The 57,671-nt window shown below is 65.0% G+C and carries 42 protein-coding genes, 2 tRNA genes and 1 riboswitch (2 of these 45 cut by a window edge); of the genes, 17 read left to right on the top strand and 27 right to left on the bottom strand.

The annotated features are described in order from the left end of the window. Positions 1–83, top strand: partial view of a YgiQ family radical SAM protein gene (locus tag AC56LN_RS08330; RefSeq protein WP_499570890.1) — the final stretch only. Its footprint begins 2,197 nt before the window's first position; 83 of the gene's 2,280 nt are visible here — the last part of the coding sequence; its start codon lies beyond the left edge, outside the window; it ends in the stop codon at positions 81–83. Positions 84–152: 69 nt separating this feature from the next. Here AC56LN_RS08330 and AC56LN_RS08325 read toward each other — a convergent pair whose 3' ends face one another. Both AC56LN_RS08325 and AC56LN_RS08320 read right to left on the bottom strand, forming a co-directional pair. Beyond that, positions 153–1,349, bottom strand: a complete 1,197-nt coding sequence (locus AC56LN_RS08325; protein WP_499570888.1) for an AI-2E family transporter — start codon at positions 1,347–1,349, stop codon at positions 153–155. Next, positions 1,346–1,831: a cyclic nucleotide-binding domain-containing protein gene (locus tag AC56LN_RS08320; protein WP_221290483.1), complete on the bottom strand. Its 486-nt coding sequence runs from the start codon at positions 1,829–1,831 to the stop codon at positions 1,346–1,348. The genes AC56LN_RS08325 and AC56LN_RS08320 overlap by 4 nt, the downstream gene beginning before the upstream one ends. A gap of 246 nt (positions 1,832–2,077) precedes the next feature. Here AC56LN_RS08320 and AC56LN_RS08315 point away from each other — a divergent pair, with 246 nt between their 5' ends. Continuing rightward, positions 2,078–3,229, top strand: coding sequence for a GGDEF domain-containing protein (locus AC56LN_RS08315; RefSeq protein ID WP_499570886.1), 1,152 nt, complete (start codon positions 2,078–2,080; stop codon positions 3,227–3,229). 73 nt (positions 3,230–3,302) lie between these two features. Here AC56LN_RS08315 and AC56LN_RS08310 read toward each other — a convergent pair. Together AC56LN_RS08310 and AC56LN_RS08305 are read right to left on the bottom strand one after the other, a co-directional pair. Then, a tRNA-Asp gene (locus AC56LN_RS08310) sits at positions 3,303–3,379 on the bottom strand. A 40-nt stretch (positions 3,380–3,419) separates the two neighbouring features. Further along, a tRNA-Val gene (locus AC56LN_RS08305) sits at positions 3,420–3,495 on the bottom strand. Positions 3,496–3,870: 375 nt separating this feature from the next. On the opposite strand from AC56LN_RS08305, the gene AC56LN_RS08300 reads away from it, so the two are divergent. The 6 genes from AC56LN_RS08300 to AC56LN_RS08275 all read left to right on the top strand — a co-directional run bounded on the left by AC56LN_RS08300 (position 3,871) and on the right by AC56LN_RS08275 (position 13,986). Continuing rightward, positions 3,871–6,108, top strand: coding sequence for a TonB-dependent receptor (locus tag AC56LN_RS08300; protein WP_499570884.1), 2,238 nt, complete (start codon positions 3,871–3,873; stop codon positions 6,106–6,108). A 344-nt stretch (positions 6,109–6,452) separates the two neighbouring features. Beyond that, complete coding sequence (locus AC56LN_RS08295; protein WP_499570882.1) at positions 6,453–8,270, top strand: S8 family peptidase; 1,818 nt, start codon at positions 6,453–6,455, stop codon at positions 8,268–8,270. Positions 8,271–8,629: 359 nt separating this feature from the next. Next, positions 8,630–10,432 (top strand): S8 family peptidase, encoded by a 1,803-nt coding sequence (locus AC56LN_RS08290; protein ID WP_499570880.1) that lies wholly within the window; start codon positions 8,630–8,632, stop codon positions 10,430–10,432. A 126-nt stretch (positions 10,433–10,558) separates the two neighbouring features. Then, positions 10,559–11,830 (top strand): acetamidase/formamidase family protein, encoded by a 1,272-nt coding sequence (locus tag AC56LN_RS08285; protein ID WP_499570878.1) that lies wholly within the window; start codon positions 10,559–10,561, stop codon positions 11,828–11,830. A 77-nt stretch (positions 11,831–11,907) separates the two neighbouring features. Further along, positions 11,908–13,014, top strand: coding sequence for a DNA polymerase IV (gene dinB, locus AC56LN_RS08280; RefSeq protein WP_499570876.1), 1,107 nt, complete (start codon positions 11,908–11,910; stop codon positions 13,012–13,014). Positions 13,015–13,089: 75 nt separating this feature from the next. Then, positions 13,090–13,986, top strand: a complete 897-nt coding sequence (locus tag AC56LN_RS08275; RefSeq protein WP_183555176.1) for a recombination-associated protein RdgC — start codon at positions 13,090–13,092, stop codon at positions 13,984–13,986. Positions 13,987–14,043: 57 nt separating this feature from the next. On the opposite strand, the gene AC56LN_RS08270 is transcribed toward AC56LN_RS08275, so the two are convergent. Continuing rightward, positions 14,044–14,529, bottom strand: coding sequence for an asparaginase domain-containing protein (locus tag AC56LN_RS08270; protein WP_499570875.1), 486 nt, complete (start codon positions 14,527–14,529; stop codon positions 14,044–14,046). A gap of 145 nt (positions 14,530–14,674) precedes the next feature. On the opposite strand from AC56LN_RS08270, the gene AC56LN_RS08265 reads away from it, so the two are divergent. Next, positions 14,675–15,430 (top strand): L-asparaginase, encoded by a 756-nt coding sequence (locus AC56LN_RS08265; RefSeq protein ID WP_183555178.1) that lies wholly within the window; start codon positions 14,675–14,677, stop codon positions 15,428–15,430. A 168-nt stretch (positions 15,431–15,598) separates the two neighbouring features. Here the strand turns inward: AC56LN_RS08265 and AC56LN_RS08260 are convergent, their stop codons facing one another. Continuing rightward, positions 15,599–16,591 (bottom strand): D-2-hydroxyacid dehydrogenase family protein, encoded by a 993-nt coding sequence (locus tag AC56LN_RS08260; RefSeq protein WP_499571596.1) that lies wholly within the window; start codon positions 16,589–16,591, stop codon positions 15,599–15,601. A 369-nt stretch (positions 16,592–16,960) separates the two neighbouring features. Here AC56LN_RS08260 and AC56LN_RS08255 point away from each other — a divergent pair, with 369 nt between their 5' ends. Continuing rightward, positions 16,961–18,826, top strand: coding sequence for a phosphoenolpyruvate carboxykinase (GTP) (locus tag AC56LN_RS08255; protein ID WP_499570872.1), 1,866 nt, complete (start codon positions 16,961–16,963; stop codon positions 18,824–18,826). A gap of 405 nt (positions 18,827–19,231) precedes the next feature. On the opposite strand, the gene uvrA is transcribed toward AC56LN_RS08255, so the two are convergent. After that, complete coding sequence (gene uvrA, locus AC56LN_RS08250; RefSeq protein WP_499570870.1) at positions 19,232–22,093, bottom strand: excinuclease ABC subunit UvrA; 2,862 nt, start codon at positions 22,091–22,093, stop codon at positions 19,232–19,234. Positions 22,094–22,562: 469 nt separating this feature from the next. On the opposite strand from uvrA, the gene ssb reads away from it, so the two are divergent. Then, the gene (ssb, locus tag AC56LN_RS08245; RefSeq protein WP_258836787.1) at positions 22,563–23,084 is read left to right on the top strand and encodes a single-stranded DNA-binding protein; all 522 of its coding nucleotides are present in this window, start codon (positions 22,563–22,565) and stop codon (positions 23,082–23,084) included. A gap of 141 nt (positions 23,085–23,225) precedes the next feature. Here ssb and AC56LN_RS08240 read toward each other — a convergent pair whose 3' ends face one another. Genes AC56LN_RS08240 through kynU form a run of 3 tightly spaced genes read right to left on the bottom strand, consistent with a single transcriptional unit; the run spans position 23,226 to position 25,805 of the window. Beyond that, on the bottom strand, positions 23,226–23,606 hold the full coding sequence (locus tag AC56LN_RS08240; RefSeq protein WP_499570868.1) for a VOC family protein: 381 nt from the start codon (positions 23,604–23,606) through the stop codon (positions 23,226–23,228). Positions 23,607–23,632: 26 nt separating this feature from the next. Then, on the bottom strand, positions 23,633–24,520 hold the full coding sequence (gene kynA / locus AC56LN_RS08235) for a tryptophan 2,3-dioxygenase (protein WP_499570866.1): 888 nt from the start codon (positions 24,518–24,520) through the stop codon (positions 23,633–23,635). A 22-nt stretch (positions 24,521–24,542) separates the two neighbouring features. Beyond that, a complete protein-coding gene (kynU, locus tag AC56LN_RS08230) occupies positions 24,543–25,805 on the bottom strand; it encodes a kynureninase (RefSeq protein WP_499570865.1) in 1,263 nt (420 codons plus the stop codon). 272 nt (positions 25,806–26,077) lie between these two features. Further along, positions 26,078–26,296, top strand: a riboswitch (cobalamin riboswitch). A 176-nt stretch (positions 26,297–26,472) separates the two neighbouring features. Here kynU and AC56LN_RS08225 point away from each other — a divergent pair. The 5 genes from AC56LN_RS08225 to AC56LN_RS08205 are packed head-to-tail and all read left to right on the top strand — an operon-like array spanning position 26,473 to position 35,156. Continuing rightward, entirely contained in the window at positions 26,473–30,843 is a 4,371-nt protein-coding gene (locus tag AC56LN_RS08225) for a cobaltochelatase subunit CobN (RefSeq protein WP_499570863.1), read from the top strand. Beyond that, positions 30,840–31,283, top strand: coding sequence for a MotA/TolQ/ExbB proton channel family protein (locus AC56LN_RS08220; RefSeq protein WP_499455973.1), 444 nt, complete (start codon positions 30,840–30,842; stop codon positions 31,281–31,283). Before AC56LN_RS08225 ends, AC56LN_RS08220 begins: the two co-directional genes overlap by 4 nt. Further along, positions 31,280–31,606: a DUF2149 domain-containing protein gene (locus AC56LN_RS08215; RefSeq protein ID WP_499570860.1), complete on the top strand. Its 327-nt coding sequence runs from the start codon at positions 31,280–31,282 to the stop codon at positions 31,604–31,606. Before AC56LN_RS08220 ends, AC56LN_RS08215 begins: the two co-directional genes overlap by 4 nt. Before the next feature lie 8 nt (positions 31,607–31,614). Continuing rightward, entirely contained in the window at positions 31,615–33,708 is a 2,094-nt protein-coding gene (locus AC56LN_RS08210; protein WP_499570858.1) for a TonB-dependent receptor, read from the top strand. A gap of 11 nt (positions 33,709–33,719) precedes the next feature. After that, positions 33,720–35,156, top strand: coding sequence for a PepSY domain-containing protein (locus AC56LN_RS08205; RefSeq protein WP_499570856.1), 1,437 nt, complete (start codon positions 33,720–33,722; stop codon positions 35,154–35,156). Between the two features lie 178 nt (positions 35,157–35,334). Here AC56LN_RS08205 and AC56LN_RS08200 read toward each other — a convergent pair whose 3' ends face one another. The 13 genes from AC56LN_RS08200 to AC56LN_RS08140 all read right to left on the bottom strand — a co-directional run bounded on the left by AC56LN_RS08200 (position 35,335) and on the right by AC56LN_RS08140 (position 51,463). Continuing rightward, positions 35,335–36,102, bottom strand: a complete 768-nt coding sequence (locus AC56LN_RS08200; RefSeq protein WP_499570854.1) for a ThuA domain-containing protein — start codon at positions 36,100–36,102, stop codon at positions 35,335–35,337. Positions 36,103–36,112: 10 nt separating this feature from the next. Next, positions 36,113–39,142, bottom strand: a complete 3,030-nt coding sequence (locus tag AC56LN_RS08195; RefSeq protein WP_499570852.1) for a glycosyl hydrolase family 28-related protein — start codon at positions 39,140–39,142, stop codon at positions 36,113–36,115. A gap of 20 nt (positions 39,143–39,162) precedes the next feature. Beyond that, positions 39,163–40,479 (bottom strand): gluconate:H+ symporter, encoded by a 1,317-nt coding sequence (locus AC56LN_RS08190; RefSeq protein ID WP_499570850.1) that lies wholly within the window; start codon positions 40,477–40,479, stop codon positions 39,163–39,165. A 12-nt stretch (positions 40,480–40,491) separates the two neighbouring features. Next, the gene (locus AC56LN_RS08185) at positions 40,492–43,467 is read right to left on the bottom strand and encodes a TonB-dependent receptor domain-containing protein (RefSeq protein ID WP_499570848.1); all 2,976 of its coding nucleotides are present in this window, start codon (positions 43,465–43,467) and stop codon (positions 40,492–40,494) included. 97 nt (positions 43,468–43,564) lie between these two features. Continuing rightward, positions 43,565–44,080 carry a gluconokinase gene (locus AC56LN_RS08180; RefSeq protein ID WP_499570846.1) on the bottom strand — a complete coding sequence of 172 codons (516 nt, stop codon included), beginning with the start codon at positions 44,078–44,080 and terminating at the stop codon, positions 43,565–43,567. Between the two features lie 285 nt (positions 44,081–44,365). Next, positions 44,366–44,740 carry a monovalent cation/H(+) antiporter subunit G gene (gene mnhG / locus AC56LN_RS08175; protein ID WP_183555196.1) on the bottom strand — a complete coding sequence of 125 codons (375 nt, stop codon included), beginning with the start codon at positions 44,738–44,740 and terminating at the stop codon, positions 44,366–44,368. Beyond that, complete coding sequence (locus tag AC56LN_RS08170) at positions 44,737–45,015, bottom strand: K+/H+ antiporter subunit F (protein ID WP_183555197.1); 279 nt, start codon at positions 45,013–45,015, stop codon at positions 44,737–44,739. The genes mnhG and AC56LN_RS08170 overlap by 4 nt, the downstream gene beginning before the upstream one ends. Continuing rightward, positions 44,999–45,517, bottom strand: a complete 519-nt coding sequence (locus tag AC56LN_RS08165) for a Na+/H+ antiporter subunit E (protein ID WP_482896591.1) — start codon at positions 45,515–45,517, stop codon at positions 44,999–45,001. Before AC56LN_RS08165 ends, AC56LN_RS08170 begins: the two co-directional genes overlap by 17 nt. Next, entirely contained in the window at positions 45,514–47,196 is a 1,683-nt protein-coding gene (locus AC56LN_RS08160) for a monovalent cation/H+ antiporter subunit D (protein WP_499570844.1), read from the bottom strand. The genes AC56LN_RS08165 and AC56LN_RS08160 overlap by 4 nt, the downstream gene beginning before the upstream one ends. Beyond that, positions 47,193–47,537, bottom strand: coding sequence for a Na+/H+ antiporter subunit C (locus tag AC56LN_RS08155; RefSeq protein WP_343025958.1), 345 nt, complete (start codon positions 47,535–47,537; stop codon positions 47,193–47,195). Before AC56LN_RS08155 ends, AC56LN_RS08160 begins: the two co-directional genes overlap by 4 nt. Next, positions 47,537–50,452: a monovalent cation/H+ antiporter subunit A gene (locus AC56LN_RS08150; RefSeq protein ID WP_499570842.1), complete on the bottom strand. Its 2,916-nt coding sequence runs from the start codon at positions 50,450–50,452 to the stop codon at positions 47,537–47,539. Before AC56LN_RS08150 ends, AC56LN_RS08155 begins: the two co-directional genes overlap by 1 nt. A 5-nt stretch (positions 50,453–50,457) precedes the next feature. Beyond that, positions 50,458–50,739, bottom strand: a complete 282-nt coding sequence (locus tag AC56LN_RS08145) for a hypothetical protein (protein ID WP_499570840.1) — start codon at positions 50,737–50,739, stop codon at positions 50,458–50,460. 130 nt (positions 50,740–50,869) lie between these two features. Next, the gene (locus tag AC56LN_RS08140) at positions 50,870–51,463 is read right to left on the bottom strand and encodes a hypothetical protein (RefSeq protein WP_499570839.1); all 594 of its coding nucleotides are present in this window, start codon (positions 51,461–51,463) and stop codon (positions 50,870–50,872) included. 237 nt (positions 51,464–51,700) lie between these two features. Between AC56LN_RS08140 and AC56LN_RS08135 the strand changes: the two genes are divergently transcribed. After that, positions 51,701–51,895: a hypothetical protein gene (locus tag AC56LN_RS08135; protein ID WP_499570838.1), complete on the top strand. Its 195-nt coding sequence runs from the start codon at positions 51,701–51,703 to the stop codon at positions 51,893–51,895. A gap of 10 nt (positions 51,896–51,905) precedes the next feature. Here the strand turns inward: AC56LN_RS08135 and AC56LN_RS08130 are convergent, their stop codons facing one another. The 4 genes from AC56LN_RS08130 to AC56LN_RS08115 all read right to left on the bottom strand — a co-directional run. Beyond that, entirely contained in the window at positions 51,906–54,083 is a 2,178-nt protein-coding gene (locus tag AC56LN_RS08130) for a heme-degrading domain-containing protein (protein ID WP_499570837.1), read from the bottom strand. After that, a complete protein-coding gene (locus tag AC56LN_RS08125; protein WP_499570836.1) occupies positions 54,080–55,420 on the bottom strand; it encodes an MFS transporter in 1,341 nt (446 codons plus the stop codon). The genes AC56LN_RS08130 and AC56LN_RS08125 overlap by 4 nt, the downstream gene beginning before the upstream one ends. Before the next feature lie 15 nt (positions 55,421–55,435). After that, positions 55,436–56,779: a GH1 family beta-glucosidase gene (locus tag AC56LN_RS08120; protein WP_499570835.1), complete on the bottom strand. Its 1,344-nt coding sequence runs from the start codon at positions 56,777–56,779 to the stop codon at positions 55,436–55,438. Positions 56,780–56,866: 87 nt separating this feature from the next. Next, a protein-coding gene (locus AC56LN_RS08115) for a TonB-dependent receptor (protein WP_499570834.1) crosses the window boundary here: on the bottom strand, positions 56,867–57,671 show its end. It continues 1,619 nt past the right edge of the window; the window shows 805 of its 2,424 coding nt (coding positions 1,620–2,424); the start codon falls outside the window, past its right edge; its stop codon occupies positions 56,867–56,869.

The following is a 57,671-nucleotide window of genomic DNA, read 5'->3' as shown; positions in this document are numbered from 1 at the left end:
CGCCATTCATGGCGCCGCCGTCGAAGGTCAAGCCGTCGATCCTGTCGACCATCAAGACCAAGCCGAAAACCGTGCGCAAATAATCGCGCTCGAATGGACAAAAAAACCGGCGCCTGAGGCGCCGGTTTTTTTCGATGGTACGTTATTGTTCGTTACGGTTTGGTCTTCAATTTCGCATTCGGCGTCGGCGCGCCGCGTCGTTCGCGCGCGATGTCCAGGTCCATGCTGGCCTGCCGCGTGCGCAGCGAATTGGCATAGCGGTGGCGCGCACGCAGGCGCGGGTGCGTGACCAGGACGCCCAGCGTCTCGCCAATCACCATCACCACGCCCAGCAGCGGCAGCACCAGCATCAGTCCCACCACGCCCGCCAGCATGCCGCCGACGAAGATCATCAGCACCGTCACCAGCGGATGGATGTGCAGGCTGCGGCCCAGCGTGGCCGGCATGAAGATGAAGTCGTCCAGCAGCCGCACCAGAACGAACACGCCAATCGCGCCGTAGGCCATCAGCGGGTTGCCCGGCGCATCGGTCGAAGCGACGATGACCACCAGCGCGCAGCCGGCGATCGAGCCGACGAACGGTACCCAGGCCAGCACCGCCGAGATCAGGCCCAGCAGCAGGGGCGAAGACACGCCGATGATCCACAGGCCCAGCGCCAGCACGATCGTGTCGAGCACCGTCAGCTTGAGCAGCCCTTCGAAGTAGCGGCGCGCGGTCTGGTCGACTTCGTGCAGCAGGTACAGCGCCGGCTCGAAGTAGGCGTTCGGCACCGCGCGCGCCAGGAATTTCTTGAAGCGCACACCGTCGCGCAGCAGGAAGAAGCTGAGGAACGGCGCCAGGAACAGCGACGGCACCCAGGTCACGATGCCCACGACGATGTCGCCCAGGTGGTTCTGCGCGAAGTCGTTGGTATAGTTGGTGAAGGCCCGGTTGACGGTCGAGGTCAGGCGCATCTCGGCCAGCAGCGGGAATTTCGCTTCGAGTAACCCCATCGAATTGCGCACGAAGGCGACGCCGCCGTCGAGGTACAGGCCGATCGTCGCTTCCCACGAATCTTCTTCGGGCCCGTCGCCCCAGGCCATGGCGGCCGTCAGCGCCAGCGCGGTGAGCGTGAAGAACAGCGTGCAGACCCACAGCGCAGCGGCGTTGCGGCCAAAGCCCGCGCGCACCATGCGCTGCATCGGGCCCAGCAGGATGTAATACAGAACGGCGCCGAAGATGAAGGGCAGGGCCAGCCAGAGCAGCTTCTGGACCACGAGCAGCAGCAGGCAGGTGCCGCCGATGATGCCGGTCCAGACGACCGGGCCGGCCCGCTCGGGGCCGTGGGCAGGGTCGAGGTGGGTGCTCACAGCGCTTCCAGCTGCGGCCGGCCGGTGCCCATCCATTCACGCAGGCGCAGGCCGATGTGGCGCGCCAGCGCCAGCGAGATCTTGTAGCCGATGACGGCGTCGGTTTCCATCAGGCCCAGAAAGTCGGCGCGGAAGAACACGGCCACCTCACATGGCTCGAGAGCGCGCGCCTGGGCATTGCGGGGCGAGTTGTCGAGCAGCGCCAGGTCGCCGAAGAAGCCGCCCGGCTCGAGTTCGGCCACGACCTGCGTCATGCCCTCGTGCAGGCGGCTGATGCGCACCCGGCCGCTCATCAACAGATACAGCGCCTGGCCTTCCTCGCCCTCGTCGAACATGATTTCGTCTTTCAGATAGCGACGCTCGTGCAGCAAGCCATCGACGATCTTCAGCTCCAGCGGCGTCAGTGCCGCAAACAGCGATGAGCTCTTGAGCCGATGCAGGCGCGGCGACATGCGCGGCGGTTTGAGAAAACGAAAAATCAAGGCGTGCTCCAGGGTGGTGCGGTCTGTTGTCTGTTTGATTATCCGCGATCGGATGCTGCCACGCATCAAAAAGCGTCGCGTGCGCGCAGCGGTGTGGCGGCGCGTCCATAGACGGCGTCAAGCGTGCGCTCCCCCGACTTGAAAAACGTGTAACATAATTCCATAGGGCAACATATATGGCTTTTTTATAAAGGCATGTATGACGTGACGCGGGGCGGATTGCAAGTGCCTTTTCAAGGACAGGCAGTGATTGATATACAGACTTTTCTTCTGGCACTTGGTATCGGCAACGTCGGTTTTGCGGTCCTGATGGCGGGATATACCCACGGCGCAGCGCCGAGTGCCGGGCTGCGCCTGTGGATGTGGGCGCGGCTCGGCATGGGCGTGAGCCAGCTGATCGGCTGGGCCAGTCCGGTGCTGGGCTTGCCGCTGATCGTCGGCCTGGAGGGCCTTGTCTGGATCCTGGCGATGTCGCTTGAAATGGCGGCCTATTGCGTGTTCTTCGGCTTCGCACGCTGGGGCCGGGTGCTGCTGCCGATCACGTTGCTGTCTTCCGCCATCGTGCTGGCGGGCGCAGTGCGTGGGGCCAATCACGTTCAGCTCAGTGCGCTCGTGGGCGTCGTGGTGGCGTTTTTCGCCGCCGCCATGGCGTGGGCGCTGCTGCGCCGGCGCAGTGCGTCGCTGCTGCAGCGGATCATCGGCATCAACGACGCGCTGTTCGCCACCGCGGTCGCCGTCTGGGTCGTGTCCGGATGGCTGGACAAGGGCCCGCTCGACCACGGCATTGCCCAGCAGGTGGCGTACCTGACGGGCTACCTGCTCATGATCGTCAATGGCTTCGGCTTTTTGTTGCTGTGCAAGCAGAAAGACGATCAACGGATGGCGAAACTGGCCTCGACCGATTGCCTGACCGGACTGCCCAACCGCCATGCGTTCCTGGAACAGGCCGATGGTGCGCGTCTGCTGGCACAGCGCCAGCGCAGCGGCCTGGGCCTGTTGATGATCGACATCGACCACTTCAAGCAGATCAATGACCGCTGGGGCCATGCCTCGGGCGACGAAGCGCTGGTGGTGTTCGCACGCACCGTACGTCATCTGCTGCGCGAGCACGAAACGATCGGCCGCCTGGGCGGCGAAGAATTCGCGCTGCTGCTGCCTGGCGCCGACCTCGACACGGCGGTGCAGGCCGCCCAGCGGCTGCGGCTGGCAATCCGCGAGGCGACGGTCGTCACCAGCGGGCCGTCCTACCGCATGACCGTGAGTATCGGCGTGGTGGTGCTCGATCCGCACGAGGATCTGGGCGGGGCGATGGCGCGTGCCGACCATGCGCTGTATGCGGCCAAGCGCGCGGGGCGGGATCGGGTGGAAATCGGGGAACTGGTGCGCAAGCGGGCCTAGCGCGCAAGCGGGATGCTGAGGAACGCAGAAAAAGAAAAAGGGCCCGACGAATCGGACCCTTCTTCAGTGATGCTGGCGGAGCGGACGGGGCTCGAACCCGCGACCCCCGGCGTGACAGGCCGGTATTCTAACCAACTGAACTACCACTCCGTTTTACTAAGATCAGCCTTCGATCCATCGTCGAGATGCTTGGTGGGCGCTGAGAGGCTCGAACTCCCGACCTAATCCGTGTAAGGGATCCGCTCTACCAACTGAGCTAAGCGCCCATCTCGTTGATGTCTACTGACGCTTGTCATTGCGTCGAAGAGGACCGAATTATAGAGGGTGCGTTTGAGGGTCCGCAAGAGGTTTTTCGAAAAAATATCGAAAGCGCTATTTTTTCTGGTCATGGCCTCCGGCCGCAGCCGACGATATGCATGTGTTGTAATCATGGCGTCATGACGTTATTTACTTGCCCGGCTGATAACCATCACGGACAATACCGCCTTTAGCAAGCAGGCAACCTTAAAACATCGCAAAGATGGGCGCCACAGATGCGCGTTGCCAGGGGCGGGGTAGCACCGCCCGCGCACCCGGCGGGGGGGCGTTGGAAAAGAAGAACGGAGACACCGGTTCTTTTATCATCACCAGGAAAATACTCCATGACCAAGATGTCCAAGATGCACAAGCGCGTCACCTGCTCCCATGGCGCAGCGCTGGCGTTCCTCGTCCTGCTGCCGATCGCCCAGGCTGCAGCCCAGACGGCGGCCCCGGCCGCACCGGCACCCGAGTCCCTGCAGCTGCAATCGGTCACCGTGACCGCGCAGCGCCGTACCGAGAACATCCGCGACGTGCCGGTGTCGGTGACGGCCCTCAAGGGTGACAAGCTGGACGTCCTGGTCTCGGGCGGCGACGACATCCGCCTGCTGGCCGGCAAAGTGCCGAGCCTGAACGTGGAATCGTCGAACGGCCGTACCTTCCCGCGCTTTTATATCCGCGGCTACGGCAATACCGACTTCAACACCTTCGCCTCGCAGCCGGTCTCGCTCGTGTACGACGACATCGTGCAGGAGAACCCGATCCTCAAGGGCTTCCCGATCTTCGACCTGGCCAGCGTCGAAGTGCTGCGCGGCCCGCAGGGCACGCTGTTCGGCCGTAACACCCCGGCCGGCGTCGTCAAGTTCGAGTCCGAAAAGCCACGCCTGAACAGCACCGAAGGCTACTACAACGTGTCGGCAGCATCGCACTACACGTTCAATGCCGAAGGCGCCGTCAACGTGCCGCTGTCGAGCAACGTGGCAATGCGCGTGTCGGCTGTTGGCCAGCACCGCGACGACTACGTCGACAACTACAGCACCCCGGCCAAGACCACCAAGCGCGGTGAGCTGGACGGCTACAACGAACACGCCGAGCGCGTGCAGTTCCTGTACAGCAAAGATGGTGTTACCGGCCTGCTGGGCTTCCACCAGCGTCAGACCAATGGCAGCGCACGTCTGTTCCGCGCCAACCTGATCAAGAAGGGCAGCAACACCTTCGCCGACGGTACCGATCTGGACCAGATCGTCACTAACGCAATGAATGACCAGGACCTGAAAACCAACGGCATCAACCTGCGTCTGGAATGGGATCTGGGCGGCTACAAGCTGTCGTCGATCACTGGTTACGAGCACATCATCGGCTACTCGAGCCGCGGCGACATCGACGGCGGCACGCCGACCGGCCCGGGCTTCATCCCGTTCCAGGTCGAGACCAACGGCTACATCAACAACCTCGACCAGTACAGCCAGGAATTCCGCGTCGAATCGCAGAACACCGGCCCGTTCAACTGGCAGACCGGCGTCTACTTCTTCGATGAAGATGTCACCGGCGGCAGCGACAACTTCGACAGCACCACCTACGCGCGCACCTCGCGCCTGGTGTCGACCCAGAAGAACAAGGCCTGGGCTGCGTTCGCTTCGGCAACGTACAACCTGACCCCTGACTGGACCATCCGCGGCGGCGTGCGCTACACCAAGGACGAGAAAGAGTTCCGCACCATCGAAGCGACCAACGTCGTCCAGATCGGCCCGTCGTCGGTCGAAGCGGACAAGAAGAAGGTCAGCTGGGATCTGTCGGCCACCTACAAGCTCACGCCTGACGTGAACGTGTATGGCCGCGCCGCAACGGGCTTCCGCGCCCCGAGTATCGCTGCTGCGTCGGCGTCGGTGCCGATCACCGTGGCCGATGCCGAGACCATCAAGTCGGTCGAGCTGGGTATCAAGGCTGACCTGTTCGAGCGCCGCGCACGTGGCTCGTTCTCGATCTATGACTACACGATCGACGACCAGCAGCTGACCGTGGTGGGTGGCAATTCGAACGTCAACCGCCTGATCAACGCCGACAAGACCAAGGGCCGCGGCGCCGAGTTCGACTTCGAAGCGGCGATCAGCACCGCCCTGCGCATGAGCGCCGGCGCGAGCTACAACTACACGCAGATCCGTGACGGCAGCCTGTCGGTCAACCGCTGCGCGCAGTGCACGATCACCGATCCGCTCAACGGCGCAGGCCGTGTCGTGATCGATGGCAATGCACTGCCACAGGCACCGCGCTGGACCTTCAACGCGACCGCCCGCTACGGCGTGCCGTTCCGTGACGGCGAGCTGTACTTCTACACCGACTGGTCGTACCGCAGCAAGGTCAACTTCTTCCTGTACGAAGCGACCGAGTTCACCGGTGCACCACTGACCGAAGGCGGCGTGCGCGTCGGCTACATCTTCGGCAACGGCAAGTATGAAGTGGCAGCCTTCGGCCGCAACGTGCTCGACCAGCGCCGTATCACCGGTGCGATCGACTTCAACAACCTGACCGGCTTCACCAACGAGCCGCGCCAGTGGGGCATGCAATTCAAGGGTAATTTCTAAGAATTGACCGGCCTCGCAAGAGGCCGACGTGTCACAAACGAAAAGGGCCGCGCACTGCGCGGCCCTTTTTTGCATCTGAGAACGATGCGATAAACCTTCGTCAATAAATTTCAGGTATCAAGTATTTGGCAGAATTGATGCTTTGCCGAATAAAACATGTTTTTGAAAAATTTAGACATGTGACCGTTGTATGCACGCTTCACTCTCTCAGGTTTGCGTTCCGTTAAATCTTTCTTTCGCGCTACGCTGGCTGAGCCGCCTCGATGCGGCGCCGGCAATGTCCGGACTACAACGATACGGGCGAGCCCTTTCGCCCGACGGAAAACCTTGAACAAGGAAGAAAAATGAAGCAAACGCATTCGATTCGTCCTGTCGTATTGAAGATGTGCGCCGCAGTCTCCCTGGCGCTGGCCTCGAGCGCAGCCTTGGCGGCTGCGGGCGATGCGGCGTCCCCGGGGCCACAGTTCATCGTGGAAACCGACCGGATCATCGTGAAGTACCGCGACGCGCAACCAGCCGTCAATGGCATTGCCGCGCGCGTGGCCAGTACCAGCAGCGAGCGCAAGGCCAAGCTCGACCGCGCCGGCCAGCAGTTCGGCATGGTGGTCCAGGAAAGCCACCCGATTTCCACCGGCGCGAAAGTGTTCAAGCTCGACCGCAAGCGCAATCTTGCAGAAGTGAAGTCCCTGGCTGCCGAAATGATGGCGCGCGACCCGTCGATCGAATACGCCGAGCCGGACCGCATCATGACGCACATGGCCACGCCGACCGACCCGCGCTATACCGACCAGTGGCACTACTACGAAACGGCAGGTGGCCTGCGCCTGCCGGCTGCCTGGGATGTCTCGACCGGCGCCGGCGTGATCGTGGCCGTCATCGACACGGGCTCGCGCCCGCATGCCGACCTGAGCGGCCAGCAACTGGCTGGCTATGACTTCATCAGCACCGCCGCCATCGGCAACGATGGCGACGGCCGCGACAGCGACGCCAGCGATCCGGGCGACGCCGTCACCGCCGGTTCCTGCGGCAGCGGCCAGCCGACCCGTGACCAGGCATCGAGCTGGCACGGCACGCACGTGGCCGGCACGGTAGCGGCGCGCACCAACAACGGTGCCGGCGTCGCCGGCGTGGCCTATAACGCCAAGGTCCTGCCGGTGCGCGTGCTGGGCAAGTGCGGCGGCTACACGTCCGACATCGCTGACGCGATTACCTGGTCGTCGGGCGGGACGGTCTCGGGCGTGCCGGCCAATGCCAACAAGGCGCGTGTGCTGAACCTGTCGCTGGGCGGCGGCGGCGCCTGCGATGCAACCACACAAAACGCCATCAACGGCGCCCGCTCGCGCGGCGCGGTGGTGGTGGTCGCTGCCGGCAACGACGCCGTCAACGTCAGCAATGCCAGCCCCGCCAACTGCTCCGGCGTGATCGCGGTGGCGGCCACCGGCCGTACCGGTGGACGGGCGTCGTACTCGAACTTCGGCACGCTGGTGGATGTGGCCGCGCCTGGCGGCGATGGCGCCTCGGGCGTGCTGTCGACGCTCAACAGCGGCACCGGCGCCCCGGCAGCGGACAGCTACGCGGCCTACCAGGGCACGTCGATGGCCACGCCCCACGTGGCCGGTGTGGCAGCGCTGATGCTGGCGGTAAATACCAACCTGACGCCGGACGAGATCGAGTCGAAACTGAAGTCGACGGCGCGCGCATTCCCGGCCAGCTGCTCGGGTTGCGGCACCGGCATCGTCGATGCCGCCGCTGCCGTGGCGTCGGCCACGGGTGGTGGCGGTGGCACGCCGGCCACCACGCTGGCCGAGAGCGAGTCGAACAACACGACGGCCACGGCAGATCCGGTCGCGGCCAGCAACACGACCGTCACGGGTAATCTGGGCAGCACGACCGACACCGATTACTTCCGCGTCGATCTGCCAGCCGGCAAGACACTGGCAGCCAGCCTGACCGCGACGTCGACGACTGCCGACTACGACCTGTACGTGTACAGCAGCACCGGTGCGCAGCTGGGCACCAGCCAGAACGGTGCTGGCGCGACCGATACTGTCAATTCGGCCAATACGACCAGCAGCACGGCGATCCGCTATGTCCGTGTGACCTATTACAGTGGCGGCACGGGCACGACCAATGGCCGTTACTCGCTCAAACTGAACTGGTAAGCAATTCGCCCTGGCCATCTTCATGGCCAGGGTCGTTATCTGCATCCAGAACACGCGCGATTCGTTCGCGCGTGTTTTTTTTTTGGGCTCAGGATCCTCTGTTCATGATTGTTAATTAACTGAAATTGCCCGTTACATATTTCGCGTTCAAAAAGTTACGCCAAAGAAAAAATGTTAATGAGGAAATGACCAGTGTAATTGTTGTAACTATGCTGAAAGGGTGTGATTTTCCACGCGACAATATGTTTCCCTAGGGCTACTCTGAAATCTGCCGCTATCGTGCGGCGCCCGGTGCAGCTGGTCTTGTCAAGACTCAGGCGCATCGACATGCCTGATGCAGAACTTGAACGGGGAAAATCATGAAACAAACGTATTCGATGCACGCCGCGGCGTTAACGCAGCGCGCTGCATTCTGGCTGGCGCTGGCATCCCTCCCGGTGTGCGCAGCCGCCGCCGCGGGCGCCCAGGAGCCGCAGTCCATTCTGGAAACCGACCGCGTCATCGTGAAGTACCGCGACGCCAAGCCCGCCGCCAACGGATCGACGGTGATCGTGGAGGGCGGCAGCAGTGCGCGCAAGGCCAGGATTGATCGCGCCGGCCAGCAGTTTGGCGTACTGGTCCGCGAAAGCCATGCGCTGGCGAACGGCGCGAAAGTGTTCAGGCTCGATCGCCGGCACAATCTGGCCGAGGTGCGCTCGCTGGCGACCGAGATGATGCTGCGCGATGCATCGATCGAATATGCCGAGCCGGACCGCATCATGACGCATGCGGCCACGCCGACCGATCCGCGCTATACCGACCAGTGGCACTACTACGATACGGTTGGCGGGCTGCGCCTGCCGGCGGCCTGGGATATCTCGACCGGCGCGGGCGTGGTGGTGGCCGTGATCGACACCGGCTACCGTCCGCACGCCGACCTGAGCGGGCAGTTCCTGCCTGGCTACGACTTCATCAGCACTGCCGCCATCGGCAATGACGGAAACGGGCGCGACAGCGATGCGACCGACCCGGGCGACGGCGTCACGGCCGGCGCCTGCGGTGGCGGCCAGCCGTTCTCCGACCAGCCATCCAGCTGGCACGGCACGCACGTGGCCGGCACGGTAGCGGCGCGCACCAACAACGGCGCCGGCGTGGCGGGCGTGGCCTACAACGCCAAAATCCTGCCGGTGCGCGCGCTGGGCAAATGCGGGGGCTACACATCCGATATTGCCGATGCGATCACCTGGGCGTCCGGCGGTACCGTTTCGGGTGTGCCAGCCAATCCCAACAAGGCGCGCGTGCTGAACCTGTCACTGGGCGGGGGCGGTGCCTGCAGCGCGACGATGCAGAATGCCATCAACGGGGCCCGCTCGCGCGGCGCGGTCGTGGTGGCTGCGGCGGGCAATTCGGGCATCGACGTCAGCAGCGCCAGCCCGGCCAACTGCGCCGGCGTGATCGCGGTTGCCGCCACAGGCCGTACTGGCGGGCGGGCACGCTATTCCAACTTCGGCGCCCAGGTCGCGGTGGCCGCGCCGGGCGGCGATGGCACGTCGGGTGTGCTGTCCACGCTCAACAGCGGCAGGAGCGGACCGCTGGCGGATACCTACGCGGTCTACCAGGGCACGTCGATGGCCGCGCCTCACGTGGCCGGCGTGGCCGCACTGATGTTGGCGGCCAACACCAAGCTGACACCGGATGAGATCGCAACAAGGCTGAAGTCGACGGCACGCGCGTTCCCGGCGAGTTGTGCCGGGTGCGGCGCCGGCATCGTCGATGCGGCCGCCGCGTTGACAGGGGCCAGGAGCAGTCCTGCGCCTGCGCCCGTCGTGGTTGCCGAAAGCGAAGCGAACAACACGATCGCCACGGCCAATCCGATCAACGGCAACATCACCGGCAACATCGGTGCGACGACGGATACCGATTACTTCCGGGTCGATCTGCCAGCCGGCAAGACATTGAAGGTCAGTCTGAGCGCGGTGCTGGCCACGGCCAACTACGATCTGTACGTGTACGACAGCGCAGGCAGGCAACTGGGCGGCAGCCTGAACCGGGCGGGCATGGCTGACGCCATCGGGCTGACCTATATCGGCACCGGCACGGCGGTCTTCTATCTGCAGGTACGTTATGTCAGCGGCGGCACCGGCGCGAGCAACGGTCGGTATGCGCTATCGTTGACACGGTAAGCTGCGGTTCGCACCTTGCCGGTGCGTGCGCGGCCAGGTTGGCAGCGTGATCTGCGTTATTTCACATGGCACGTTGATTGCATGCATACAGGGTTCCCTGCCATGCAGTCTTTGACCGGAGTCATCATGAAATTGCGCACCATTACGCTTGCTACCGCCCTTGCCCTGGCCGTGTTTGCACCCGCAACGGCGGTGTTCGCCCAGACTGCCGACAAGCTCCCGCTGCAACCGCTGGCCGACAAGCCGGGGCGGGTCGTTGTCCCCGGCACCAGGCACGAGGTGTATTACGTGCCCTCAACGGTGGAGACGGTCACCTGGGGCTACTTGCCAAACGCGGCCACGAAGCCGGTGCTGTCGGTGCCGTCCGGCGCGACGGTCGTCTTCGACACACTGTCGCATGAAGGGCTGGTTGAGGACCAGGGCCGCAATCCGCTGGCGTATTTTGGCAGCAAGGGCATTCCTGCCAATATGGTCCTCAAGGATGGCATCGCCATCACGGGCTCGTCGATGGCCCATGATTTTGCCAAGGACGGGCCGCACATCGTGACCGGGCCGGTGGCGATCGACGGCGCCGAGCCGGGCGACGTGCTGAAAGTCGAGCTGCTGTCGGCCGTGCCGCGCGTGCCGTATGGCGTGATTTCGAATCGCCACGGCAAGGGGGCGTTGCCCGGCGAATTCCCAGAGACCCCCAAGCCGGCAGCGGATGCCTCGGCAGCCAACCCGAGCGCCTACAACAATGTGTCGGTGTTTACCCCGATCCGGCGCACCAAGGCCGGCAAGTGGGAAGCCGTGATGAAGACCGCCAACGGCACCGAAGTGACGTTCCCGACCGCGCCGTTCATGGGCGTGATGGGCGTCGCGGCGGACACGACCAAGCCGGTGCACTCGGTGCCGCCTGGCCTGTACGGCGGCAATATGGACATCAACGACCTGGGCGTCGGCTCGACCGTCTATCTGCCAGTGCTGGTCAAGGGCGGCAATTTCTACACGGGCGACCCGCACATGGCGCAGGGTGACGGCGAGGTGGCGCTGACTGCGCTCGAGCATTCGATGCGCCCGACCTTCCGCATCACGGTGCTCAAGAAAGGCGATCCCGGCATTCCATCGCGCTCGGGCAGCCTGACCAAGCCGCTGGGCGAGACGGCCGATCACTGGGTGACGATCGGCCTGAATCCCGATCTGGATGAAGCGATGAAGGACGCCACGCGCGAATCGATCCGCTTCCTGACCGAGATGCTGGGCATGGACCGTCCCACCGCCTTTGCCTACCTGAGCGCGGCCAGCGACTTCCAGGTCAGCCAGGTGGTCGACGGCACGAAGGGCGTGCACGGGATGATCCGCAAGGCCGACTTCAGCAAGGTAAAGAACGGTTTTACCCAAAAGGCTGCCAGGAAATAAGCAACATTTGCACGGGGAAGATTTTTAGAAGATACTGTATGCAATTACAGTAAGCGACCCCGGCAGTGTGTTACCGCATGGGGCGGCCCGCCAGCGTGAACGCCCCAGCCCGAAAAATCATCCACTGCGATTGCGACTGCTTTTATGCATCGGTCGAGATGCGCGACGATCCGTCGCTGCGCGGCCGGCCATTGGCGGTGGGCGGGCGCGCCGAGCAGCGCGGCGTGGTTGCCACCTGCAATTACGAGGCGCGCCGCTTCGGCATCCATTCGGCGATGGCCACGGCCCAGGCGATGAAGCTGTGCCCGGAGCTGGTGGTGATTCCGCCGGCGATGGAAAAATACCGCATCGCGTCCAGCCAGATCATGGCCATCTACCAGGATTACACGGAGATCGTCGAGCCGCTGTCGCTCGACGAAGCCTACCTGGACGTGACCGATTCGCCGCACTGCAAGGGCAGTGCGACGCTGATCGCGCAAGAGATCCGGCGCCGTATCGTCGAGACGGTAGGCATCACGGCCTCGGCCGGCGTGGGCCCGAACAAGTTTGTCGCCAAGATCGCCAGTGACTGGAACAAGCCCGACGGCCTGTTTCTGGTGCGGCCCGAAGAAGTCGATGCGTTTGTGGCGGCGCTGCCGGTCAAGAAACTGCACGGCGTGGGCAAGGTCACGGCTGAAAAACTGAACCGCCTCGGCGCCCAGACCTGCGCCGACCTGCGCGGCTGGAGCCTGGACAAGCTGCAGGAGCATATGGGCAGCTTCGGCGTGCGCCTGTATGACCTGAGCCGCGGGATCGACCATCGCGAAGTGAATACCTCGCGCGAGCGCAAGTCGATCAGCACCGAAGAGACCTACACGCCGGACGTGCCCGACCTGGCCGCCTGCCTGAAGCTGCTGCCCGATCTGCACGAGCATTTGCTGGGCCGTATCAAGCGGGCAAATGCTGAAAAATTCATCAACAAGCTGTTCGTGAAGATCAAGTTTTCGGACTTCCAGCAGACAACCGTCGAATGTGTGGGATATGCGCCCAACATCCCGACATATGGACGTTTACTGGAGACCGGCTGGGCACGCGCCAGCCGGCCGGTGCGATTATTGGGCGTCGGCGTGCGCCTGGGCGACACCGAGATTGTCGAGCAGTTACGGCTGTTCGACGATTCTCTGGATGACGCGACAACCCCCTGACATTTTTGACGCTGCGGCTCCTGTGCAGCGTAGAATGTCGTTCCCTTGTATTAGTGAAACAATCGGATTAAGCCTATGTGGTTCAAGAATCTCCAGATCTACCGCCTGCCGGCCCCTTGGGCCTACACCCCTGAACAGCTGGAAAAGGCCCTCGAGCCGGGTAGCTTCGTGCCTGCCAACAGCAACGAATTGCTGCGCCAGGGCTGGGACGCACCGCGCCCGAACGGCGGCCTGGTCCATGTCGTGAACAAGCAGATGCTGATCATGCTGGGCACTGAAAAGAAGCTGCTGCCGGCATCGGTCATCAACCAGGTGGCCAAGGCCAAGGCGGCCGAGATGGAAGAAGCGCAGGGCTTCCCGCCAGGCAAAAAAGCCATGAAGGAACTGAAGGAGCGCGTGGCCGACGAACTGCTGCCGCGCGCGTTCACGCTGCGCAGCAATGTCTGGACCTGGATCGACCCGGTCAATGGCTGGCTCGTGGTCGATGCGGCCAGCCCGGCCAAGGCCGACGACGTCGTCAAGCTGCTGCTCAAGGCCGTCGACAAGATGCCGCTGGAGTCGCTCCGTGTGCAGCGCTCGCCGGTGGCCGTGATGACCGGCTGGCTCGAAGCCGATGAAGCGCCGTACGGCTTCACGATCGACCAGGACACCGAACTGCGCGCCACGGGCGAAAGCCGCGCTGCAGTGCGCTACGTGAAGCACACGCTGGAACCGGACGACATCCGCCGCCACATCGCCGCCGGCAAGCAGTGCACGCGCCTGGCCATGACCTGGAACGACCGCGTCAGCTTCGTGCTGACCGAGTCGCTGGCGATCAAGGGCATCAAGCCGCTGGACGTGATCAAGGAAGGCGAAAGCGCGACCCACAACGACGACGAACGTTTCGACAACGATATCGTCTTGATGACGGGCGAGCTGTCGAAAATGCTGGCTGATATCGTCGAAGCGCTGGGCGGCGAAGCCAAGGCGTAATCAGGCGCCGGTGCATTGAACGGCCGGACCTGGTGTCCGGCCGTTTTTCGTTTCTGTTTATAATTCCTGGAACACGCCGGCGCTGCGGTTCTTGGTCACGTTATCCCATGGGAACACCTGGCCGTTCATCGCCACGTACACACCGGCCGGCAGCACCTGCGCAACGCCGCAGGCAAAACCCAGGTTGAACAGCGCGTCGGAATTGGCAATGGAATACGGGATCATGGCGCCAGTCAGCACGATGGTCTGGTCCAGGCCCGCCGCGCCCAGCACGGCAGCCGTCTCGCGCATCGTGTCGGTGCCATGCACGATCACGATGGCCTTCTCGGACGCGGCCTGGCAGGTCGTCAGCACACGCTCGCGGTCTGCGTCGCCCATCTCGAGCGAATCGAGCAGCGGCAGCACGTCGAGCGCCACCGGCACCGTCATGCGGCTGCGTTTGATGACCTCTGGCAAATGGCTTTCGGCGAAGCCCAGCACGCCATTGAGTTCGTTGTAATGCTTGTCGAAAGTGCCGCCGGTGGCGATGAGTCGCAAAGTCATGTTGGTTTATCCACTCGCTGAAAAAAGGTGCCCATGATAGCGCCAAACGATCAGCGATCTCCAGGCGACTGCGCTAGAATCGTCCGGATCGGATGAGCATTTCCCCCATCGTTTTTCTTTTCTCCTGTCTATTTCCTTATTTGCCATGAAAGCAGTTGCCCCCGGAACCGTGATCTTCCAGCGCCATCGCGGCTATGGTGTGATCACGCATGTCAACCTGCTCACCGGCTGGGTGTCGGCGCGTTTCGGCAACGAATCGCGCGCGCAAGACCTGAACCTGTCGAACGACGAGGTGCAGCACGCCGACGGCGAGCCGATCCTGTTCCGGCGCGCCCCGCCCGACCGCATGCCGCACGCGCGCCTGATGGCCGTCGTGCGTGCACTGCACGAGGCCGGTTACCAGAAGCTGTATCTGTACTCGTGGCCCAAACCGTCCGGCCTGCACTGGCGCTGGCATCTGTTTACGGGGCCGCGCAACTGGATGCAGCGCACCTGGCGCGAAGGCTGGTATGGCTCGGGCGCCGAGTACAACAACAACCCGGTGATGGGCTGGAACGATGTGCCGGGCGCGAGCACCGATGAGCTGATCCATGCGCTCGCCAAATTCGATCCGCAAGGACTGGCCGAGGCGCTGGGCCGGGACGAAGACCACACCGCGTGGTTCGCGCAGGCATGCGACCTGCTGCTGCCGGGGTATATGTATAGCCTGAACATGGAGCGGCCACCAGGTGGCGGCCTGATCGAAGCGCCGCCGGTGCCGATCGTACCGGTGCGCGCGGGTTTGAAGCCGTATGCGGGGCCGGATATTGGCTGGCCGCCGGGCTGGGCCGGGCTCTGGACCGGCACGCATGTGCTCCCGGCGCCGAAGATCAACATCAAAGGCGAGCCGGAGCTGCGCTGAGCTTGCGCCTTTGTACTAGCCTTGGGTTCCAGCCTGCGCTGGAACGACGTTCATCGGTAGCAGGCCAAACCACCCGACTGCATCCACGCCCCGCTAACAGCAGCACGTCGTTCCAGCGAAGGCTGGAACCCAAGTCAGCCCGCATACCACGCCGTTCCAACGCAGCGTTTATCGCTTGCCCAACGCTTCCGGATTCAGAATATTGGTCGGCGCCCCCCGCGCGAACTGCACGATATTCTCGAACGCCGCCCTGAAATACAACTCGTAGCTGTCCTGCTCGACATAGCCGATGTGGGGCGTTGCCAGCACGGTCGGGATGCGCAGCAAGGGCGCATCCGGCCCCATCGGCTCGCTGGTGAACACGTCCAGCGCGGCCATGCCCGGGTGGCCTTTCTTCAAGGCGCTTTCCAGCGCGCCATCGGCCACCAGCTCGGCGCGGCTGGTGTTGACGAACAGCGCGTCCGGTTTCATCCGCGCCAGATCGCTTGCCGTGACGATGCCACGGGTCGATTCGGCCAGGCGCAGGTGCATGCTCAGCACATCGGCCATCTCGAACAGCGCCTCACGCGATGGCGCCACCTCAAAGCCATCGGCGATTGCCGCCTGCCGGCTGGCGTCGCTGCCCCACACCACGACACGCATCCCGAACGCGCGCGCATAACCGGCTACCAGCTTGCCAATCTTGCCGTAGCTCCAGAGCCCGAGCGTGCGGCCACGCAGCACGCGGCCCACGCCATTGAGCACCGGGTTGGTCGAGGCCGTCTGCCACAGTCCTTCTTTCAGATTGGTCGCATACGGCACGATCTTGCGGCTGGCCGCCATGATCAGCGCCCACGTCAGTTCTGCCGGCGCAACCGGCGAGCCGGTGCCCTCGGCAATCGCGATGCCGCGCGCGGTCGCAGCGGCGACGTCGATGTGGCCGCTGACCTTGCCGGTTTGCGAAATCAGTTTCAGGTTCGGCAGCCTGGCAAGCAGGGCTGCAGGGAAGGCGGTGCGTTCGCGGATCAGGACCAGCGCATCAAATGGCGCCAGCCGGATGGCCAGCTGACCAAGGCCGCGGGTCGAACTCTGGAAGACCTTGACCTCATGGCCATCGAGCAGCGGATAGCACGCCAGACGTCGTGCAGCGTCTTGATAATCATCAAGAATCGCGATTTTCAGTGGTGTTGTCACAATTGTATGATCTGCCTGTAAACAAATAACACGATAGGGCAAATGCCCAAATAGCCTACTACATTAGTCGGGCATTTTTCCTACTTTTTTGTAGTGAAACCCGTCGAAACGCCGTTTTGCGGGTGTACAATCGGCGCAGAACTTAAGCGAATGACAGGTATCCAACGGTGCTCACGAGATGCACCGCACAGCTTCACTCGAAGCTGCCGACCTGCCCGCTGTATCGTCAAGTGTTGATTCCTGCTTCTGCCGCAGAGCGCTTGCCCAACGTCGTGATCGACCGCAGGGCGCCCCGGCCGAAGACGATGCAAGGTAACGGTCCACCCGAATTCTTAATTGGCATTTGGAGGTATCCCCATGAACCAACCCGTGATGCGCGGCGTCGCCGCACTGAACGTCCCAGCTTACATCAAACATCAAAAACTCATCAATTGGGTGGCTGAGATTGCTGCGCTGACCAAGCCTGACAGCATTTACTGGTGCGACGGTTCGGAAGACGAATACGACCGCCTATGTGCCGAGATGGTCGCCGCTGGCACGATGAAAAAGCTGAACCCGGCCAAGCGTCCGAACTCCTACCTGGCGTGGTCCGATCCGTCGGACGTGGCGCGCGTCGAAGACCGTACCTACATCTGCTCGGCCACGAAAGAAGAAGCCGGCCCGACCAACAACTGGATGGAACCGGCTGAAATGCGCAACACGCTGCACGGCCTGTTCGACGGTTGCATGACCGGCCGCACGCTGTACGTGGTGCCGTTCTCGATGGGCCCACTGGGTTCGCCAATTGCCCACATCGGCGTCGAACTGTCCGACTCGCCGTACGTCGCCGTCAATATGCGCATCATGACGCGCATGGGCCGCGCCGTGTACGACGTGCTGGGCCAGGATGGCGACTTCGTGCCATGCGTGCACTCGGTCGGCATGCCGCTGGTCGATGGCCAGGCCGATGTCGCATGGCCATGCAATGCCACCAAGTACATCGTCCACTATCCGGACACCCGCGAAATCTGGTCGTTCGGTTCCGGCTACGGCGGCAATGCATTGCTGGGCAAGAAGTGCTTCGCGCTGCGCATCGCGTCGAACATGGGTTATCAAGAAGCGCAGCAGGGCGGCACCGGCTGGCTGGCCGAACACATGCTGATCCTGGGCGTCGAATCGCCACAAGGCGACAAGAAATACATCGCTGCCGCGTTCCCGTCGGCCTGCGGCAAGACCAACTTCGCGATGCTGATCCCGCCACAGGCATTCAACGGCTGGAAAGTCACGACGATCGGCGACGACATCGCCTGGATCAAGCCGGGCGCCGATGGCAAGCTGGTCGCGATCAACCCGGAAGCCGGCTACTTCGGCGTGGCCCCGGGCACCAACGACAAGACCAATCCGAACTGCATGGCCTCGCTGCGTGAAAACGTCATCTTCACCAACGTCGCGCTGACCGACGACGGCGACGTCTGGTGGGAAGGCATGACCAAGGAAGCACCGGCCCACCTGATCGACTGGCAGGGCAAGGACTGGACGCCGGCATCGGGCACCAAGGCCGCGCATCCGAACGCGCGCTTCACGGTCGCCGCCACGCAAAATCCGGTGATTGATGCAGCCTGGGACGATCCTGCCGGCGTGCCGATCTCGTCGTTCATCTTCGGTGGCCGTCGTTCGACGACCGTGCCGCTGGTGACCGAAGCGCGCGACTGGGTGGAAGGCGTCTACATGGCTGCCGCGATGGGCTCGGAAACCACCGCTGCTGCTGCCGGCCAGATGGGCGTCGTGCGCCGCGATCCATTCGCGATGCTGCCATTCATCGGCTACAACATGAGCGACTACTTCCAGCACTGGCTCGATTTGGGCAAGAAGGTCGAAGCAATTGATCCAGCGGCATTGCCGAAGATCTTCTGCGTCAACTGGTTCCGCACCGATGTGCAGGGCAACTTCGTGTGGCCAGGTTACGGTGATAATATGCGTGTCCTGAAGTGGATCCTGGACCGCACCGCCGGCGCCACCGGCGGCACCGAGCACCTGTTCGGCACCACGCCGAACTACACCGACCTGAACTGGGAAGGCGTGGACTTCAGCGAGCAGCAATTTGCGCAGATCACGTCGATCGACAAGGACGCCTGGCGCGAAGAACTGAAATTGCATACCGAGCTGTTCGAGAAGCTGGCCTACCACCTGCCGCAAGAGCTGGTGGCCACGCGTGACCGGCTGGAGAAACAACTGGCTGCTTGAGCTTAAGCTCGAACTGCCTGGTGGGGGAGGCGCCGTCTTTGTGGCGGTGAAAATATAAAAAAAAGAACAGGGGCAGCGCCGGTGGCGCTGCCCCTGATTCATTTGTGGCCTGTTGGCGCTGCCCTGATGTGGCCTGTCGGCGTAGGGTGGACGGCTCGGCCGTCCACCCGGTGATCGCCGGCAGCGCTGGAATCGCACCGGACTATCTCGTTGCCAATCACGATCGCGAACGGCGCCGCCATCTTGTCGGATGATCTTTCGGCCAGCCATCACCGCGTGGACGGGGAACCCGTCCACCCTACGACTGATGGGGGGGCGCCGTCTTCGCGACGGTGAAAACATAAAAAAACAGGGGCAGCGCCGTTGGCGTTGCCCCTGCTTGATCGTGCTGCCTGAAGCGGCTTGTTACGCCTTCGCTGGCGCCTTCAACAACGGCTTCAGATACTTGCCGGTGGCGCTGCCCTTGTTCTTGGCTACGTCTTCCGGCGTACCCGTCGCCACGATGACACCGCCGCCGGCGCCGCCTTCCGGCCCCAGGTCGACCACCCAGTCCGCCGTCTTGATGACGTCCAGGTTGTGCTCGATGATCGCCAGCGTATTGCCCTGGTCGCGCAGGCGGTGGATTACCTTGAGCAGCAGATCGATGTCGGCAAAGTGCAGGCCGGTCGTCGGTTCATCCAGGATATACAGCGTACGGCCCGTATCGCGCTTGGACAGCTCGAGCGACAGTTTCACGCGCTGCGCTTCACCGCCCGACAGGGTCGTCGCACTTTGTCCCAGCTTGATGTAACCGAGGCCCACGTCCAGCAGCGTCTGCAGCTTGCGCGCAATCACCGGCACCGGCTTGAAGAACTCGTGCGCATCCTCGACGGTCATTTCCAGCACCTCGGTGATGTTCTTGCCCTTGTAATTGACTTCCAGCGTTTCGCGGTTGTAGCGCTTGCCGTGGCAGACGTCGCACGGCACGTACACATCCGGCAGGAAGTGCATCTCGACCTTGATCACGCCATCGCCCTGGCACGCTTCGCAGCGCCCGCCCTTGACGTTGAACGAGAAGCGGCCCGCGCTGTAGCCGCGTTCCTTGGCCGTCGGCACCGTCGAGAACAGGTCGCGGATCGGTGTGAACAGGCCCGTGTACGTCGCCGGATTCGAGCGCGGCGTGCGACCGATCGGCGCCTGGTCGACCGAGATCACCTTGTCGAAGTGTTCCAGGCCGTGGATCGACGTATGCTCGGCCGGCTCGGTCTGCGAACCGTACAGGTGACGCGACAGCGCCGGGTACAGCGTGTCGTTGATCAGGGTCGACTTGCCCGAACCCGAGACGCCCGAAATACAGGTCATCAAGCCTACCGGGAGCGTCAGCGTCACGTCCTTCAGGTTATTGCCCTTGGCACCCGTGATCACCAACTGGCGCGCCGGGTCGGCCTTGGTGCGCTTCTTCGGCACTTCGATCCGGCGCCGGCCGTCGAGGTACTGGGCCGTGACCGAATGCTCGTTCTTCATGATCTGCTCGAGCGTGCCTTCGGCGATGATCTGCCCGCCATGCACGCCCGCACCCGGCCCCATGTCGACGATGTAGTCGGCAGTGCGGATCGCATCTTCGTCGTGCTCGACCACCAGCACGCTGTTGCCGATGTCGCGCAGGTGTTTCAGCGTCGCGATCAGGCGATCGTTGTCGCGCTGGTGCAGGCCGATCGACGGCTCGTCGAGCACGTACATGACGCCTGTCAGGCCCGAGCCGATCTGCGACGCCAGGCGAATACGCTGCGCTTCGCCGCCGGACAAGGTGTCCGCGCTGCGGTCGAGCGACAGGTAATCCAGACCCACGTTGTTCAGGAACTTGAGGCGCGAAATGATCTCCTTGATCACGCGCTCGGCGATGTCCTTCTTGGCGCCGGTCAGTTCGAGCGTTTCGAAGAATTCGAGCGTATCGCGCAGCGGTTTATCAGACACTTCATAGATCGCGCGCTGCTGGGCGCCCTGGCCGATTTTCACGTACCGCGCTTCGGTGCGCAGACGCGCGCCTTCGCACGACGGGCATTTCTTCTCGTTGATGAACTTCGCCAGCTCTTCCTTGACGGCCATCGAATCGGTTTCGCGATAGCGGCGCTGCAGGTTGTTGACGACGCCTTCGAACGTGTGTTCGCGAATCACGGTGCGGCCGCGTTCGTTCACATAGCTGAACGGGATCGCTGTCTTGCCCGAGCCAAACAGCACGGCATCCTGCGATGCCGCCGGCAATTTGTCGAACGGCACGTCGAGGTCGAAGTCGTAGTGCGATGCCAGATTCTGCAGCATCTGGAAGTAGAACTGGTTGCGGCGATCCCAGCCCTTCACGGCGCCGGACGCCAGCGACAAGTGCGGGAAGGCCACGACCCGTTTCGGATCGAAGAACTCGATGTGGCCCAGGCCGTCGCATTCCTGGCAGGCGCCCATTGGGTTATTGAACGAGAACAGGCGCGGTTCCAGCTCTTGCAATGAGTAGCCGCAGACATTACAGGCGAACTTGTTCGAGAACACCGTCATGTTCTCGGTGTCCATTTCGTACGCGACCGCGCGGCCATCGGCCAGGCGCAGTGCGGTCTCGAAACTCTCGGCCAGGCGCTGCTTGATGTCCGGATTGACCTTGATGCGGTCGATCACGACGTCGATCGTGTGCTTCTCGGTCTTCTTGAGCTTGGGCAGCTCGTCGATCTCGTAGATCTTGGCCGCCGCCACGCCGCTGGCGATACGGAACCGCACGAAGCCCTGGGCCTGCATCGACAGGAACAGGTCGCCATGCTCGCCCTTGCGGCCGGCCACGACCGGCGCCAGGATCATCAGCTTGGTGCCTTCCGGCATGGCCAGCACCGAGTCGACCATCTGCGACACGGTCTGCGCGGCCAGCGGATGGTGCGGGTGCTGCGGGCAATACGGCGTGCCGACGCGCGCATACAGCAGGCGCAGGTAATCGTGGATTTCGGTGACGGTGCCGACGGTCGAGCGCGGATTATGCGAGGTCGCCTTTTGCTCGATCGAGATGGCTGGTGACAGGCCCTCGATCAGGTCGACATCGGGCTTTTCCATCAGCTGCAGGAACTGGCGCGCGTAGGCCGACAGCGACTCGACATAGCGGCGCTGGCCTTCGGCATACAAGGTGTCGAAAGCGAGCGAGGACTTGCCGGAGCCCGACAAACCCGTGATCACGATCAGCTTGTTGCGCGGCAGGTCGAGGTTGATGTTCTTCAGATTGTGCGTGCGGGCACCACGAATGCGAATTTCTTCCATTAAGTTGGGCAGACTTTCTATTAGTTTATGTGGGCCACCGTGGCGGAGCCGCGAACGCTAAGCGACCGGGTCAGCGGGCCAATCGGGGAGAACCCGTTAGTGTAGCTGGTTTTTGTGACGGCTGTATATTTGTCCAGTGGTTCTAATGTGCGCCTTGCCGGATCGGCAAGCGCATCCGGGTGGCGCGATGGCCTGGACAACGACATGTCCGCCGTATGTGGGTCGCCCTCTGAACGGTTCAATGACAAAGCGTTCAGATTCGTAAAATAAATTTCCCTGCCGAGCTGTGGATGAGGTCGGGTTGACAACAAAATCGACGGGATGACGCTGCGTTACGGCTGATGGATTTCAACAAATTGTTGTGGCAAATCCGGGCGCCGGCCTCATAATAGTGCGCTGTACCACCACGTTCCCTGACGCCTAGAAGCATGCAGAGTCAGGGCTGATCATACCCAGCAGGAGTAATCAAATGGCATCAGTTAACAAGGTCATCATCGTCGGCAACCTCGGCCGCGACCCAGAAGTGCGCTACATGCCGAGCGGCGACGCCATCGCGAACATCGCGGTCGCCACCTCGTACAAATCCAAAGACCGCAACACCGGTGAGCAAAAAGAGCTGACCGAGTGGCACCGTATTTCGTTCTTTGGCCGCCTGGCCGAGATCGTCGCGCAATACCTGAAAAAAGGTTCGTCGGTCTACGTCGAAGGCCGTCTGCAGACCCGCAAGTACACCGACAAGGACGGCATCGAGCGCTATGCAACCGACGTCATCGCTGAAAACATGCAGATGCTGGGCGGTCGCCAGGGCATGGGCGGCGACGGCGGCGGTATGGGCGGCGGTATGGGCGGTGGCGGCATGGACGACGACTACTCGGCGCCACAGCAGCCACGCCAGCAAGCGCCACGTCAGGCGCCACCGGCACCGGCAGCACGTCCGCAGCCGAAGCCGGCGCCGAACTTCTCGGATATGGATGACGACATTCCGTTCTAAGACTGAATGTTGTTGGAGCGATCAAAGCGCCGTGGGTCTGTGACTCACGGCGCTTTTTTGTGCCCTCGCTATATGGAGTTTTCGATCAAGGAACTAAAAAGCCGCCTGCACAATAGCGCCACTGTACGCCCCGCAACCATTTCAGCCCATCAGTTCCGAAATCTCGATCAGATTCAGATCCGGATCACGCACATACACCGAGCGGATCTTGCCGGTGGCCCCAGTCCGATCGACCGGCCCTTCGACAATGGGCCAGTCGCAGCTGCCCAGATGCGCAATGACCTGATCGAGCGGCACCGAGGCAATGAAGCACAGATCCAGCGCCCCCGGCACCGGCAGGTGCGCCTTCGGCTCGAACTCGGCGCCACGCTGATGCAGGTTGATCTTCTGGTTGCCGAATCTGAAGGCGATGCGCCCCGCGCCAAAGGTTTCCAGACGCATGCCCATGACCTCCGTATAAAAGTGCTTCGTCGCATCGAGGTCGGTGCACGTCAGCACCAGGTGGTCGAGATGGGAAATCATGACAGGCGGTCCTTGAATGAAGTTGATTACAACTCGGTGCGCAACTCGAACAACTCCGGGAACAGCACGACATCGAGCATCTTGCGCAGATACCCCACGCCGTCCGTGCCGCCCGTGCCCGTCTTGAATCCGATCACGCGCTGCACCGTCGTCACATGCCGGAAGCGCCACAAGCGAAACGCTGTCTCGATATCCACCAGCTTCTCACCCAGCTCATACAGCGGCCAGTACTGGTCAGTGTCGCGATACACGACCATCCACGCCGCCTTCACCGACGGATCCGACCGCGTCGCCTGATGCCACGGCCCGGCAAGCCGCGCCGCATCCACCGCTAGCCCGCTGCGCGCCAGCACCATGATCGCTTCGTCGTACAGCGATGGTTTATCCAGCACGCCCTGCAGCGCCGCATGCGCTTCAGGCTTGTGCTGGTGCACCTGCAAATGTGTGACGTTCTTGTTCCCCAAGATGAATTCGATCTCGCGATACTGGTGCGACTGGAACCCCGATGACGCGCCCAGGTACGGACGGATCGCCGTGTACTCGGGCGGCGTCATCGTCGCCAGCACATCCCATGCATGCACGAGCTGGTTCATGATCGCAGCGACGCGGGCCAGCATCTTCATCGCCGCCGGCAGCTGGCCCCGCGCGATGTTGTCGCGCGCGCCGTGCAGCTCGTGCAGCATCAGCTTCATCCACAGTTCGCTGGTCTGGTGCTGGACGATGAACAGCAGCTCGTTATGCTCGGGCGACAGCGGATGCTGGGCGTTGAGGATCGTGTCGAGCGACAGGTAGTCGCCGTAGCTCATGTCCTTGCTGAAATCGAGCTTGGCGCCATGGTAGCCGGGCTGCGAGACAGGGCAGCCACCCACATCGGCGTTGCTGGCGGACGAATCCGGGGTAACAGGGCAGGGCATCGTGTCCTCTTTTGAAAATCGCTCAGGTCACCGCAGTGCGCTTGGCATCGACCTGATAGTCGCTGCGGTCCAGGATATCCTTGAGCACCATCACCGCCTGCCACACATCGTCATATCCCGTGTACAGCGGCGTAAAGCCAAAGCGCATCACCTGCGGCTCGCGGTAGTCGCCGATCACACCGCGCGCGATCAGGGCCTGCATCACTGCGTAGCCATGCGGATGCGTCACGCTCACCTGGCTGCCACGGTCCGCATGAGTGCGCGGCGTGATCAGTTCCAGTGGATGCGCGGCGCATTCCTGCTCAAGCAGCGCCAGGAACAGGTCCGACAGGGCGAGAGACTTCTTGCGCAGCGCCGCCATCGTCACGTCCTGGAACACGGCCAGCCCGCATTCGATCAGCGCCAGCGCCACCACCGGCTGCGTGCCGCACATCGCGCGCTTGATGCCGGCCACCGGCGCGAACGCCGGCTGCATCGCGAACGGCTGGCGGTGCGCCCACCAGCCGGTGAGCGGCTGCGTGAACTGCGCGTGATGGCGCTGCGGCACCCAGATGAAGGCGGGCGCGCCCGGGCCGCCGTTGAGGAATTTGTAGGTGCAGCCCACCGCGAAGTCGGCGTTTGCGCCATTCAGGTCGACCTCCACTGCACCGGCCGAATGGGCCAGGTCCCAGATCGCCAGCGCGCCGGCGGCGTGGATCTGCGCCGTGATCGTCGTCATGTCGAGCATGCGCCCGGTGCGGTAGTTCACGTGCGTGAGCATCACCACCGCCACCTGGGCGCCGGCGTCGCCTTCGAGGGCGGCCGGCAGGTCGGCCCAGCTGTCGAGCAGGCGCAGCTCGTAGCCGCGTTCGAGCCAGCCGATCAGGCCTTCGGCCATGTAGATATCGCTCGGGAAGTTGTCACGCTCGGTGAGGATGATGCGGCGGGCGGCGTGCGCCGGTGCGTCGGCCTGCATCTTGAGCGACGCGGCCAGCGCCTTGAACAGGTTCACCGAGGTCGAATCGGTGACCACCACTTCATCGGCTGCGGCGCCGATCAGCGGCGCGATCAGGGTGCCCAGGCGCTGCGGCAGGTCGTACCAGCCGGCCGTGTTCCAGCTGCGGATCAGGTCATTGCCCCATTCGGCGGCGATCACGTCCTGCGCGCGTTGCAGGGCTGCGCGGGGGCGGGCGCCGAGCGAATTGCCGTCGAGGTAAATCACGCCGTCCGGCAGCGCAAAGGCATTGCGCTGGGGAGCCAGCGGATCGGCCGCGTCGAGGGCCAGGCAGTCTTGTCGTGTGATCATGTGAACGGTCGCGAAGAAGTAGTGGGTGCCGGCCTGGCCGGACGATACCGCCATTCTAGGCTAGGGAAGCACTGATTTATTCTGGGGGATGGAATTGGCTGCGGAAAAAGCCGCAATGCAAGGCGCAAATCGCAGCAATAGCGAGCTATTGCGAGAATTTGCAACGCCGCAGGGTGGCTATTTTCCGTGCCAAGTCCGCCCCCATGAATTAATCAGTGCTTCCCTAGAGGCCAAAGAATGCGGTGACAGTGACGCACCCTGGCTGTAGAATCGCGCCCAATCAAGTGAATGGTGCCGTCCTGCTCGTCTGCAGGAAGGTGAAACGGGAAGCCGGTGACGTGTGCGAATCCATCGCACGCCAGTCCGGCGCAGCCCCCGCTGCTGTATGCCTGACGACCCTCGTCGAACGCCACTGTGCCCCGTGCACGGGAAGGCAGGACCCGGGAAGGATGACGGCAAGCCAGAAGACCGGCCAATCACGATGCATTGCGTACGTCCCGGGGTGTGGGCGTGCCTGTTGGTAGTTCGTCGTTCCTTTTTTGTTGCCATCGCGGTCGCGTCAGCGTTCGTGCGCGCGTGCGCATGGCTTGCTGCGCCCAGCGTGGAAGGAAGACGTCTGCCCGTTGTCATGCGCGCCCTGGCGCGCAGCTGAAAGGTCGACGTTCACATGAACACTGCTTCGCTTGCCCGCGCCTGTACTGCGCTGGTGCTTCTGCTCGCGTCCCTGCTTGCCTGCGCCCACAGCCACGCCACCACCATGTTCGCCGTGGTCACCGAGCGCGCCGCGCCGGGCGCGATCGAGGCCGCCCACCGCCACTTGGCCAGCCACCCGCGCGACCGGATTCAGTTGCGCACACCGGCCCAATTGATGGCCGCCAGCGAGCGCGAAGTGGGCCAGTGGATAACCGGCGCCGACACGGTGCTGGCGGTGTCGCTGTTCGGCGATCCGGCGCGCCGCATGAAGGATGCGCTGGCGCGCCACGCCAAGCCAGGCACCGCGGTGCTGGCCTTCAATGGCGAAGCAAGCCTGAACCTGATGACGCGCGCCGCGCACGGCAGCCTGGCCGGTTTCGCGCCCGAGCTGCTGCGCGAACTCGCAGCCGAAGCGCCAGCGGCGGCCGCGCTGCAGGCGGCAGAGGCGAATCCCGCGGCGCGCCACTGGCTCGCGGCGCGGCGCGTCTGGCAAGCCGGCGGCGTGGACAACACCACGGCCCTCATCACCCATCTGCTGCATCCATCGACATCACTGGGCGCCCCGCTGCCCGAGCCAACGTTGCGCCTGCGCGTCGGCCAGAACGAGCTGCAGGACGCCGCTGCCTGGGGCAACGCCGCCAAGCTGGGTCTGAAGGACCGCCCGACCGTCGTCGTGCTCGACCTGGCGAACATGGATGGCATGGTGCCCGCCGCGCTGTGCCGCCGCATCGAAGAGCAGGGCCAGGCCTGCGTGCAGCTGCTCACGCGCTGGGGCGGTGCCTCGCGCGAAGCGCTGGTGCGCCTGCCCGAGCTGATCGCGCCGGCGAAGCCGGCGGCGCTGGTGGTGCTGCAGGACTTCGTCGTCGGCGCCGCCGAAGGGCGCGAAGTCGTCAGCGAAGCCTTCAAACGCCTCGATATTCCCGTGTTCAAGGCGATCCGCCTGTCGGACCGCACCGCGATCCAGTGGCAGCTCTCGCCCGATGGCCTGCCGCCGGATTCGGTCCAGTACCGCGTCGCGCTGCCCGAACTGCAGGGCATCGGCCAGCCGATGGTGGTGGCGGCGCTGGGCCAGTCGCAGCGCGACCGTCTGACCGGTATCGAGAACCGCCCACCGGTGCTGCTGCCGGCCGAAGTCGATCGCATGACGGCGCGCGTGAGCCGCTGGCTGGCGCTGCGCGCCAGGCGCAACGCCGACAAGCGCGTCGCGATGGTCTATTACAACCACCCGCCGGGCCGCCAGAACATCGGCGCCGACAACCTGAATGTGCCGGCGTCGCTGTTCGACATGCTGCATGCGCTGAAAGCCGCCGGCTACACGGTCGGCGACCTGCCGGCCACGCCCGAAGCGCTGCTTGACATGATCATGGCGCACGGCGTGAACCTGCCCGAGGACCGCGCCGCGCTGCGCGAAATGAGCGGTGTGGTGAACAGCGTCAGCGCGGCCGACTACGCGCGCTGGTTCGCGACGCTCGCACCGCGCGTGCAGGGCGAGATGAAGGACGGCATGCTGGGCCGCCTGCATGCCGACGTGCTGGTCGCCGAAGCGCAGGGCGAGCGCGCGCCGGGCCGCAAGCAGGCCGAGACGATCATCAAGGAATTGCTGCACCTGGTCGAGGGTGTCGACCATCCGCAGCGCGTGCAGGCCACGCGCGACCTGCATGCGCTCGAAGACGGCTACCGCGCCTGCCTCGACGACAGTAAACCCAGTCCATGCAAGGCGCTCGCACCACTGTACCGGCGCCTGATCGGCTACGGCATCGAAGGCATGCGCGGCTGGGGCCCGGCGCCGGGCAAGGTGATGGTCGACAGCGGCAAGCTGCTGGTGCCGGGCCTCACGTTCGGCAATGTGTTCATCGGCCCGCAGCCGCCGCGCGGCTGGGAAGTCGATGAAGAACTGCTGCATGCGAATACCAGCATCACGCCGCCGCACCAGTACCTGGCCTTCTACCACTGGATCCGCGACCGCTTCAAGGCCGACGCCGTCGTGCACGTGGGGCGCCACTCGACCTTTGAATTTTTGCCCGGTAAAGCAGTGGGCCTGTCGAGCGACGACTATCCCAGCCTGATCGCGGGCGACCTGCCGGGCATCTACCCGTACATCGTCGACGGCGTGGGCGAGGGCACGCAGGCCAAGCGCCGCGGCCTGGCGATCATCGTCGACCACCTGACGCCACCGCTGGCGACGACGCCGCTGTACGACGAGCTGCTGTCGCTGCGCCAGATCGTCGAGAGTTTCGAAGCTGCGTCGTCCGAGTCGCTCAAGACGCAGGCCGCGCAACTGATGCGCGAGCGTGTCGTGGCGCTGAACCTGCGCGCCGAACTCGAAGCGTCGATGTCCGACGTGCTCGAAGTGCGGGGCATCGGCTTCGATGCCGCCGATGACGATTTGCTGGCGCACGAGGTCGGCCACTACCTGACCAAGCTGCAGGAGAAGTTCATGCCGTTCGGCCTGCACGTGTTTGGCCGGCCGTGGGACCAGAAGTCGCTCGACCTGATGCTCGATTCGATGACCAAGAGCGGCATCGACGATCCGTCCATCGCCGAAAAGCTGCGCGACTCGCCGCGACGCGAAATGGCGGGTTTGCTCGCGGGCCTGGACGGCCGCTACATCGAGCCGGGCAAGGGCAACGATCCACTACGCTCACCCGAGGCGCTGCCGACTGGCCGCAACTTCCACGCGGTCGATGGCGACATCCTGCCGACGCGCCTGGGTTTCGGGCTGGCGCAACAGATGGCGGCCAAGGCGATGGCGCGCAGCAGGGGCGATGCTGCGCGGGAGCAGGGCAGCGAAGGCATCATCCTGTGGGCCTCGGACGCGGTACGCGATGAAGGCGTGATGGTCGGCTTCGCACTGGCCATGATGGGCGCCGAGCCGGTCTGGAATGCGCGCGGCATCGTCACCGATGTGCGCCTGGTGCCGGGCGCCGTGCGGCGCGATGCGCTGGTGACCACGTCTGGCCTGTTTCGTGACCTGTACCCGAACCTGATCCGCCTGATCGACCGCGCCGGCCGGCTGGCGCTGGCGGCGTCCGCCGAGACGATGGCGCGCCAGGACCCGGCCCTGCGCGAGGCACTGCAAGCCGCGTTGGCGCCGCTCCAGGGCGTCGCCTGGGGCCTTGAGGCCGTGCAGGACAACCGGGTCGCGCGCGAGTGGCTGGTGCGCCAGCGCGCGCTGGTCGCCGGTGGCGCATCGACCATCGAAGCGGGACAGGGCGCCGCGCTGCGCGTGTTCGGCGATGCGCCGGGCGCGTACGGCACGGGCGTGAACCGCCTGACCGAACGCTCGGGCGCCTGGCGCGAGCGCGAAGAAATCGGCCGCGCGTATCGCAACCGCATGGGCCACGCGTATGGCCTGGACGCCGACGGCGACGCGCAGCACCGCGCGTTCGACGTGGCGCTGGACGGCATCCACCGCACCTACCACGGCCGCGCCAGCAATCTGTACGGCCTGCTCGACAACAACGACGCCTTCGACTACCTGGGCGGTCTGTCGCTCGCCGTCGAGACGCGCACCGGCCGCGTGCCGGACGCACTGATCCTGCAGCACGGCCGGCCGGGCCAGGCCGACGTCGAGCCGCTGGCCACTGCGCTGCTGGGCGAATTGCGCGGGCGCTTTTTGAACCCCGCGTGGCTGCGTCCATTGATGGACAATGGCTACTCGGGCGCGCGCACGATGGGCCAGGAATTCATCGAAAACCTGTGGGGCTGGCAGGTCACACGGCCGGACCTCGTGAAGAACTGGGCCTGGGACGAAGTCAAGGCTGTCTACTTCGACGATGCGCACAAGCTCGGCCTGCCGGCATTCCTGGGCCAGCGCCACAACGCGCACGTCAAGGCGCACATGCTGGCCGTGTTCATGGTGGCCGCCGAAAAAGGCTTCTGGAACACCGACCCGGAAACGATCCGCACGATGGGCGGCGAGCTGGCACGCCTGGTGGCCGCCAACGGCTTGCCGGGCAGCGGCCACACGTCGCCCGATCACCCGATGTGGGGCTGGCTGGCGCCGCAACTCGATCGCGGCGACGCGCAGCAGCTTGGCGTGACGCTGGCGAAGGCGCGTGGCGAGATGCTGCCGGCGCTTGCCGCACCAATGCCGGCCGGCGCGCCGACAACGGCGGCGCCGCCACGCGCCGACGCGCAGCAGGGCCAGGCGCCTTCCGCGCCCGCACCGGCGGCCCCGCCAGCCATGCGCGCCTATGAACTCAACCAACCACCCGAACCCGCGCCGCTTCCTGGCCTGCGCATCGTGCAGGTCCTGGTCATCCTCGCCGCCTGCTTTGCCCTGTTTGCGCTCGGCCTGTGGCGCGGCCGCAGCATCCCTCAACCTGTAAGGAGTACCTCATGATCGATCACTTGTCCTATGCCTGGCTGCACGACGCCGTCAGCTGGCTGCTCACGCCTTCGCTGGTGGCGCTGCTGGCCGGCTGCGCCATTGCGCTGGTCGAATCGGGCATCGCCGTCGGCGAGCGCTTTCACGGGCTGGCCCGACTGCGCGCATCCGGCAACGTCGAGCATGTGCAGAAGCTGGCCCGTCACCGCCTGGAGCGTGCCGACCTGCTGGCGCGCATCCCGCCGATGCTCGGCCTGATGGCCACGATCATTCCGCTCGGGCCTGGCCTGGCCGCGCTGGGTGAAGGCGACCCGGCCAAGCTGGCCAGCGCCGTGACGGTTGCCTTCGATGCGACCGTGCTGGGCCTCGTTGCCGGCATTGCCGGCCTGGTGATCGGCAAGCTGCGTCGCCGCTGGTACGAAGAGACGCTCGACGCGATGGAGCCGCTGGCATGAGCGCCCCGACACGTGGCCGCCTGCGCCTGTACCGCCATCTCGACGCACGCTTTGACCAGAGCGACGAAGATCCACGCGCGAGCCTCGTCAACCTGGTCGACGTGATGCTGGTCTTTGCCTGCGGGCTGATCGCAGCGATCGCCGGCTCGCAAGGCGCCATCAAACCGCCGCAACCGGTTGAGAAAGGCCGCCAGATCGAGCGCCCCGCCAGCGGCGTGACGCAGGACGGCAGCGGTTACGACCGTGTCGGCGAAGTCTATCGCGATCCAAAGACCGGCAAGCTGGTGCTGATCGAGCCCACGGAAACCCCCGCAAAAAAATAAAGAAAATAATGAAAACAACCTTGTTGCGCGCGCTGCCGGCCACCATCGGCCTGCTGTGCGCCACCGGCGCCTTCGCCCAGGCCGTCCCCACCGTCACCATCCACGCGGGCGCGGGCGACGACGGCCTGGCGCTCGACCGATCCAACAGCACCGGCAGCCGCCTGGATATCAGCACGCTCGACCTGCCGGCCAGCGCCGAGACCCTCAGCGCCGCGACGATCGCGGCGCGTGGTGACCTGTCGGTCAAGGACGCCGTGACCCGCACCACCGGCCTGACCGACAGCAGCTCGCCCGGGAATGGCATCAGCTATTCAGCGCGCGGCTTCAACGGCAACAGCTCGGTCGCGCTGCTGGAAAACGGCCAGCGCCTGCTGGTCGGTTCCGGCACGGCCACCTATCCGTCCGATCCATGGGGTTACGAGACCATCGAGGTGCTGCGCGGCCCTGGGTCGGTGGTGCATGGCAGTGGCACGACCGGCGCCATCATCAATGCTGTGCGCAAGGCCCCGCGCCGTGAAGCATCGCTTGAAGTCATGGGCGGCGTTGGCGGTGGCCAGGCGCTGCGCGCGGGCGTGGGCGCCACTGGCGCGCTGGGCGAGCAGGGTGCATTCCGCATCGACGCCTATGCCGGCCGTAGCGACGGGTTCATCGAGCGCGGCGAAGCGCGCCATGGCAAGATCTTGAGCAGCATGACCACGACGCTGGCGCCCGGCGTGACGCTGTCGGCGCAACTCGACCACGCCGAGCAGGAACCGGTGCGCTACTTCGGCACGCCGCTGGTGAACGGTGGCCTGGCCGAACAGCTGCGCGACGAGAACTACAACGCCGGCGACGCCGTGCTGCGCTACGTCGACGACAAGGCCGTCGCGCGCCTGGACTGGCAGATGGCCCCGAACCTTGCCATCAGCAACGAGCTGGCGTACTTCAAGGCGCGCCGCGACTGGCGCAATATCGAATCGTATGCCTACAACCCGGTGCGCAACGTGGTCGATCGCAGCGACTACATCGGCATTCGCCACAACCAGGAGCAGACCGCAAACCGCCTGGAGGCGCGTTACCAGCACGGCGCCAATCAGATTGTCGCCGGCTGGGAAGTCTCGACGATCAACTTCCGGCATACGAACAATGCGCCGTATGGCGGCGCGTCGACCGTGGCGCCGACCGGCTTCGATCCGGGCAGCTTCAGCGACACCACCGATGCCTTCGTGCCGAACTTCGCGACCGACACGCTGACGCACGCGTTCTACCTGGAAGACGCCTACCGCGTGAACGAGCGCCTGCTGCTCACGGCCGGCGCACGCCATGACCGCTACCGGATCGACTATCAGGACTTGCGGGCTGCAAGCGACAACCACAATGCGACGCTGCGCTCGACCGCCGTGCGTCTGGGCGCGAGCTGGAAGCTGGATCTGTCCACGTCGCTGTACGGCCAGTTCAGCACCGGCAGCGACCCGGTGACGAGCCTCCTGTCGATGAACCTGGCCAACAGCCGCTTCAAGCTTACCGACGCGCGTCAGGTCGAGGCGGGCATCAAGGGGGTGCTGGATGGTGGCGCGGCCGAATGGACCGCAGCGCTGTACCGCATCGAGAAGGACGACATCATCACGCGCGACCCGGACAACGCCGCCATCTCCAGGCAGGGCGGTTCGCAAACGTCGCAGGGTGCGGAAGTCAGTGCCAGCGTGCGCCTGGCGCAGGCCTGGCGGGTCGAGGGTAATCTGGCGTACACGAAGGCCGAATTCGATGCGCTGCTTGAGTCGGGCGCAGCGGGAAGCAGCATCTCGCGCGCCGGCAACCGGCCAGCCGACGTACCGAGGCTGTCATCCAACCTGTGGCTGACATACCGTACCGCAGGCTGGCGCACGAGCGCCGGCCTGCGGTACGTGGGCGAGCGCTTCATCAGCAACGCCAATACGCAAACGCTGCCGGCGTACACGACGCTCGACGCATCGGTCGGCTGGACCGTGAACCGCAACGTGCAGGTGCAGCTCAATCTGCGCAACCTGACCGACCGCCTGTATGCGATCACCGGCTACGGTCCGGGCCAGTCGCTGCTGGGTGACGAGCGGCATGCGGAGCTGACGGTCCACTGGCGCTACTGATCGGGATTGCGATGGCTTCCATGAAGCGCCAGCTGCACCTGTGGCATCGCTGGCTTGGGATCGGTATCGGTCTGCTGGTGCTGCTGTGGTTTGGCTCGGGCATCGTGATGATGTATGTGCCGTATCCCGAGCTGACCGAGGCGGAGCGCCGCACGTGGCTTGCGCCGCTCGATCCGGCGCGCGTCCAGGTGAGTGCGGATGCGGCGTGGCGCGAGACGGCATTGAAGGGCATGCCCGATGCGGTGCGCCTCAATACCGTGGCGGGCCGGCCGGCCTGGCATTTTGGCCATGACGGCACCTGGAGCTCGGTGTGGGCCGACAGCGGTGCAGCGCTCGTGGTCGACGAGCAGGTGGCGTCGAGCAGTGCGCGCAGCGCGGCGCCGGACGCGCGTTCGCTGTCGTTCGAAGCGATCGACGTGGACCAGTGGACGTTCGGCGCGGTGCGCGTGCACCAGCCGCTGCTGCGCGTCACGGCCGACGATGATGCCGGCAGTGTGGTGTACGTCTCGAGCCGCACCGGGGAGCTGGTGCGCGACACGACGCGCAGCGAGCGCGCCTGGAACTGGGTTGGCGCCGTCGTGCACTGGATGTATGTGACGCCGCTGCGCAGGCATAACGAAGCATGGCGCCTGGCCGTGATGTCGACGTCCGGCGTGGCGCTGCTGCTGGCCGTGACCGGCATGGTGCTGGGCGTCCAGCGGCTGCGCGTGCAGCGCCGCTACGCGGGCGGGCGCATGTCGCCATACAAAGGCTGGCAGGGCTGGCACCACTGGCTGGGCCTGAGCGGCGGTATGCTCGTCATCACCTGGCTGTTCAGCGGCTGGCTGTCGGTGGGCCCGTTCGGCTTTCCGTCCGACCCCGGCGCGACCGCGCAGGATCGCCTTGCGTTCGCGGGCGGGGCGCTGGGCCGCGATGACCTGGCAATCGATGCGGCCGCATTGCTGCGGGCGCATCCCGGCACGCTCGAACTGGAATGGCGCCGCGTGGGCGGCACGCTGTACCTGAGCGCCCTGGGCCGCACCCTGCGCACGCTGCTGCGCGCGCAGGATGGCGCCGTGTCCAGCGTGCTGCCGCAAGCGCTGCTGCTGCGCAGCACGCAGGCCATCCGGCCCGGTGTGGCGATGACGACGACGATGCTGAGCGATGCCGACGATTATTATTACGGCCACCATCGGCAGGCGTCCTTCCCGGTGTTGCGCACGCGTTTTGCCCTGCCGGATGCGCCGGTCTTCTATATCGACGCGGTGCATGGCCGGGTGGCCGGTTTCGTCGACCGGAATACGCGCTGGAACCGCTGGCTGTTCAACGGCATGCACCAGATGGATTTCGCGTTCCTGCGACGCCGGCCGGTATGGGACGTGGCCGTGATTGCCCTGTGCACGCTGGGGGCTGCGTTGACGTCGACCGGGCTGGTGTTGGGGGGGCGGCGTCTGCGTAAGCGGACGTGAGTGGCGTGATCGTGCACGTGCCCGACGTTCGTTGTTGCGCCGCCAAGCGAGGTTGGTTTGAACGCGTGGACGGCATAGCCGTCCACCCTACGCTTCAATGTAGGGTGGACGGGTTTCCCGTCCACGCGTCCAACGTTCGTTACTGCACCACAAAAGCGAGCTCAGTTTGCCCGCGTGATCAGCGCTTCTGCCCCAACCCGGTCGCACTCCAGTAAATCCCGCCCAGCAGATGATTCAGGTACTGCGGATCGCGGTACATCTCGCCATTGTGGCCCAGCGTGGTGACGAACACGCGCCCCTGTTCGTGCCGGTGGTGCCAGGCGATCGGGTGGTCCTTGCCCATGCCCTTGACCGTTTGTCCCGGCCAGATCTTCGTCGTGTCGTAGCTCGACTCGTCCACGCTCAGCACCGTGTCGATTTTTACCTGATACGGATTGGTCGTGACGTAGAACTCGTCGCTCCAGATCCAGCGCGCGGGCAGGCCGAAGGTGGCGGGGAAGTTCTGGTCGACGACCGTGACCACGCCCGTCTGCAGTTTCGGGTGCGGCCCGACCGAGCGGCCCACCATTTTTTCGTACCAGACCCAGTCGTTCGGCGGCGTGATTGCCGCGCGGTGCACGACGATCGCGTTGCCCCCGCCGCGCATGTACGCCTCGAACTTGGCTCGCTGCGCCGTGTTCAGCTCTTCGCCCGGCGTGTTCAGGAACATCACGGCCGCATACTGCGTCAGGTCGCCCTCGAACACCTGCGGCTTGTTGGTGTAAGTGAGTTCGAACGCGTGCAGCCTGGCCATGCGCTCCAGGCTGTCCCGTGCAATCGGGATGTACTCGTAGTGGTATTTGCCGGGCATGGCCAGCACCAGCAACTTGAACTGGTCTTCGGCCATGCCGTCCGCTGCCGCTGCCAGCAGCAGCGCTGCGCCCAGCGCCCTGGTCATGCGTTTCATAGTGGTGTCCTCAATTGATCTGCGTTGCGTACAGCGCGTGGTGGGTCAGGATGAACAGCGTGCGTTTGTTTGCGCCGCCGAACAGCAGTTGCAGCGGGCGTTCCGGCACGTCGATGCGCCCATTTTGCTTGCCGTCCTTGCCATAGATGAAGACCTGGCCGTTGGCCACATACACGTCGCCATTCGGCGCGACTGCCGCGCCTTCACCGCCGCGATTGGCCACGAGCTTGAGGTCAGTGATCCCGCCGCCGGCATCCACCACGCCGCTGAAGGTGCGGTTTTCTGAGCCATTGGTGAACACGACGCGTCCGCCCACCGGGGCCGTGACAAAACCGTGCGTCTGCAGCGAATCGGCCCAGCGCCAGCCCAGGTGGTCTGCCGCGCCTTGGCGCAGCACGCGGTAGGCCGGCAGCGCCAGGCTGCCGTCGGGCGAGACGTATTGGTTCGCTTTCGGCAGCGCCACGTCGCGCGCGAACATCTCTGCCAGCGTCGTGAACTCGTAGGTATCGGGATTGAGCTGGTCCTTGAATTCGCCGTTCTGCCAGAAGTTGACGGGCACCGCGATGCGGCCACCGTTGCGCGCCGCCACGGGCGTGGGCTGGATCATCGTCATGTCCAGGCCGGGCTTGCGCGGATCGAACGCATACACGCTCGCCTGCGGGCCGTAGGACGACAGCACCATCAGGTTGCCGCTGTTGTCGATCGCCAGGTTGACCGGATCGAGCGGCGCGTCGCGTACCACGACCAGGCCCTCATCTTTCGTCCAGCTGAAGATGCGCTTCCAGTGGCGGTCGACGAAGTACAGCTTGCCCTGTGCATCGACGGCGCCGCCGGCAATCGAATAGAAGCCGCCTTCGAGCTTGTCGACCTTGCCCAGCGGCGCAGGCGCCTTGCGCTGCGCGCCGCTGTAGTCGAACACGGCGAATTCGCGTTCGCGCACATCGAGCTTGTTGGTCACGTCGCGGATCGCGTTCTCGTAGGCGAACTTGCTGGCGCGCAGATAGGTGGCGCAGCCGCCGTCGTCGCAGGTCGCAAAGCCGCTCTCGCCGTTCACGTGCACGTTGCGAAAACGGATGTCGCTGGAATTGCTGATCAGGATCGCGGCCGGCATCGGCTTGTACGAACGCGTTACGCGGTAGCCGTGGTAGTTCGCGAACAGGATGTTCTTCGAGTTGCGGATCTCGACCGACACCGCGTCAGCGCCGTCGCGCACTTCTTCCTCGGTCTGCGGCGCCAGGAATTCCCAGTTCTGCACGTTATCCAGCACGATCTCGGCGCGGATGTGGTGCTCGGCCGAGAGCTCGTAGACCTTGCCGGGCGTCGTCGTATTGGTGACGTAGAAGCCCGCCTGCGCATAGCCGCTGGGCGACCAGATGCCCGAGAACGTGCCGCCGCCGCCATCGGTGACCCAGACGCTCGGATACTGGCGGTCCCAGTGCGCGGTGGTGTCGAAGCGGGCGTCCTTCTTGTACGGGTCGGCGCGGCTGCCGTCGTACAGGCGCGTACCGTGGCCGCCCTGGATGCGCACGTCGTCCACCAGCGATTGTTCGCCCGCGCGCCACAGCAGCGCCACGGCGCGGTTGTTGACTTCACCGGTGGCCAGGCCCAGGCCCGAGACGATGCCGTCGCCACCGCGCGCGCTTTCGAGCAGTGCCTTCGGGCTGCCGATGCCCTGGTACTGCGGCGAGCCATTCGGAATCACCAGTTGCGTCAGGCCCGGATGCAGCGCGATGAGCACCGTGTCCGGCTTCATGCGGATCGTGTCGTTGACGACGTAGAAGCCCAGCGGCAGGTAGACGGTGCGCTTGCTGTCGATGGCTTTCTGGAGCGCCGCCGTATCGTCGGTGCTGCCGTCGCCCTTCGCGCCGAAGTCCAGCACATTGGCCCAGTCGTTCGATGCGGGCAAGGCGCGCAGTGCGCGCGCTGGCGCCGCAGTGGCCGGCAGCGCCGCCGTCTTGTAGTTGGTCGAGAACTGCCCAGGCTCGCCCATCTGCCTGATGAAAAGGCCGTAGTTGAATTCTTTCACGAGGTAGTCGCGGCCCTTGCCGGCCAGCGTCTTGCCGCTGTCGCGAAAGCGCACGAACGTCGGCACGTTGCGCGCGCTGGCGTTTTCCATGCCGACCTGCGTGTACACATTGTTCTCGTTGCTGACGATGAGCGCGGCGCGGCTGACGTTCTCGAAGCGCACGTCCTTGCCCCACAACCAGTCGCCATAACCGCGGTTGATCTCCACACCCACCGGCGTGTTGCGAATGTCGACATTGACCAGCGTGAGGCTGGCCTCATGCTCGCGGATCGCCGCATCGCGCTGGCCGTCGAAGGTCGAATCGAGCAGCGTGAATTGCCAGGCGGGCGAGGTCTTCTCGCTCAGGATGCCATAGCGGCCACCGTGAAAGTGCAGGTTGTACGCCACGTTACCGACCTGATAAACGCCCGCCAGGCCCGAGCCGATATGAAAATCGATGTGGCTCAGGTTCGAGTGCTGCGCCGTGTGCATGCGCACGGCGGCGGCAGCCGGGTTACCGTCCTTGATCTCGAAGTCGACGTTCGACAGCGCCGAATAGAAGGTCGATGAATTGGCGTTGCGCACCGCCTTGCCGTCTTCCGCGCTGAACGGCACGGCGCTCGGCACCGGCATCGGCACCTTGCCCACGCTGTACTGGTCGCCGCCGGTGAAAATCACCATGTTCGCGACGCCCTTCTGGAAGCCGGGCGTGTTCGCTGCCAGCACGAACACGGGGCGCGTCGGCCCCACGCCATACACGCGCACCGCCAGTGGAATCAGGATCGAGCGCGTGACGCGATAGCGCCCGGACGGCAGGAACACCACGCCGCCCTGGCCGCCGTTGGCCGCGCTGTTGATCGCTGCCTGCAGCGCGGCGCTGTCGTCGGTGACGCCGTCACCGGTGGCGCGCACGACGATCGCGCGCGGGTCGACCGGCATGGCGGGGTAGGCCGACAGCGACGCGGCGGATGCGGTGGCGGAGAGAAACAGCAAGAACGCGAGGGCGCGCGACAGTGCAAACAGCCTGGTCATCATGGTGGTTTCCTTGAAACGGATCACAGCGATAAAAGTTGGGACAGCAGCAGGACGAACAGCAGGCCGAAGACGCCGACCAGCGTTTCCATCAGCGTCCAGGAGCGGAACGTGTCCTGCAGCGACAGGCCAAAATATTCCTTGAACATCCAGAAGCCGGAGTCGTTGACGTGGCTGCACATCAGGCTGCCGGCGCCGATGGCCAGCACCATCAGGTTCGGGTCGACGCCCGAACTCTGGACGAGCGGGGCGACGATGCCGCCGGCCGTCACGCCCGCCACGGTGGCCGAGCCCAGGCAGATGCGGATCACGGTCGCCACCAGCCAGCCCAGCACCAGCGGAGACACTGGCAAGTCCGAGAGCAGCGCGCCGAGATCGGCGCTCACGCCCGATTCGACCAGCACCTGCTTGAGCGCGCCGGCGCCGGCGATGATCAGGAGGATCGGTGCGATCTCGCGCATCGCCTCGGCCGGGCCCTGCATCACGGTGACGAACGAGCGGCCCTGTGCCAGCCCGAGCGAGACGATCGCCACCGCATACGACACGAGCATCACGACCAGCGGATTGGCAAAGAACGCCAGCACACCATTGAGGTCAGGCCGCGCCATCGTCAGCAGCGTCGTCGCACCCAGCAGCAGCACTGGCAGCAGCGCGGTGGCGAAGCTGTTGAACGCGCCGGGCAGCTGCGCAACCGGTGCCTGCTGGCTTTCCTGGAAGATGGCGGCCGGCTTGGCCTCGATGCGCGTGAGCGTCAGGGCAAACACGGGCCCGGCGATGATCAACGTCGGCACCGCCACCAGGATCCCGTACAGCAGCGTGGTGCCCATGTCGGCGTGGATCGCGGCCACCAGCGCCACCGGCGACGGATGTGGCGGCAGGAAGCCGTGCGCAATTGACAGACCCGCCAGCAGCGGGATCGCCAGCGCCACGGCCGGGCGCCCCGAGCTGCAGACGAGCGAGAAGATCAGCGGCACCAGCAGCACGAAGCCGACGTTGTAGTACAGCGGGATGCCGACCACGAAGCCGGTGATCGTCAACGCGATCGGCAGGCGGCGCGGCCCCAGCGCATCGACCAGGCAGGTGGCGATGCGGCGCGCTGCGCCGCTGTCGGCGATCAGTTTGCCGAACACGGCGCCCAGGCAGATGATCACCACCAGGGAGCCGAGCAGGTCGCCGATGCCTTTTTCGATGGCGCCGGGGATGCGCGCCAGCGGTACTCCCAGCAGCAGCGCCGCCAGCAGCGACGCCGCCACGAAGGCCAGCAGCGGCTGGACCTTGCCCCATGCGATCAAGAGCGTGAGCAGGCCCACCGCCAGCAGTACCGAGACGATATCGAGCATGCAGGCGGCCGGTCAGAAGCCGTAGCGCAGGCCGGCCCGGTACGTGCGCCCGACCACGTCGTACAGTGCCGGGTTGATGCCGTAGCTGGCATTGGTCTGCGGCGCCGGTTCCGGGTCCTTGTCGGCCAGGTTGTCGATCTTGAAGTACAGCTGCAACTGCTTGGACACGTTGTAGCTGCCGCCAAGGTCGAAGTAGGTCGCGCCCTTCATCCGGTTGTTGTAGATGGTCGGGTGGATCAGCGTCGACACCGGGCAGCCGGTCTGGCACTCGATGAAGTCGTTGCGGTAGGTGCCGTCGCTGACCCAGCGTTCGGTCAGCGTCAGACTGAGCTTGTCGTGCTCCCAGGTTTGCTGCGCCAGCACCTTCCACTTCGGCGTGTTGCCCATGTTCGAGCCAGCCGCGTCTACCGGGATCGTGCCGACTACGCCCGTGTCGGTGATGAAGTGCAGGTTGCGCGTGCCCAGCGCGCGGAACGTGAAGCGTCCCGGCAGGTTCAGGCGTTCGAGTCCTGTTCTGTACGAGGTTTCGACGTCGAAGCCCTTGGTCTGCAGCGAAGCGAGGTTGAAGTTCTGCAGCGTGACGTAGTTGTTGCCCGGGCTGTTGAGCACCATCGCCGCGCAGATTTCCTGGTTGCCGGCCACGCACAGGTCGACTTCCTGCTGGATCGTCAGCGCCGCGATCACGCCCTTGACCTTGATGTCGAAGTAGTCGAGCGATACCGAAAAGCCCGGCGCCCACGTTGGCTGGCTCAGGACGATGCCGAACGAGTTGTTGCGGGCGATCTCGGGCCGCAGCGCCGTGTTGCCGACGGTGCGCTCCTGCACGCTGATCGTGTTGCCCTGGTATTGCACGACGTTGTTGACCACCACCGGCGCGGCATACAGTTCGCTCAGGTTCGGTGCGCGCACGTCCTTCGACGTCACGCCGCGCAGGCGCAGGCCGTCGATCGGCGTCTGCCAGGTCGCGCCCATCTTCCAGCTGCCCACGCTGCCGGCGGTGCTGTACTTGGTTTCGCGGTCGGCCAGGTTCAGGTTTGCTTCGCCCCAGGTTGCGGACTTGAACAGCGGGATGTTCAGTTCCACGTAGGCTTCACGCACGTTGTAGCTGCCGTCGCCGTTGTGGAAGTTACCGGCGTACCAGTTGTTGCCGACCGTCGTGTCGAGCAGTGGATCGACCGGATAACTGGCGTTGTTCGGCGACGCGGGCGACACGCCGTTGCCGTAGGCGTCGCCGCGCACGCGGTATTTCTCGCGCCGGTATTCGGCGCCCGTGGCCAGCGAGACCGGGCCGGCCCAGCCTTCGAACAATTCGCCATTGATGTTGAAGCTGCCGACGTCCTGGCTCTGCGTGGTGCGCTGGCGCGGGCCGTTTTCGGGTGCGATGTAGGCCCAGGCGGCTGGATCGACCGGGTTGTTGCCGATGATATTGAGCGGCACGCAGCCCGATGCGGCGGCCACCGGATTGCGGCAGACGATCTGGCCGTTCGGCGCCCGCACGGCGTCGATCGCGGCGTTGTAGCGGCGGTTGATCGTCATGTTGTTCGCGTCGAGATTGGTCTTGTTCTCGCCATGCGTGACATACGCGTCGTACGCCCACGATTTGCCGAACAGGTCGAAGCGGCCTTCGGCGCCGATGACGAAGCGGCGCTGGGTGCGGGTCGGCTGCACGTCGATGTTGTCGGGGAAGATCGCGTTCGCCGTGCCGTACTGGAAGCTCGTGATGTTGTTCTGCGCGCAGGCGGCCAGGATCGACGCCGGCAGGAACGGGTTCGAGCACTGGATGGTCAGGTTGGCGTTCTTGGCCGCGCCCGGGTTGGGCGAGAAGCGCGACGCGACCTGACCGTAGTTGGCGGTGAAGTAGATCTGGTTGTCCTGGTCGAGGTCATACGAGACGCGGGTGTAGGCCACCTGGCGCTTGAAGTTCATGGCCAGGTTGGTGCCCGAGCCCACGCTGCCGCTCAAGTCGCCGCCGATGCAGAACGGATTGACGCAATTGGTGACGGCGCCCGTGCCGGTCGGGCGGCCGTTGGAGCCATACTGGAACTGGTACGGCACGCCGCCGTCGCCGAAGGCGGTGCCCTGCAGCGGGCCGTTCGTGATCAGGCCGTATTTCGAGTACTGGTATTGCTGCGCGTTCGAGATCACGCGGTATTGCGGCAAGCCGTCACCGGTCTGGTTCAGCGGACGCACCGAATAGGCCGGGTTCTGGTACCAGGTGCGGCCGTTCGGCCCCACGCCGCCGATGCCGGGCGATTCAATCCCGTTTTCTTTGGTGAATTCGCCGCTGGCCGTCACGTGCAGACGGTTGTCGAGGAAGGCCCGGCCCCAGGCTGCCTGCACCGTGGCGCCGCGGTCATCGTCGTACTTGGTCTGGCCCAGCTGGACATTCGACTTGAAGCCGGTGAAGGTCTTGTCGGTGACGAAGTTGACCACACCACCCACGGCGTCCGAGCCGTAAGACGCCGAGGCGCCGCCGGTGACCACATCGACGCGCTTGACCAGCAACTGCGGGAACTGGCTCACATCGGTCACGCCCGTGACGTTGGCGCCGACGACACGCTGGCCGTCGAGCAGCGTCAGGGTCCGGATCGTGCCCAGGCCGCGCAGGCTCAGGGAGCTCAGGCCCTGGATGCCGCTGCTGGTGCTGTTGGTGCTGGTCGTGCGGCCCGTGCTGCCCTGCAGCGCCGGCAGTTCGGTCAGCGTGTTGAACAGGTTCGGCTTGGCCGCCTTTTCGAGGTCGGCGGCGCTCAGGCTCGTGGTGGGCGTCGGCTGGGAAAAGCCGCGCGCAGCGATGCGCGAGCCCGAGATGCGCACCACGGACGTGGCGGGTGCGTCTGCCGCTGGTGCTGGCCCTGCCGGAGTGGCCTCGGGTGTGCTGTCGGTGGCAGGCTCGGTTTGCGCCTGCTGTGCGTGGGCGGCGGCGCCGACCATCCAGCAGGCGCTGGCCACGGCCAGGCTGATGAGAGTGCGTTGAACGGGTGTGCGCATGATGGTTGTCTCCTCAATGCTCGTTGGATGAAAGCGCGCCGCCTCTATGGGTGGGTAGCTGCGCCTGCTGGCAAATGGGTAAGGGCTGCGCCGAAGGTCAGGCGCTGGCCGTGATGCGTTCCACCAGCGCCTGCGGCGCCAGCGTGATGTCGAGGGTCATGCCGGCTTCATCTAGCTGCAACGGCTCGAGAATCCGCAGCTGGCTCTCGAGCAGCGACGGCGGCATGTAGTGGCTGGGACGGGATGTCATGCGCGTGGCGATCAGCTCGCGCGGACCGGCCAGGTGCACGAAGCGCAGCGCCGGATCGGCGTCGCGCAGCAGGTCGCGGTAGCGTCGTTTCAGCGATGAGCAGGACAGCACCAGGCCATGGCCCTGTTCGCGCGCGCTGCGGATTTCGCCGGCCAGACTGGCAAGCCAGCCGGCGCGGTCATCGTCGTCGAGCGGGATGCCGGCGCTCATCTTGCTGACGTTGGCGGGCGGATGATAGGCGTCGCCTTCGAGGAACGGGACGCCGTCGTGGGCGGCCAGCAAGGCCCCTACCGTGCTCTTGCCCGATCCGCTGACCCCCATGACGACCCAGCGCAGGGCCGGGGATGTGCTGCTTGCCGACATCGTTTCTCCTCGATTCGTTAGCGCTAACATCGCGCTTTTTTTCAGTGTTGTCGAGGTTGCAGAATTTGTAAACTGATTATCGATGTTGCAACGCAATGCAATCCGGCCGGGCAGTGTGGGTGTCTTGCGGGAAATTTCGAGGTGGCGCAGGGCGGCTGACTCGGCGTGAGCAGACGCGACTTGATAGCGCTATCATTGCTGCGATGCGCCAACGTCATGACAGGAGTGTTGTATTTACTCTACGGGGGAGGCAGACCGGGGCGCAGATCGGCCCCGGCCCGTGACTTATTCTTCGTCGACGATCGAGTAGACGTCGCCGGCAGTGGCGCCGGCATCGGGCCGGCGGGCCCGCAGGTCGCGGTAGACGGCGGCGCGCATGATCATCATCGACACCACGGGCGCCGTGAGCAGGATGAACAGCGTGATGATCACTTCATGCACGACGGGCCGTGATTGCGCGACCGTGAAGTACAGCATCGAGGCCAGCAGCAGGCTGCCGGCGCCGATCGTGACCGTGATGGCCGGGCCGTGGATGCGCTGGTAGAAGGTGCGCAGGCGCAGCAGGCCCAGAGCGCCGATCAGCACGATGCTCGCGCCCACGATCAGCAGCAGCGAGACGACGAGGGCGGCCCAATCGGGCAGGTGTTCGATGCCATTCATTCGATGATCTCCCCGCGCATCAGGAACTTGGCGATCGCGATGGTGGAGACAAAGCCGACCAGCACGATGAGCATCGCCACCTCAAAATAGATTTGCGTGCCGAAGCGGATGCCCAGCACCAGCGCGAGCAGCATGCCGCACATCCACAGGGTATCGAGCGCCAGCACGCGGTCGTGGGCCGAGGGCCCGATCAGCAGGCGTATGGCGCACAGCAGCATTGCCGCCATCGCGCACACGAGGGCGTAGCCGATCGACAGTTCAAGCAGGGTCGCCATGGGGGCCTTTCTTCTCGAAGATTTCAATCAGGGGTTGCTCGTAGCGGGTCTGGATGGTGTCGATCCACCAGGCCGCATCGTGCAGGTCGAACACATGCAGGACCAGCTCATGGGTGTCGGGCTGGATCTCGGTCCATACGGTGCCCGGCGTCATGTTGATCAGGCACGACAGCGCGGCCAGGCCGTATTCGTCGCGCATCGTCAGCGGCACGCGGATGAACTCCGATTTCAGGTTGGCGTAATCGGCAAACAGGATCACGCGGCTGACGTTGAAGCACGAGCGCACGACCTCGACCGAGGCAAAGCCGAGCAGGCGCAGCGCCACGAGGGGTGCGCGCATGCGCGGGTAGCCGAGCGGGTTGAGGTGCCGCGTCAGGATCGGCGCGGCGATGCCCAGCATGGCGCCGAGCAGGACGTGGCCCGGGTAGAACGTCTGGTTCAGCAGCAGCCACAGGCCGCACAGCAGCAGCGAGACGACGGGGTGGGGGAGCCAGCGCTTCATGGCGCCTCCGGAGTCAGGTTGATGGTGGGCGCGGGCGACGAGGCCGGCCCGGGCAGGGTCGGTTCGGACAGCACGCGGCCGATGTAGCTTGCCGGGCGATGGATCGCGTCGCTGGCGCGCGCCAGGTAGCCAAACAGCGCATTGGCCTGGATCGTCATCCCGATCGCCAGTCCCAGCAAAAAGATAATCGGCATCACTTCGGTGCGGTGCAGCTTGGGCGGCACCAGCACGCCGCTGGCCCAGAAGGTGCGTACGCCAAAGCGCATCATCGAGATCACGGCGATCAGGCCCGACAGCACGATCAGCGCGATCAGCGCCCACCCGGCGACTGGGATGGTCGTCGGCCCGGTCATGACGCCGTTCGCGGCGGTGGCCACGACCTGCGGATGAAGTACCGCATGGAACATGCCGAACTTGGCGATGAAGCCCGGCAGCGGTGGCAGTCCGGCGATCATCAGCGCGCAGGCGGCAAAGGCCAGCGACAGGAAGGCCATCACGGCCGGCACGCCGCGCCCGACCGGTTCGGCCGGTGCGTCTTCGACTGCGTAGGCTTCCATGGTCAGCGCCAGCATCGCCGAGCGCGGCGTGCGGATGCGGTCGATCAGCTCGATCAGCAGCAGGAACGCGGCCACGGCGAGCGTCGAGCCGATCAGGTAGTAAATGCCTGCGGTGACGAGGTTCGGCTGGCCATAGCCAATCACCGCCAGCAGCGTGCCGGACGAGATGATCGCCGCGTAACCGGCCATGCGGCCGGCGGTGTCGGTCGAGAGCATGCCGGCGGCGCCGAATACGATGGTGGCCATGCCGCCGTACAGCAGCGCATCCTTGCCGAAGCCGGCAGCAGCGCCCGCGTCGTCCGAGAAGATCAGCAGCCAGAGGCGCAGCACGACATACGCGCCGACCTTGGTCATCAGCACCAGCATGGCCGCCACCGGCGGCGATGCGGCGGCGTAGGTGGTGGGCAGCCAGAAGCCCAGCGGCCACATCGCGCTCTTGGTCAGGAACGTCAGCGCCATCATCGTCGCGCCGATCTTGAACAGCGCCAGATCGTCGCCCGCCAGTAGCGGCACGCGGCCCGCCACATCGGCCATGTTCAGCGTGCCGGTGGTCGCGTAGATCAGCGCCAGGCCCAGCAGGAACAGCAGGGCGGCGGCCAGGTTGATAGCAATGTACTGCATGCTGGCGCGGATGCGTTCGGCGTTATACCCGTGCAGCACCAGGCCGTACGAGGCGGCCAGCATCACTTCGAAGAACACGAACAGGTTGAACAGGTCGTGCGTCAGGAAGGCGCCGTTGATGCCCATCAGCAGGAACTGGAACAGCGTGTGGAAGTGCACGCCGATCCGGCCCCAGCGCTGCTTGGTGAAGTGCAGCGAGGCCAGGCCCAGCAGGGCGGTCAGCAGCAGCATGATGCTGCTGAGGCGATCGGCCAGCAGCGCGATGCCGAACGGCGCACTCCAGTTGCCGGCCAGGTAGATGCCCATGCCGTCTTGCCAGGCGCCGCCGTCAGTGAAGTGAACCAGCGCCAGCGCGTTGGCCACCAGGCCCAGGATCGAGGCGTAGCTGAGCCAGAACTTCAGGCGGTGCCAGCCCTGCGTGAGCGGGGCCAGCGCGGCGCCGACCAGCAGCGGCAGTATTACCGGCACCAGGATCAGGTGCTGGGTCCAGTGCAGACTCATAGATCGGGCTCCTTGCCGTCAACGTGGTCGGTGCCGGTCAGGCCGCGCGAACCGATCATCACCACCAGGTACAGGGCGGTGGTGGCAAAGCCGATCACGATCGCGGTCAGGACCAGCGCCTGCGGCAGCGGGTCGGCCAGGATCGCCGGATTGGGCAGGGTGCCGGCCGGGGTCAGCGGCGGCGCATCGACCCACAGGCGGCCCATCGCGAAGATGAACAGGTTGACGGCGTACGACATGAGCATCAGGCCGCACAGCACCTGGAAGCTGCGCGGACGCAGGACAAGCCAGATGCCGGAGGCGAACACGATGCCGATGGCAAGCGATAGAACAAGCTCCATCAGAGGATCTCCTTGGCAGGTGGAATGGTGACGCGCGTGGCGTCGGCGGCCAGGCGGTGGCTGCGCAGCGACTGGTGGGCCAGCGCGACGAGCGTGAGCATGGTCGACCCGACGACGACCAGGAACACGCCCAGGTCGAACATGAACGCGCTCGGCACGTGCAGTTCGCCCAGCACCGGCAGGTCGAGGTGGGCCGTGTGGCTGGTCAGGAACGGGTAGCCGAGGAACCAGGCGCCGATGCCGGTGAAGCAGGCGCAGAACAGGCCCCACGAAATCCAGCGGTGCGGGCGCAGGCGCAGGTGCGATTCGACCCAGTCGGTGCCGGCTACCATGTACTGCACGATCAGCGCGGTGGCAAAAATCAGGCCGGCGACGAAGCCACCGCCTGGCAGGTTATGACCGCGCATGAAGAAGTAGGCGGCCATCACGCCCATTACCGGCAGCAGCAGGCGCAGGTAGATGGCCGGGATCATCAGGTAGCCGCTGCGTGCCTGCATGGCCGGCGCCTGGTCCTTGGTCGGATCGACGTCGCTGGCCTGCTGCACGGGAATCGCGATCGATTCGGTGGCGGGACGGAAGCGGCGCAGCAGCGCATACACGGTCAGGGCCACGGCCGACAGCACCGTCACTTCGCCCAGCGTGTCGAAACCGCGGAAGTCGACCAGCAGCACGTTGACCACGTTCGAGCCGCCGCCTTCAGTGAGGGCGCGCAGCACGAAGAATTCGCCGATCGACGGGGGCGGGCTGCGCATCAGCACCGCATAGCTGGCCGCAGCGATACCCAGGCCGCCGCCGACGGCGATCAGGCTGTCGCGCGAGCGCCGGAACCACGTGCTTGGCGGCGCCTTCGTCAGTTTGAGCACCTTCGGCACGAGACGCGGCGGCAGCCAGCGCAGGCCAAGCAGGATCAGCACCGTGGTCACGGTTTCGACCATCAGCTGGGTCAGCGCCAGGTCGGGCGCCGACAGCCAGACGAAGGTAATGGCGGTGACGATGCCGGTACCGCCAACCATGCTCAGGGCCGCCAGGCGGTGGTACTTGGCCTTGTAGGCCGCGCCGGCGGCGCAGGCGGCGCCGATCAGCCACAGCACGGCGAACAGCGGTTCGATATTCAGCAGGTTCACCGGTGGCAGGCTGAACCACGGATCGACCAGCAGCAGGGGCACCACGATCATGAACGACATCAGCACCAGCAACTGCGGCTGCAGGCGCCGGGTGCCGGTCAGGCGGATGATCCAGGTCGCGCCCAGCGACAGCGCCAGCATCGTGCTCTCGTAGGCTTGCGCGCCTTTCAGGCGGTGCAGCACCGGCACCCGCGTGCGTTCGCGCAGGTCGTGGCGGCGCAGCAGCACCCAGTACAGCAGCGCGCCCAGCACCAGCGCCGCGCCGCTCATGCCGAGCGCCAGGTTGAAGCCGTGCCAGATCGCCAGGTCGTAGGCCGGCATGGCCGCGCCCAGCACGGAGCTCGAGGCCACGGCCAGGATGTCGCCCACCACGCGCTCGGGCATCACGCCCACGGCGATGCACAGCACCACCAGGCATTCGACCGGGAAGCGCATCCAGCGCACCGGTTCATGCGGCTCTTTCGGCAGGTCCTTGGCCAGCTGGCCGAAGAACACGCTGATGAAGCGCAGCGAATAGGCCACGCTGAAGATGCCCATCGCGACGGCCGCATACGACATCGTCCAGTCTTCGGTGCCGCCCACGTGCGCAGTCTCGGCAAAGAACATCTCCTTCGACAGGAAGCCGTTCAACAGCGGCACGCCGGCCATCGAGGCCGACGCCACGATCGCCAGCGCAGCGGTGACGGGCATCGCGCGGCGCAGGCCGCGCAGCACGCGCATGTCGCGGGTGCCCGTCTCGTGGTCGATGATGCCCACAGCCATGAACAGCGAGGCCTTGAAGATCGCGTGGTTCATCACGTGGAAGATCGCCGCCACTACCGACAGCGGCGTGCCGATGCCGAGCAACACCGTGATCAGGCCCAGGTGGCTGATGGTCGAATAGGCCAGCAGCCCTTTCATGTCGTTCTGGAAAATCGCGAACAGGGAGCCGAGCAGCAGCGTGATGACGCCGGCTCCGCCGATCAGCCAGGTCCATTCGGGTGTGCCGCCCAGCGCCGGCCACAGGCGAATCAGCAGGAACACGCCGGCCTTGACCATCGTGGCCGAATGCAGGTAGGCCGAGACGGGCGTTGGCGCGGCCATCGCGTGGGGCAGCCAGAAGTGGAACGGGAACTGCGCGCTCTTGGTCAGCGCGCCCAGCGCCACCAGGATCAGCGCCGGCAGGTACAGCGAATGGGCGCGGATCTGGTCGCCGGCGGCGAGCACCGCATCAAGCTCGTAGCTGCCGACGATGTGGCCCAGGATCAGCACGCCGGTGAGCAGGCACAGGCCCCCGGCAGTGGTGACGGTGAACGCCATGCGCGCGCCGCGGCGGGCGTCGTTACTGTCCTGCCAGTAGCCGATCAGCAGAAAGGAGGTAAGGCTGGTGAGTTCCCAGAACACCACCAGCTGGATCAGGTTGCCAGACAGGACCACGCCCATCATCGAGCCCATGAACGCCAGCATGTAGGCATAGAAGCGCGCCACCGGATCCTGCTTGGACATGTAGTAACGCGCGTACAGGATCACCAGCAGGCCAATGCCCAGCACCATGATCGAGAACAGCCAGGCCAGACCATCCATGCGCATGATGAAGTCCAGGCCGAACAGCGGCAGCCACTCATAGCGTGTCAATACCACCTGGCCGGCGCCGAGTTCGTCGAATTTGGAGATGGCGATGAGCAGCGCCGCCAGGGTGAACACGCCGGCAACAGCGGCAGGCCGGTTACGCGATGCGTTGGGCAGGCAGGCGGAAACGAGGGCGCCTGCGAAGGGGAGAAGGACGAGGAGGATCAGTGGCAGTGAGGTCATCGACATCATCCTTCGGGGCAGTGCGACATATAACGGCGCGCGCACAGGCGCAGGGCAGGTTGGGACTGGTTCATGGTGTTCTCCGGCGCGCGCAGCCGTGATGGATGCGCCGCGCCATGGGCAAGCGTCGCCGGCGCCACAAGTGCTTTGCGCACCTTTGTGGCCACCAGCGAGAGTGATTGTTGGTTGGTTGCGTGCCAGATGGCATCCGGCAGCCTGGCAAAGCAGGCGTGCAGATGGTTGGCAATCAACGATCCGGGGGGCGTAGTTGGGCTGAATTCTGGCATGCGCCGCCTCGTAAAATACTTCTCGGAATGCGACACTCTACCGTAGTTGACGACCTGACTACAACGCGTTTCGTCGTTTATTTCGATTTTACTGCTTGTAACTTCGGGTGCAGCGCAACAAAATCAGGCATCAAGCCGTGATGTTCAGCACCGGTTCAGCCGCTTCGTCGACGCCATAGGTGGCGCGCACTTCGGCCGTCAGTGCGTCCTGTGGCGCGGTTTCTTTTGCCGCAGCCGCCTTTGTTGCGGCCGCCGCTTCGGCCTGCTGGCGCAGCTTGGTCTCGTAGGCGGCCTGTTCATCGTCGCTGACGGTCTTGTCGGAATCGGTGTCGGCTTCGGCGACGTAATCGTTGGTCGTTGACGCCGTGGCGGACGTGGACGTTGATGCGGCGGGTGTCGCGCCGCCGGTCGGGGCTGCTGCTGCCCCTGCCTCTGCGGCTGCCTCGCCCGATGCTGTACTTTCGGTTGCCGTCGTCGTGTCGCTTTCAGTGCCTGCTTCGTCCACCGCGCGCTGCACGCGCGACGCATCGGCCTGGGCGTTCAGCTGGTCGCCCAGACGCGCGCTGGCGGCCGATTCGGCGCTCTGGGTCGGCGGCGCAGCGCTGTCCTGCTCGTCGGTCGTGGGGGCCGGGCCAGGGGTGGCAACCGTCTCATCGGGCGTTTTCCTGGCGACCGGTGCGTAGGTGGCCTGGGTTGCGGTGCTGCTGCTAATGCTGGAAACCATGATGTTTGTCCTGTGGCGAATCGTATCTCTTTAACGGCTTGAGACCGACCGCGCAACAGGGCGGCAAATGTAAAGCGGCGTAAAGCCGGTCCGCAGGTCGTCGTCCCGGTTCGATACGAGGGCTGGTAGGATGTCAGGCTCGTCCCGGTCAATACGGCCAGGCCGATTCAACCAACCTGCGCCCTCCATGATGACGTCTCCCTTACCCGCACGCGGCGCCAGCTGGTACGGCCGCTGATGCTGGCGCTGGCGCCGGTCGTGCTGATCCTGATCGCCACCGCTGCAGTGCGCGCGGCCTGTCCCGGCATCGACCTGACCACCGTGATCTGGCTACTGATCTGGACCAAGCTGTTCATCGTGACCGTGGTGGTGTGGCGCTTTGCCTGGCAACTGTACCGACAGGAAGTCGCGCGCAGCCTGACCGACGAATAAGGCCGCGCCGTTACGGCGAAGGGGGCGTCAGATAATCCTTCAGCGCCGCGACCACCAGCGCATGGTCGTCCGGCCCCGGCAGTCCGGACACAGTGACCGTGCCGACCACGCCCTGGCCGGGCACGATGACGGGGAACGCGCCGCCGTGGGCGGCATAGTCGCGCATGTCCAGACCAGGCAGCGCATCATGGTCGCCCCCGCCCTGGCGTACTTCGTTGTGGGTATAGAACGAACTGTGGCCAGTGCGTCCGACCAGGTTGTTCTTGCGGCGGATCCAGTCGGCGTGATCGGGCGACGCGCCCGGCATCGCCTGCTTGAACAGCACGGCGTCGCCGCGCGTCACCTGGATCGTCACGGTCTTGCGTTCGCGCTCGGCGCGCGCGACCAGCAGCGCGCCAACGGCCCGCGCGGTGGCATCGTCGAAGCGGTCGAATTGCAGTTGCTGTTCTTCGCGCAGCAGCGCGGCAAGCGAAACGGTGGCAGTGTCGGTCATGGCATGGGGCGTGAGCGCGGACAGCGCTGCGGTCACGTACACCAGCGGCGCGTTCCAGTTGATGGCGACCTCGTTGGCGGCGTAGCTGCAGGCGTGGTCGAGATAGGACAGTGCGGGCAGCTTGCTTGGATACGGCGGGCAATCCCTGGCGTCCTGCTGGCCCGGATTGGGGCCGCCGGCCAGCCAGCCCGGCACCGGTGCTGCCACGCCATCGGCCATCGACGGCCGGTGGTGCGGATGCATGACCGGGCGCGCGCCAAAGCCCGTGACGAACGTGTAGCCGGTGGCGTTGCGGCCCAATACGTAGTCAAGGCTCGACTGCGCCGCCTGCAGATAGGCCGGCGTAGCGTTGATGCGATAGGCCTGCAGCAGCATCATGCCCTGGTTCAGGATCACCGCATTGCTGCCCCAGACGATGTCGTTTGATGCCAGCGGTACCCGGTAGCCGTCATCGGCCTTCGCCGCGAGCTGTGTGGCCAGCGCATCGATACGGCGTTCGATCAGCGCGCGGTCGATGCCGGGCTTCAGGCGGTCGCGGTGGTGCGCCAGCGACATCCAGCCCAGCGCCGCCACATTGTCCCAGGCTGGCGTGGTGAGCGCGGCATCACGCCGCATGAACGCCTGCGCGTACGTATCCTGCCCGGTCGCGATGAACAGTTCGGCGGCCGCCCACGCGAATTCGTCGGCCAGCTGCGCGTCGCCGTATTCGCCGGTGACGACATCTTTCGGGTTCTTGAAGACGACGTTCGGGTGCGCCGCGGCCCAGCGCCACGCGGCCTGCGCCGCCGCCAGCATGCGCTGCGACAGGCCGGGCCACTGCGCATCGTACGGCGCCAGCACGCGGCTGGCAGTGGCCATCGTGGCAGCGAAATCGAGCGCCGCCGCCGTGCTCTTGGCCACCACGTAGCGCGGGGTGGTGGATGCTGCGTGCGGCATCACGATGCCGTCGAAGCGCAGGTTGGTGAGCTTGTGGTACACGCCGCCATCGGCCGGGTCCTGCATCGTCAGCAGCCAGTCGAGGTTCCACAGCGCCTCATCGAGGATGTCAGGCACGCCGTTGCCGGATTCGGGAATGCCGATGTCGCGCTTGAAGACATCCGGGAAGTGCTCGAGCGCGGCCAGCAGCGTGTAGGTCGCGATGCCCGAGTTGACCACGTACTTGTTATAGTCGCCGGCGTCGTACCAGCCTTTGGGACTGGCGATGACCGTGCCTTGCGGGCGCGCCTTGGATGCCGCCGACGCATGCACGAGTACCTTGTCGTCCGGATGGCCGGCCGGCCGCGCCCATGCGCCGGCATATTCCGGCGTCAGGGCGAGCGCACTGCGGTTGAAGTAGAACGCCTTCAGGGCCGCATCGCCCAGCACGCGGTAGCCATCCTGCGCGACCATGAACGGATCGGACAGCATGCTGCCCACGCGGATGCGGTAGGCGCCGGCCTGCGTCAGCGCGCTGAAGTCGGCCACGCGCACGGTTTCGCCCGACGGCGCCCAGCGGCTTGCTGCGCCCAATGCGCCATCCAGTACGACCTTGCCGTCAGCGTCGACGACCTCGAACCGGTTCGCACCAGGCGCCTGCGGGATGACGGCCAGCTTGTGTGATTGCGGCAGGAAGCCGACCGCATTGACCTTGATCTCCGCCGATCCGGCGCCAGCCGCAAGCGTCAGCAGCGCCGTGGCCAGCACGGTACGCTTCATGCCGGCACCGTCTTGCCATCCGCGTCGACGCCCGCCGCCGGCGCGCTGCCGTCATCGTGATAGAACGGCGCGAACCAGGTGGCCACAAATGACGGGATGGTCGCAACCATCACCAGGCCGAAATAGGCGACGTAGCCCATCATCTCCTGCAGGTGGCCGCTGATGACGCCCGTGACCATCCCGCACAGTCCCATCAGGCCAGTGCCGAACGCGTAGTGCGTGGTCGTGTACTTGCCCGGTGCAAGCTGCTGCATCAGGTAGATCATGAAGCCGACCGCACCGAAGCCGAAGAAGAACTTTTCGATGGCCACGCCCAGCGTGATCAGCACCAGGCTCGATGGCGTGTAGATGCTCATGACCAGGAAGGCGACGTTCGGGATGTTGATCGCGCAGCACAGCACGAACAGTGTCGACTTCAGGCCGCGCTTGGCGACATACAGGCCGCCCAGCAGCGAGCCGACCAGCACCGCGGCCAGGCCATAGGTGCCGTAGATCAGGCCCAGCATCTCGTTGGACAGACCCAGGCCGCCTTTCGAGGCCGGATCGACCATGAAGAACGGGCCGATCTTTTCCAGCAGGCCGACGCTGAAGCGAAACAGAAATGCGAACGCGATCATGCGCCACACGCCGCGCTTCTGGAACAGCGTGACGAAGGCGTCGACCAGGATGCGGCCGGCGTCCTTCGCGCTCGATGGCGTATCGGCGGCGCGCGCGCCGTCGGGCATGAAGCGCCAGTGCCACAGCGCCATCAGCAGCGTCAGGCCACCGACGAGCAGGAAGATGATGCGCCAGGCGTCGATCCAGTCCGGGCCGAACACGCCCGGATCATGGCCGAACACGTGGGTGTGCAGGTAGCCGCTCAGGTAGACCATGCCGCCGGCAGCGACGATCGGGCCGATATTCCACGACAGGCTCTGGATGCCGCAGTACAGCGACTGCGCGCGCGCGTCGAGCGACGTGACATACACGCCGTCGCTGGCGATGTCCTGCGTCGCGCCGATGAACGACAGCGCAAAGAAGATCGCCATCAGGAAGGTCATGTACCCGGGCAGTTCCATCAGCAGTGCCACGCCGGCAAAGCCGGCGCCGATGGCGAGCTGTGAGCACAACACAAAGAATTTCTTGGTGCGGTACATCTCGACGAACGGCGCGAACAGCGGCTTGACCGTGTACGCCAGGATCAGCAGGCTCGAATACTGGGCCGCGCGGCCGTTGTCCATGCCCAGATTCTTGAACATGATGGCGGTGACGCTGGTGAGCATCACGTAGCCGAGCGCCATCGTGAAGTAGCCGGTCGGGACCCACAGCAGCGGTGATACGGTTTTGGCAGGGCGCATGATCGATCCCGTTGATCAAGCCTTGATGCGGCTGGCGATGAATTCGCGGTACCACAGCGCGCTGTCCTTCAGCGTGCGCTGCTGGTTCGCATAGTCCACGTGCACGATGCCGAAGCGCTTGGCGTAGCCCGAATTCCACTCGAAGTTGTCGAGCAGGCTCCAGAGGAAATAACCGCGCACGTCGACGCCCGCATCCATCGCGTCCTTGAGCGCGGCCAGGTGGCTGCGCACGTAGGCGATGCGCGCCGTATCGTGCACGCGGCCGTTTTCCAGCACGTCCGGATTGGCCATGCCGTTCTCGGTAATGTACACCGGCGGCAGGTCGGGATACTCGGCCTTCAGTTTGAGCAGCAGTTCGGACAGGCCTTCGGGGAAGATTTCCCAGCCCATGTCGGTCACGCCGTGGCGCGCCGGTGCCGGCACGGGCGGCGTGCTGGCGCTGCACCACGAGCGGAAGTAATAGTTCGAGCCGAGGAAGTCGATCTTCTGGTGGATGATGGCCAGGTCGCCGTCAGCAACGACGGGGGCGTTCTCGCCATGGCCTCGCAGCGCCAGTTCCGGGTAGCGGCCCTTGAAGATCGGGTCCATGAACCACTGCACCGAGCGTGCATACTCGAACTCGGCCATGTCGCGGTCGGCCTGCGAATCGGTGGCCGCATCGGCGGTCCACTGGTTCAACACGATGCCCAGCTGCGCGCTGCTGCCGACGTCGCGCATGGCGCTCATGGCCAGGCCGTGCGACAGCAGCAGATGGTGCGAGACCTGGATCGATTGCTTCAGGTCGGCCACGCCAGGCGCGAACTGCGCATTGCCGTAACCCAGGTTGGCCGTGCACCACGGCTCGTTGTGGGTGGCGATCGCCTCTAACCGGTTGCCGAAGCGGCGCGCGATTTCGCGTGCGTAGTCGGCGAAGCGGTAGGCGGTCTCGCGATTGAGCCAGCCGCCGTCGTCCTGCAGGCCTTGCGGCAGGTCCCAGTGGTACAGGGTCGCGTGCGCGCGGATGCCTTTGCTTTCCAGTTCGGTCAGCAGGCGGTCATAGAAAGCGAAACCCGCTTCGTTCCAGGCGCCCTTGCCATCCGGCTGCACGCGCGCCCAGGCGAACGAGAAGCGGTAGGCGTCCACGCCGATCGAGGCCATGATGCCGACGTCTTCCTGGTAGCGGTGATAGTGGTCGCAGGCGATGATGCCGTCGCTGCCATCCTTGATATTGTTCTGGTCCAGGCAGAAGGTGTCCCAGATCGACGGCCCCTTGCCATCGACGGCGGCAGCGCCCTCGATCTGGAAGGAACTGGTGGCCACGCCCCAGGTGAAGTCGGAAGGATAGTTGTTGCGGAAGTCGAAGTCGGGGCTGTTGGTCATGGAACTCTCGGATCGCTGCTGGGAACGGATTCAGGTCTAACAAAAAAAGCAGCGCGCCCGACCGGGCGCGCTGCCATGCTTCAGCTTTTAGAAATCAAAGCCGGTATTCACGCCAACCGTACGTGGTGGCTTGTACTGCGCCAGCCATGGGCCGAAGCCGTTGAAGGCGCTGGTCTTGATCTTCTTGTCGCCGACGTTGCGCACGAAGGCGTCGACCCACCACTTGTCCTTCGCGTAGCGGAGGCCAAGGTCGGCGCTGGTGTAGGCTTTCTGGCGGTCTTCCGGACCCAGGTCGAACACGCTCAGGCTGACTTCATCCTCGTAGCGCGCCGTGATGCGCGGCACCAGGGTAGCGCCATCGGCCAGGCGGAACGTGTGCTGGTACTGTACCGTGGTCGAGAACTTCGGTGCGTGCGGCAGCTTGTGACCGGTCACGTCCAGGCAGGTCTCGATGCGGGTGTCGACCGTGCACGGCGGCAGCGCATAGTCGTTCGAGCCGGCGACCAGGTGACCGAGCTTGGTGTCGAGCACGGCCAGCGCGATCGACAGGCGGCCGTCCTTGGCGATGCGGGCGGCGATCTCGGTTTCCAGGCCCGTGACCTTGGCGCCATCGGCATTCTCGATGGCCAGGCCGCGGCTGCCGTCGGAGAAGCTGACCGGCGAATTGAACTGGAAGTCCTTGAAGTCCATGTAGAACAGCGCGTTGTTGATACGCAGCGCGCCATCCATGAAGGTGCTCTTCGAACCGATCTCGAAGTTGGTCAGCGTCTCTGGCTGGTAGGGCAAGCCGCGATCCTGCACGCCGCCCGCCTTGTAGCCGGTCGACACGCTTGCGTACACCATATTGTTGCGGTCGATGTCGTAGTTCACGCGCACCAGGCCGGTGGCCTTG

The organism is Telluria sp. ZT3P26, from assembly GCF_059686035.1.
This window is presented reverse-complemented; position numbering and strand designations above follow the sequence as displayed.

Excerpts from the sequence above, each read along its gene's own strand:
- AC56LN_RS08135 (WP_499570838.1), top strand. The coding sequence starts at position 51,701 with ATGCTGGCGCTGGCGCCGGTCGTGCTGATCCTGATCGCCACCGCTGCA.
- AC56LN_RS08160 (WP_499570844.1), bottom strand. The coding sequence starts at position 47,196 with ATGAGTCTGCACTGGACCCAGCACCTGATCCTGGTGCCGGTAATACTG.
- AC56LN_RS08210 (WP_499570858.1), top strand. The coding sequence starts at position 31,615 with ATGAAAACAACCTTGTTGCGCGCGCTGCCGGCCACCATCGGCCTGCTG.
- AC56LN_RS08195 (WP_499570852.1), bottom strand. The coding sequence starts at position 39,142 with ATGATGACCAGGCTGTTTGCACTGTCGCGCGCCCTCGCGTTCTTGCTG.
- AC56LN_RS08295 (WP_499570882.1), top strand. The coding sequence starts at position 6,453 with ATGAAGCAAACGCATTCGATTCGTCCTGTCGTATTGAAGATGTGCGCC.
- AC56LN_RS08270 (WP_499570875.1), bottom strand. The coding sequence starts at position 14,529 with ATGACTTTGCGACTCATCGCCACCGGCGGCACTTTCGACAAGCATTAC.
- mnhG (WP_183555196.1), bottom strand. The coding sequence starts at position 44,740 with ATGAATGGCATCGAACACCTGCCCGATTGGGCCGCCCTCGTCGTCTCG.
- AC56LN_RS08300 (WP_499570884.1), top strand. The coding sequence starts at position 3,871 with ATGACCAAGATGTCCAAGATGCACAAGCGCGTCACCTGCTCCCATGGC.
- AC56LN_RS08180 (WP_499570846.1), bottom strand. The coding sequence starts at position 44,080 with ATGTCGGCAAGCAGCACATCCCCGGCCCTGCGCTGGGTCGTCATGGGG.
- AC56LN_RS08275 (WP_183555176.1), top strand. The coding sequence starts at position 13,090 with ATGTGGTTCAAGAATCTCCAGATCTACCGCCTGCCGGCCCCTTGGGCC.
- kynA (WP_499570866.1), bottom strand. The coding sequence starts at position 24,520 with ATGCCCTGCCCTGTTACCCCGGATTCGTCCGCCAGCAACGCCGATGTG.
- AC56LN_RS08255 (WP_499570872.1), top strand. The coding sequence starts at position 16,961 with ATGAACCAACCCGTGATGCGCGGCGTCGCCGCACTGAACGTCCCAGCT.
- AC56LN_RS08290 (WP_499570880.1), top strand. The coding sequence starts at position 8,630 with ATGAAACAAACGTATTCGATGCACGCCGCGGCGTTAACGCAGCGCGCT.
- AC56LN_RS08130 (WP_499570837.1), bottom strand. The coding sequence starts at position 54,083 with ATGAAGCGTACCGTGCTGGCCACGGCGCTGCTGACGCTTGCGGCTGGC.
- uvrA (WP_499570870.1), bottom strand. The coding sequence starts at position 22,093 with ATGGAAGAAATTCGCATTCGTGGTGCCCGCACGCACAATCTGAAGAAC.
- AC56LN_RS08220 (WP_499455973.1), top strand. The coding sequence starts at position 30,840 with ATGATCGATCACTTGTCCTATGCCTGGCTGCACGACGCCGTCAGCTGG.
- AC56LN_RS08265 (WP_183555178.1), top strand. The coding sequence starts at position 14,675 with ATGAAAGCAGTTGCCCCCGGAACCGTGATCTTCCAGCGCCATCGCGGC.
- AC56LN_RS08140 (WP_499570839.1), bottom strand. The coding sequence starts at position 51,463 with ATGGTTTCCAGCATTAGCAGCAGCACCGCAACCCAGGCCACCTACGCA.
- AC56LN_RS08165 (WP_482896591.1), bottom strand. The coding sequence starts at position 45,517 with ATGAAGCGCTGGCTCCCCCACCCCGTCGTCTCGCTGCTGCTGTGCGGC.
- kynU (WP_499570865.1), bottom strand. The coding sequence starts at position 25,805 with ATGATCACACGACAAGACTGCCTGGCCCTCGACGCGGCCGATCCGCTG.
- AC56LN_RS08215 (WP_499570860.1), top strand. The coding sequence starts at position 31,280 with ATGAGCGCCCCGACACGTGGCCGCCTGCGCCTGTACCGCCATCTCGAC.
- AC56LN_RS08125 (WP_499570836.1), bottom strand. The coding sequence starts at position 55,420 with ATGCGCCCTGCCAAAACCGTATCACCGCTGCTGTGGGTCCCGACCGGC.
- ssb (WP_258836787.1), top strand. The coding sequence starts at position 22,563 with ATGGCATCAGTTAACAAGGTCATCATCGTCGGCAACCTCGGCCGCGAC.
- AC56LN_RS08120 (WP_499570835.1), bottom strand. The coding sequence starts at position 56,779 with ATGACCAACAGCCCCGACTTCGACTTCCGCAACAACTATCCTTCCGAC.
- AC56LN_RS08155 (WP_343025958.1), bottom strand. The coding sequence starts at position 47,537 with ATGGAGCTTGTTCTATCGCTTGCCATCGGCATCGTGTTCGCCTCCGGC.
- AC56LN_RS08240 (WP_499570868.1), bottom strand. The coding sequence starts at position 23,606 with ATGATTTCCCATCTCGACCACCTGGTGCTGACGTGCACCGACCTCGAT.
- AC56LN_RS08190 (WP_499570850.1), bottom strand. The coding sequence starts at position 40,479 with ATGCTCGATATCGTCTCGGTACTGCTGGCGGTGGGCCTGCTCACGCTC.
- AC56LN_RS08225 (WP_499570863.1), top strand. The coding sequence starts at position 26,473 with ATGAACACTGCTTCGCTTGCCCGCGCCTGTACTGCGCTGGTGCTTCTG.
- AC56LN_RS08205 (WP_499570856.1), top strand. The coding sequence starts at position 33,720 with ATGGCTTCCATGAAGCGCCAGCTGCACCTGTGGCATCGCTGGCTTGGG.
- AC56LN_RS08200 (WP_499570854.1), bottom strand. The coding sequence starts at position 36,102 with ATGAAACGCATGACCAGGGCGCTGGGCGCAGCGCTGCTGCTGGCAGCG.
- AC56LN_RS08150 (WP_499570842.1), bottom strand. The coding sequence starts at position 50,452 with ATGACCTCACTGCCACTGATCCTCCTCGTCCTTCTCCCCTTCGCAGGC.
- AC56LN_RS08285 (WP_499570878.1), top strand. The coding sequence starts at position 10,559 with ATGAAATTGCGCACCATTACGCTTGCTACCGCCCTTGCCCTGGCCGTG.
- dinB (WP_499570876.1), top strand. The coding sequence starts at position 11,908 with ATGGGGCGGCCCGCCAGCGTGAACGCCCCAGCCCGAAAAATCATCCAC.
- AC56LN_RS08185 (WP_499570848.1), bottom strand. The coding sequence starts at position 43,467 with ATGCGCACACCCGTTCAACGCACTCTCATCAGCCTGGCCGTGGCCAGC.
- AC56LN_RS08170 (WP_183555197.1), bottom strand. The coding sequence starts at position 45,015 with ATGGCGACCCTGCTTGAACTGTCGATCGGCTACGCCCTCGTGTGCGCG.
- AC56LN_RS08145 (WP_499570840.1), bottom strand. The coding sequence starts at position 50,739 with ATGCCAGAATTCAGCCCAACTACGCCCCCCGGATCGTTGATTGCCAAC.